Origin of the sequence: Bacillus sp. PAMC28571, from assembly GCF_014250435.1 — a bacterium.
GTDB classification, from domain to species: domain Bacteria; phylum Bacillota; class Bacilli; order Bacillales; family Bacillaceae; genus Bacillus; species Bacillus safensis.
Window position 1 is genome coordinate 2,183,387 of record NZ_CP060191.1, and the last position, 57,671, is coordinate 2,241,057.

Annotated in this window: 60 protein-coding genes, 1 other RNA gene, 1 riboswitch and 2 other annotated features (2 of these 64 running past the window's edge); of the genes, 9 read left to right on the plus strand and 52 right to left on the minus strand. The window is 42.5% G+C overall.

What is annotated here, in order from left to right:
- The 4 genes from H7F25_RS11035 to cymR form a co-directional block, all read right to left on the minus strand.
- Positions 1-597, minus strand: the 5' portion of a protein-coding gene (locus H7F25_RS11035; protein ID WP_056767976.1) for a tetratricopeptide repeat protein. The gene continues 57 nt to the left of window position 1, outside the view; 597 of the gene's 654 nt are visible here — the first part of the coding sequence; it begins with the start codon at positions 595-597; the stop codon falls past the left edge of the window.
- Positions 598-656: 59 nt separating this feature from the next.
- On the minus strand, positions 657-1,775 hold the full coding sequence (gene mnmA, locus H7F25_RS11040; protein WP_024423123.1) for a tRNA 2-thiouridine(34) synthase MnmA: 1,119 nt from the start codon (positions 1,773-1,775) through the stop codon (positions 657-659).
- Positions 1,776-1,869: 94 nt separating this feature from the next.
- Positions 1,870-3,012, minus strand: coding sequence for a cysteine desulfurase family protein (locus H7F25_RS11045; protein WP_024423124.1), 1,143 nt, complete (start codon positions 3,010-3,012; stop codon positions 1,870-1,872).
- Positions 3,013-3,030: 18 nt separating this feature from the next.
- Positions 3,031-3,450: a cysteine metabolism transcriptional regulator CymR gene (cymR, locus tag H7F25_RS11050; RefSeq protein ID WP_024423125.1), complete on the minus strand. Its 420-nt coding sequence runs from the start codon at positions 3,448-3,450 to the stop codon at positions 3,031-3,033.
- A gap of 208 nt (positions 3,451-3,658) precedes the next feature.
- On the opposite strand from cymR, the gene H7F25_RS11055 reads away from it, so the two are divergent.
- Positions 3,659-4,924 (plus strand): replication-associated recombination protein A, encoded by a 1,266-nt coding sequence (locus tag H7F25_RS11055; protein ID WP_185853724.1) that lies wholly within the window; start codon positions 3,659-3,661, stop codon positions 4,922-4,924.
- A gap of 33 nt (positions 4,925-4,957) precedes the next feature.
- Here the strand turns inward: H7F25_RS11055 and H7F25_RS11060 are convergent, their stop codons facing one another.
- The 5 genes from H7F25_RS11060 to H7F25_RS11080 form a co-directional block, all read right to left on the minus strand.
- A complete protein-coding gene (locus H7F25_RS11060; RefSeq protein WP_024423127.1) occupies positions 4,958-5,722 on the minus strand; it encodes a tRNA threonylcarbamoyladenosine dehydratase in 765 nt (254 codons plus the stop codon).
- A gap of 92 nt (positions 5,723-5,814) precedes the next feature.
- Positions 5,815-5,995: non-coding RNA, 6S RNA (ssrS, locus tag H7F25_RS11065), on the minus strand.
- Between the two features lie 73 nt (positions 5,996-6,068).
- Complete coding sequence (gene aspS, locus H7F25_RS11070; RefSeq protein WP_024423128.1) at positions 6,069-7,847, minus strand: aspartate--tRNA ligase; 1,779 nt, start codon at positions 7,845-7,847, stop codon at positions 6,069-6,071.
- 18 nt (positions 7,848-7,865) lie between these two features.
- Positions 7,866-9,140: a histidine--tRNA ligase gene (gene hisS / locus H7F25_RS11075; protein WP_024423129.1), complete on the minus strand. Its 1,275-nt coding sequence runs from the start codon at positions 9,138-9,140 to the stop codon at positions 7,866-7,868.
- Positions 9,141-9,213: 73 nt separating this feature from the next.
- Positions 9,214-9,451 (minus strand) — a binding site (T-box leader).
- Positions 9,452-9,509: 58 nt separating this feature from the next.
- Positions 9,510-9,680, minus strand: coding sequence for a YrzK family protein (locus H7F25_RS11080; protein WP_003216250.1), 171 nt, complete (start codon positions 9,678-9,680; stop codon positions 9,510-9,512).
- A 161-nt stretch (positions 9,681-9,841) separates the two neighbouring features.
- Between H7F25_RS11080 and H7F25_RS11085 the strand changes: the two genes are divergently transcribed.
- Positions 9,842-11,398 (plus strand): N-acetylmuramoyl-L-alanine amidase family protein, encoded by a 1,557-nt coding sequence (locus H7F25_RS11085; RefSeq protein WP_395960783.1) that lies wholly within the window; start codon positions 9,842-9,844, stop codon positions 11,396-11,398.
- A gap of 96 nt (positions 11,399-11,494) precedes the next feature.
- On the opposite strand, the gene dtd is transcribed toward H7F25_RS11085, so the two are convergent.
- The 8 genes from dtd to H7F25_RS11125 all read right to left on the minus strand — a co-directional run bounded on the left by dtd (position 11,495) and on the right by H7F25_RS11125 (position 20,947).
- Positions 11,495-11,938 carry a D-aminoacyl-tRNA deacylase gene (dtd, locus tag H7F25_RS11090; protein WP_185853726.1) on the minus strand — a complete coding sequence of 148 codons (444 nt, stop codon included), beginning with the start codon at positions 11,936-11,938 and terminating at the stop codon, positions 11,495-11,497.
- Positions 11,939-11,956: 18 nt separating this feature from the next.
- On the minus strand, positions 11,957-14,167 hold the full coding sequence (locus H7F25_RS11095; protein ID WP_024427858.1) for a RelA/SpoT family protein: 2,211 nt from the start codon (positions 14,165-14,167) through the stop codon (positions 11,957-11,959).
- 142 nt (positions 14,168-14,309) lie between these two features.
- The gene (locus H7F25_RS11100) at positions 14,310-14,822 is read right to left on the minus strand and encodes an adenine phosphoribosyltransferase (protein WP_149126428.1); all 513 of its coding nucleotides are present in this window, start codon (positions 14,820-14,822) and stop codon (positions 14,310-14,312) included.
- Between the two features lie 23 nt (positions 14,823-14,845).
- Entirely contained in the window at positions 14,846-17,170 is a 2,325-nt protein-coding gene (gene recJ, locus H7F25_RS11105; RefSeq protein ID WP_149126427.1) for a single-stranded-DNA-specific exonuclease RecJ, read from the minus strand.
- An 81-nt stretch (positions 17,171-17,251) separates the two neighbouring features.
- A complete protein-coding gene (locus H7F25_RS11110; protein ID WP_024423135.1) occupies positions 17,252-17,602 on the minus strand; it encodes a LapA family protein in 351 nt (116 codons plus the stop codon).
- A 101-nt stretch (positions 17,603-17,703) separates the two neighbouring features.
- Complete coding sequence (locus H7F25_RS11115; protein ID WP_024423136.1) at positions 17,704-18,192, minus strand: cation:proton antiporter regulatory subunit; 489 nt, start codon at positions 18,190-18,192, stop codon at positions 17,704-17,706.
- A 188-nt stretch (positions 18,193-18,380) separates the two neighbouring features.
- Complete coding sequence (gene secDF, locus H7F25_RS11120) at positions 18,381-20,609, minus strand: protein translocase subunit SecDF (RefSeq protein ID WP_044331612.1); 2,229 nt, start codon at positions 20,607-20,609, stop codon at positions 18,381-18,383.
- A gap of 41 nt (positions 20,610-20,650) precedes the next feature.
- Positions 20,651-20,947, minus strand: coding sequence for a post-transcriptional regulator (locus H7F25_RS11125; RefSeq protein ID WP_003216788.1), 297 nt, complete (start codon positions 20,945-20,947; stop codon positions 20,651-20,653).
- Positions 20,948-21,063: 116 nt separating this feature from the next.
- On the opposite strand from H7F25_RS11125, the gene spoVB reads away from it, so the two are divergent.
- Positions 21,064-22,614, plus strand: coding sequence for a stage V sporulation protein B (gene spoVB, locus H7F25_RS11130; RefSeq protein WP_044331610.1), 1,551 nt, complete (start codon positions 21,064-21,066; stop codon positions 22,612-22,614).
- Between the two features lies 1 nt (position 22,615).
- On the opposite strand, the gene H7F25_RS11135 is transcribed toward spoVB, so the two are convergent.
- Positions 22,616-23,278 carry a DUF421 domain-containing protein gene (locus H7F25_RS11135; protein WP_024423139.1) on the minus strand — a complete coding sequence of 221 codons (663 nt, stop codon included), beginning with the start codon at positions 23,276-23,278 and terminating at the stop codon, positions 22,616-22,618.
- Positions 23,279-23,430: 152 nt separating this feature from the next.
- On the opposite strand from H7F25_RS11135, the gene H7F25_RS11140 reads away from it, so the two are divergent.
- Positions 23,431-23,808: a TIGR04086 family membrane protein gene (locus H7F25_RS11140; RefSeq protein ID WP_024423140.1), complete on the plus strand. Its 378-nt coding sequence runs from the start codon at positions 23,431-23,433 to the stop codon at positions 23,806-23,808.
- Positions 23,809-23,856: 48 nt separating this feature from the next.
- Here the strand turns inward: H7F25_RS11140 and yajC are convergent, their stop codons facing one another.
- The 7 genes from yajC to H7F25_RS11175 all read right to left on the minus strand — a co-directional run bounded on the left by yajC (position 23,857) and on the right by H7F25_RS11175 (position 28,874).
- Positions 23,857-24,123: a preprotein translocase subunit YajC gene (yajC, locus tag H7F25_RS11145; RefSeq protein ID WP_008360993.1), complete on the minus strand. Its 267-nt coding sequence runs from the start codon at positions 24,121-24,123 to the stop codon at positions 23,857-23,859.
- 47 nt (positions 24,124-24,170) lie between these two features.
- Positions 24,171-25,316, minus strand: coding sequence for a tRNA guanosine(34) transglycosylase Tgt (tgt, locus tag H7F25_RS11150; protein WP_149126425.1), 1,146 nt, complete (start codon positions 25,314-25,316; stop codon positions 24,171-24,173).
- A gap of 31 nt (positions 25,317-25,347) precedes the next feature.
- Positions 25,348-26,376 carry a tRNA preQ1(34) S-adenosylmethionine ribosyltransferase-isomerase QueA gene (gene queA, locus H7F25_RS11155; protein ID WP_024423142.1) on the minus strand — a complete coding sequence of 343 codons (1,029 nt, stop codon included), beginning with the start codon at positions 26,374-26,376 and terminating at the stop codon, positions 25,348-25,350.
- A gap of 34 nt (positions 26,377-26,410) precedes the next feature.
- On the minus strand, positions 26,411-26,611 hold the full coding sequence (locus tag H7F25_RS11160; RefSeq protein WP_012010741.1) for a DUF2905 domain-containing protein: 201 nt from the start codon (positions 26,609-26,611) through the stop codon (positions 26,411-26,413).
- Entirely contained in the window at positions 26,604-27,608 is a 1,005-nt protein-coding gene (gene ruvB, locus H7F25_RS11165) for a Holliday junction branch migration DNA helicase RuvB (protein ID WP_024423143.1), read from the minus strand. The genes H7F25_RS11160 and ruvB overlap by 8 nt, the downstream gene beginning before the upstream one ends.
- An 11-nt stretch (positions 27,609-27,619) precedes the next feature.
- Positions 27,620-28,225: a Holliday junction branch migration protein RuvA gene (ruvA, locus tag H7F25_RS11170; RefSeq protein WP_024423144.1), complete on the minus strand. Its 606-nt coding sequence runs from the start codon at positions 28,223-28,225 to the stop codon at positions 27,620-27,622.
- Positions 28,226-28,373: 148 nt separating this feature from the next.
- The gene (locus tag H7F25_RS11175; RefSeq protein ID WP_073979823.1) at positions 28,374-28,874 is read right to left on the minus strand and encodes an intercompartmental signaling factor BofC; all 501 of its coding nucleotides are present in this window, start codon (positions 28,872-28,874) and stop codon (positions 28,374-28,376) included.
- A gap of 239 nt (positions 28,875-29,113) precedes the next feature.
- On the opposite strand from H7F25_RS11175, the gene H7F25_RS11180 reads away from it, so the two are divergent.
- Positions 29,114-29,758, plus strand: coding sequence for a serine/threonine protein kinase (locus H7F25_RS11180; protein ID WP_034279877.1), 645 nt, complete (start codon positions 29,114-29,116; stop codon positions 29,756-29,758).
- Positions 29,759-29,986: 228 nt separating this feature from the next.
- Here the strand turns inward: H7F25_RS11180 and H7F25_RS11185 are convergent, their stop codons facing one another.
- Positions 29,987-30,169 (minus strand): hypothetical protein, encoded by a 183-nt coding sequence (locus tag H7F25_RS11185; RefSeq protein ID WP_008342761.1) that lies wholly within the window; start codon positions 30,167-30,169, stop codon positions 29,987-29,989.
- Between the two features lie 190 nt (positions 30,170-30,359).
- Here H7F25_RS11185 and H7F25_RS11190 point away from each other — a divergent pair, with 190 nt between their 5' ends.
- The gene (locus H7F25_RS11190) at positions 30,360-30,506 is read left to right on the plus strand and encodes a hypothetical protein (RefSeq protein WP_164512168.1); all 147 of its coding nucleotides are present in this window, start codon (positions 30,360-30,362) and stop codon (positions 30,504-30,506) included.
- A 35-nt stretch (positions 30,507-30,541) separates the two neighbouring features.
- Here the strand turns inward: H7F25_RS11190 and thiC are convergent, their stop codons facing one another.
- Positions 30,542-32,302, minus strand: coding sequence for a phosphomethylpyrimidine synthase ThiC (gene thiC / locus H7F25_RS11195; RefSeq protein ID WP_149126423.1), 1,761 nt, complete (start codon positions 32,300-32,302; stop codon positions 30,542-30,544).
- 126 nt (positions 32,303-32,428) lie between these two features.
- Positions 32,429-32,537, minus strand: a riboswitch (TPP riboswitch).
- A 235-nt stretch (positions 32,538-32,772) separates the two neighbouring features.
- Here thiC and H7F25_RS11200 point away from each other — a divergent pair.
- On the plus strand, positions 32,773-33,405 hold the full coding sequence (locus H7F25_RS11200; RefSeq protein ID WP_056767994.1) for a LysE family transporter: 633 nt from the start codon (positions 32,773-32,775) through the stop codon (positions 33,403-33,405).
- Between the two features lie 46 nt (positions 33,406-33,451).
- Here H7F25_RS11200 and H7F25_RS11205 read toward each other — a convergent pair whose 3' ends face one another.
- The 5 genes from H7F25_RS11205 to nadB form a co-directional block, all read right to left on the minus strand.
- Complete coding sequence (locus tag H7F25_RS11205) at positions 33,452-34,069, minus strand: YhcN/YlaJ family sporulation lipoprotein (protein WP_185853727.1); 618 nt, start codon at positions 34,067-34,069, stop codon at positions 33,452-33,454.
- A 333-nt stretch (positions 34,070-34,402) separates the two neighbouring features.
- A complete protein-coding gene (gene safA, locus H7F25_RS11210) occupies positions 34,403-35,674 on the minus strand; it encodes a SafA/ExsA family spore coat assembly protein (protein WP_185853728.1) in 1,272 nt (423 codons plus the stop codon).
- A gap of 131 nt (positions 35,675-35,805) precedes the next feature.
- A complete protein-coding gene (gene nadA / locus H7F25_RS11215) occupies positions 35,806-36,915 on the minus strand; it encodes a quinolinate synthase NadA (protein ID WP_185853729.1) in 1,110 nt (369 codons plus the stop codon).
- Complete coding sequence (gene nadC, locus H7F25_RS11220; protein ID WP_034621107.1) at positions 36,902-37,765, minus strand: carboxylating nicotinate-nucleotide diphosphorylase; 864 nt, start codon at positions 37,763-37,765, stop codon at positions 36,902-36,904. The genes nadA and nadC overlap by 14 nt, the downstream gene beginning before the upstream one ends.
- Entirely contained in the window at positions 37,747-39,321 is a 1,575-nt protein-coding gene (nadB, locus tag H7F25_RS11225; RefSeq protein ID WP_185853730.1) for an L-aspartate oxidase, read from the minus strand. Before nadB ends, nadC begins: the two co-directional genes overlap by 19 nt.
- Before the next feature lie 94 nt (positions 39,322-39,415).
- Between nadB and H7F25_RS11230 the strand changes: the two genes are divergently transcribed.
- Positions 39,416-40,558, plus strand: a complete 1,143-nt coding sequence (locus H7F25_RS11230; RefSeq protein WP_185853731.1) for an IscS subfamily cysteine desulfurase — start codon at positions 39,416-39,418, stop codon at positions 40,556-40,558.
- A gap of 3 nt (positions 40,559-40,561) precedes the next feature.
- Entirely contained in the window at positions 40,562-41,104 is a 543-nt protein-coding gene (locus tag H7F25_RS11235; protein WP_185853732.1) for a transcription repressor NadR, read from the plus strand.
- A gap of 24 nt (positions 41,105-41,128) precedes the next feature.
- Here the strand turns inward: H7F25_RS11235 and pheA are convergent, their stop codons facing one another.
- The 20 genes from pheA to H7F25_RS11335 form a co-directional block, all read right to left on the minus strand.
- A complete protein-coding gene (gene pheA, locus H7F25_RS11240) occupies positions 41,129-42,007 on the minus strand; it encodes a prephenate dehydratase (protein WP_024423155.1) in 879 nt (292 codons plus the stop codon).
- An 18-nt stretch (positions 42,008-42,025) separates the two neighbouring features.
- Positions 42,026-42,469, minus strand: coding sequence for an ACT domain-containing protein (locus H7F25_RS11245; protein WP_008342790.1), 444 nt, complete (start codon positions 42,467-42,469; stop codon positions 42,026-42,028).
- Between the two features lie 55 nt (positions 42,470-42,524).
- Positions 42,525-43,811, minus strand: a complete 1,287-nt coding sequence (gene obgE / locus H7F25_RS11250; protein WP_024423156.1) for a GTPase ObgE — start codon at positions 43,809-43,811, stop codon at positions 42,525-42,527.
- Positions 43,812-43,832: 21 nt separating this feature from the next.
- A complete protein-coding gene (locus tag H7F25_RS11255) occupies positions 43,833-44,426 on the minus strand; it encodes a sporulation initiation phosphotransferase B (RefSeq protein ID WP_024423157.1) in 594 nt (197 codons plus the stop codon).
- A 256-nt stretch (positions 44,427-44,682) separates the two neighbouring features.
- On the minus strand, positions 44,683-44,967 hold the full coding sequence (rpmA, locus tag H7F25_RS11260) for a 50S ribosomal protein L27 (RefSeq protein WP_003216586.1): 285 nt from the start codon (positions 44,965-44,967) through the stop codon (positions 44,683-44,685).
- Between the two features lie 12 nt (positions 44,968-44,979).
- A complete protein-coding gene (locus H7F25_RS11265; protein WP_073206522.1) occupies positions 44,980-45,318 on the minus strand; it encodes a ribosomal-processing cysteine protease Prp in 339 nt (112 codons plus the stop codon).
- A gap of 14 nt (positions 45,319-45,332) precedes the next feature.
- Positions 45,333-45,641 carry a 50S ribosomal protein L21 gene (rplU, locus tag H7F25_RS11270; protein ID WP_003216781.1) on the minus strand — a complete coding sequence of 103 codons (309 nt, stop codon included), beginning with the start codon at positions 45,639-45,641 and terminating at the stop codon, positions 45,333-45,335.
- A 12-nt stretch (positions 45,642-45,653) separates the two neighbouring features.
- Positions 45,654-45,726, minus strand: a sequence feature (ribosomal protein L21 leader region).
- A gap of 66 nt (positions 45,727-45,792) precedes the next feature.
- Entirely contained in the window at positions 45,793-46,662 is an 870-nt protein-coding gene (locus H7F25_RS11275; protein ID WP_185853733.1) for a M50 family metallopeptidase, read from the minus strand.
- The gene (locus H7F25_RS11280; protein ID WP_185853734.1) at positions 46,655-47,446 is read right to left on the minus strand and encodes a M23 family metallopeptidase; all 792 of its coding nucleotides are present in this window, start codon (positions 47,444-47,446) and stop codon (positions 46,655-46,657) included. Before H7F25_RS11280 ends, H7F25_RS11275 begins: the two co-directional genes overlap by 8 nt.
- Positions 47,447-47,666: 220 nt before the next feature.
- Positions 47,667-48,470, minus strand: coding sequence for a septum site-determining protein MinD (gene minD, locus H7F25_RS11285; protein WP_017358134.1), 804 nt, complete (start codon positions 48,468-48,470; stop codon positions 47,667-47,669).
- Between the two features lie 2 nt (positions 48,471-48,472).
- Positions 48,473-49,156, minus strand: a complete 684-nt coding sequence (minC, locus tag H7F25_RS11290) for a septum site-determining protein MinC (RefSeq protein WP_024423161.1) — start codon at positions 49,154-49,156, stop codon at positions 48,473-48,475.
- A gap of 54 nt (positions 49,157-49,210) precedes the next feature.
- Entirely contained in the window at positions 49,211-49,729 is a 519-nt protein-coding gene (mreD, locus tag H7F25_RS11295; RefSeq protein WP_024423162.1) for a rod shape-determining protein MreD, read from the minus strand.
- The gene (mreC, locus tag H7F25_RS11300) at positions 49,726-50,625 is read right to left on the minus strand and encodes a rod shape-determining protein MreC (RefSeq protein ID WP_024423163.1); all 900 of its coding nucleotides are present in this window, start codon (positions 50,623-50,625) and stop codon (positions 49,726-49,728) included. Before mreC ends, mreD begins: the two co-directional genes overlap by 4 nt.
- Before the next feature lie 27 nt (positions 50,626-50,652).
- Positions 50,653-51,672: a rod shape-determining protein gene (locus tag H7F25_RS11305; RefSeq protein ID WP_007501538.1), complete on the minus strand. Its 1,020-nt coding sequence runs from the start codon at positions 51,670-51,672 to the stop codon at positions 50,653-50,655.
- An 89-nt stretch (positions 51,673-51,761) separates the two neighbouring features.
- A complete protein-coding gene (gene radC / locus H7F25_RS11310) occupies positions 51,762-52,436 on the minus strand; it encodes a RadC family protein (RefSeq protein WP_029706175.1) in 675 nt (224 codons plus the stop codon).
- A gap of 47 nt (positions 52,437-52,483) precedes the next feature.
- Entirely contained in the window at positions 52,484-53,053 is a 570-nt protein-coding gene (locus H7F25_RS11315) for a Maf family protein (RefSeq protein ID WP_024423165.1), read from the minus strand.
- A 177-nt stretch (positions 53,054-53,230) separates the two neighbouring features.
- Positions 53,231-54,247 (minus strand): SPOR domain-containing protein, encoded by a 1,017-nt coding sequence (locus tag H7F25_RS11320; protein ID WP_253207486.1) that lies wholly within the window; start codon positions 54,245-54,247, stop codon positions 53,231-53,233.
- 157 nt (positions 54,248-54,404) lie between these two features.
- The gene (locus H7F25_RS11325; RefSeq protein ID WP_185853735.1) at positions 54,405-55,136 is read right to left on the minus strand and encodes a prepilin peptidase; all 732 of its coding nucleotides are present in this window, start codon (positions 55,134-55,136) and stop codon (positions 54,405-54,407) included.
- 147 nt (positions 55,137-55,283) lie between these two features.
- Positions 55,284-56,588, minus strand: coding sequence for a bifunctional folylpolyglutamate synthase/dihydrofolate synthase (locus tag H7F25_RS11330; protein ID WP_185853736.1), 1,305 nt, complete (start codon positions 56,586-56,588; stop codon positions 55,284-55,286).
- Between the two features lie 65 nt (positions 56,589-56,653).
- Positions 56,654-57,671 carry the 3' portion of a valine--tRNA ligase gene (locus H7F25_RS11335; protein ID WP_073206700.1) on the minus strand. The gene runs 1,625 nt beyond the window's last position, so the window shows 1,018 of its 2,643 coding nt (coding positions 1,626-2,643); its start codon lies off the right edge, out of view; the stop codon is at positions 56,654-56,656.

Genomic DNA, 57,671 nt, shown 5'->3' on the forward strand with positions numbered 1-57,671 from the left:
CACGTCAATGGCTTTACCAAGCATCTCAAGTGCTTCGTCTTTTTTCTCTAAGTACGCATACGCAACCCCTAAATTATAAAAGGCATCTGCATGCTGCGGATCACGCGTAATGACTTCAGTAAAAGTTGTCACCGCTTCCTCCAGCATGTGTTCATTGGCTAAACACATGCCAAATTGAAACCTTGCTTCATTATCCTCTTCGTTTAGTTCAACGGCACGCTGAAGATACGGCATCGCAAGCTTTGGCTGCTCTAATTTGATGAGCGTCTGCCCGAGCATATAAAACAAATCACTATTTTCCATGCCCGCTTTTAGTGCTTGTTCAAAGTAGTCTTTCGCTTTCATAAAGTCTTCTTTTAATGTATACACATTTCCTGCCCCGTAATAGGCTGCAGCTGCGGTATGATCAAGTTCAATAGCTTTTTGAAAAAAGTTTAAAGCACGTTCAAATTCATTGATACTTGAAAGTAAGTTCGCAAAGTTAATATATGGAACCGGGTCCTTCGGGCTTTTTTCGATCGCTTTTGTAAAAGCTTCAGCTGCTTTTTCGATATTCCCTTGATTCAAGGCTTCTATGCCGATTTCGTTATGATTCATTCGCTCTCTCATCCTTTCATTAAAAAACCTCAACAGCGACGTTGAGGTTTTGAAACATGCTACACATACGACAGCTTTTGACCATCTTTGAAGACATCGTCAATTGTACCGCCGCCAAGACATTCGTCGCCATCATAAAAAACAACCGCTTGTCCCGGGGTAACAGCACGAACAGGTTCATCAAAGATAACCATCGCTTCTTGCTCACCTGTCATTTTGACCTTCACATGGTGATCTTCTTGACGGTATCTGAATTTTGCTGTGCAGGTTAATTCACCGTTTTCTCCGACAATATGAGGACGAGTCCAGCTGATATTAACGGCTGAAATGCTTTCAGAGTATAAAAGTGGATTGTGGAAGCCTTGTTCAACAAACAAGATGTTTTTCTCCAAGTCTTTTCCAACGACAAACCAAGGATCACCGCTGCCGCCAATGCCAAGTCCTTGGCGCTGACCGATCGTGTAATACATCAGTCCATCGTGCTCCCCTTTTACTTCTCCGTCCATTGTCTGCATCACACCAGGCTGTGCAGGCAAATATTGACTAAGGAACGTTTTAAAGTTTCTTTCTCCGATAAAGCAGATACCTGTTGAATCTTTTTTCGCTGCTGTTGCGAGCTCTGCTTCTTTAGCTAATTCACGAACCCTTTTTTTCTCTAAATCACCGATTGGGAACATGACTTTATCAAGTTGTTCCTGAGTCAGCTGATTTAAGAAATACGTTTGGTCTTTGTTTGCATCAAGACCTCGCAGCATTTTGACTTCATCGCCTGTTCTGTCAACACGGGCATAGTGTCCTGTTGCCAAGTAATCCGCACCAAGTGAAAGTGCATGCTCAAGGAATGCCTTGAACTTAATTTCTTTGTTACACATGACATCTGGGTTTGGCGTTCTGCCCGCTTTATATTCATCAAGAAAATATTGAAACACTTTGTCCCAATATTGCTTCTCGAAATTCACTGCATAATAAGGGATTCCAATTTGGTTACATACGCGGATGACATCCTCATAGTCTTCCGTTGCTGTGCAAACACCATTTTCATCAGTGTCATCCCAGTTTTTCATAAATATGCCGATGACATCATAGCCTTGCTCCTTTAACATAAGAGCGGCAACTGATGAATCGACTCCTCCGGACATACCGACCACAACTCTTGTATCTTCTGGTCTTTTTGTCATCTTCATCAACTCCAATTTCAATGAAACAACATGCGCGTTTCGTTCTTCAGGTGCTTCGCTGTTTCATTTTTCACACACGAACAAAAGGAAGCATTTATTTGGCTAGGCGTTTGACAACAGCCGCTATCTTACGTGCCGCCTGCTTCACATGATCCTCTTCATTCCCAAGACCGAAGCTTATTCTGACTGAGGACGTCAGCTCTTTTGCTTCTTCGCCATACATGGCACTTAACACGTGCGAAGGAAGGACAGATCCAGCCGTACATGCCGATCCGCTTGAAACAGCAATTCCTTCCATATCTAAATTCACAAGCAGCGATTCAATGGAGACGCCCGGGAAATGAACATTTAAAATGTGCGGCAATGTCTCTTTCGGATGTCCATTGATAGAGAAATTGAGAGATTCCTCTTCGAATACTTGCAGCATGGTTTCTTTGAGCTTACCATAATGCATCGCTTTTTCTCTTCTATTTTGCTTCGTTAATTGAACAGCTTCTGCAAGCCCAACAATTCCTGCCACATTTTCAGTGCCAGCACGGCGCTTTCTTTCTTGTTCGCCTCCGAATATTTGCGGAGAAAGCTTCACGCCTTCGTTTACATATAAAAAACCTGTTCCCATCGGACCATTCAGCTTATGGCCAGAAGCAGATAAAAGATCAATATGGAGATCTGCTGCATCAATAGGCACTGTGCCAAACGCCTGCACTGCGTCTGTATGAAAATGAGCCGTGTGATCACGCAGAAGTTCGCCAATGGCTTTGATTGGCTGAATCACACCTGTTTCATTATTGCCGTACATGACGGTCACAAGAACCGTATCATCTCTCAATGCTTGTTTTAATTGATCAAGATGAATCAATCCTGTTTCGTCCACATCTAAATATGTCACTTCAAATCCTAGTTTTTCTAGGCGTTCACATGTATGCAGCACCGCATGATGCTCTGTTTTCACTGTGATGATATGTTTTCCTTCATGCTGTCTTGCCATGGCAACACCTGTAATTGCCAGGTTGTCCGCCTCGGTTCCACCGCTTGTGAGGATGATCTCCTGCGGTTTACAGTGTAATTCTCCTGCAATGACTTCTCTTGCTTCATCGAGCCACTTTCTTGCCTCGCGCCCATATGAATGAATACTAGAGGGATTGCCAAATATCTCTGTAAAGTACGGCATCATCTTGTCCACAATACGCTGATCCATCGGCGTTGTGGCCGCATGATCTAAATAGATTCGTTCCATTTCCGGTACACCTCTGATCTAAATATAGAACATATACGAGTCTTGATCCCCGTCATCTGTGTAGCTTGCCAAGTCTTCAAGAGTTGTATTGTCTAGTACGTCTTTTACTGCATCACGAATACGAATCCATAGTTCACGCTTTGCTGGTTCTTCGTTTTCGATGACTTCAACAGGACTAATGGGTCCTTCTAATACACGAATAATATCACCTGCTGTGATCTCGTTTGGCTCATGTGCAAGAACATAGCCGCCATACGCTCCGCGGATACTTTTTACAAGACGGGCATTGCGGAGTGGTGATACAAGCTGCTCTAAATAATGCTCAGACAAATCATTGTTTTGAGCGATTGATTTTAATGATGTAGGGCCTTCGCCATGTTTTTTGGCTAATTCGATCATGATCGTCAGACCATATCTGCCTTTAGTTGATATTTTCAAGTTAAACACCTCTGCGTTTTCTATTCTATGTCATCAATTATTTTTCTGATTTCATATACGCTGATATATAGACCAAAAGCAATTATATCATACTTTCAGCCAACTTTCATTTACGGGTTCTGAGCATGATAGAAGGACGAATCCCTTTTCTATTTGAAGAAATTTCGGTACTCTATACAAACAAGACATTGCTATAGGAGAGATAATTATGAAACCTTTAGCGTACCGGATGCGCCCAAGTCATATTGAAGACATTATTGGGCAGGAGCATCTTGTTGGAGAAGGTCAAATTATTAGGCGAATGGTCGAGGCAAAACATTTATCCTCGATGATTTTATATGGACCGCCGGGCATCGGCAAAACATCGATTGCAACCGCGATTGCTGGCAGTACAAGCATTGCTTTTCGAACGCTGAATGCGGTCATTCATAACAAAAAGGATATGGAAGCTGTTGCCGCTGAAGCGAAAATGAGCGGCCAGGTGATCCTTATTTTAGACGAAGTCCACCGGCTTGATAAAGGAAAGCAGGATTTTCTTCTTCCTTATTTAGAAAATGGCATGATCATTTTAATTGGGGCAACAACGGCTAATCCCTATCATGCGATCAATCCTGCCATTCGAAGCCGGACACAAATATTCGAGCTGAAGCCGCTTGAAACAGAGCAAATCAAAGCTGCGTTAACAAGAGCCTTACAGGATGAGCATCGCGGGCTTGGCGGCTATGAGGTGACAGTGGACGATGAAGCGATGAATCATTTTGCCAATGGATGCGGAGGAGACGTGCGTTCTGCTTTAAATGCAATCGAGCTCGCTGTCTTATCGACAAAAGCTGATAAGACAGGGCATATCACAATTACTCTTGCCGCAGCAGAAGAATGCTTACAAAAAAAGAGCTTCTCACATGACAAGAATGGTGATGCTCATTATGATGTCCTCTCGGCTTTTCAAAAATCCATTAGAGGATCTGATACAGATGCGGCGCTGCATTACCTTGCCAGACTGATCGAAGCAGGAGACCTTGAAAGCATTACAAGGAGATTACTCGTGATGGCTTACGAGGACATTGGCTTAGCCAGTCCGCAGGCAGGCCCCCGCGTGTTAAGCGCAGTGCAAACAGCAGAAAGAATCGGTTTCCCAGAAGCACGGATTCCGCTGGCGAACGCAGTGATTGAGCTGTGTCTTTCTCCTAAGTCTAATTCGGCATATAAGGCGATTGATGCGGCACTTGGTGACATTCGTACAGGGAAAATTGGAGAAGTTCCAGTTCATTTAAAGGATGCTCACTACAAAGGCGCCACAGCACTCGGAAGAGGCATCGATTACTTATACCCACATGATTACGAAAACGGCTGGGTGAAGCAGCAATATTTACCTGATCCGCTAAAAAACAAGCAATACTATGTACCGAAACAAACCGGGAAATTTGAAGGTGCATTGAAACAGGTCTATGAAAATTTAAAACGCCAGAAATAAAAAAAGCCCCCTGCATGTCAGCAGGCGGGCTGTTTATTTATCCTTCACACGTGTAATTGGAATATCTTTTAAAAGCTTCATAATGACATGACCACCCATGATCAGTCCGGCAACAGACGGAACGAACGCATTAGATGATGGCGGCATTTGCGCCTTGCGAATCTTCGCTTCATCATTTCCAACTTCTTTTCTGACATCTTCGCGAATGACAATTGGACTTTCATCAGAGAAAATGACTTCAATTCCTTTACGAATCCCTTCCTTACGCAAACGTGTTCTCACAACTTTTGCAATAGGATCGGTATGTGTTTTTGAAATATCATCAATTTTGAAGCGTGTCGGATCTGTTTTGTTCGCAGCTCCCATACTTGAAATGATGTTCACACCTCGTTTCAGACACTCTTTCATTAAATGAATTTTATAGTGAATGGTATCTGAGGCATCAATGACATAATCAAGCGGATACTCAAAAAATTGCTCGTATGTTTCCTCTGTATAAAACATCTTCAGTGCAACAACTTCACATTCTGGATTAATATCAGCGATTCTCGCCTGCATTAAGTCAACCTTTGGCTGGCCAACTGTTGATAGCAATGCTGGAAGCTGACGGTTTACATTTGTAATATCAATATCATCTTTATCAACAAGAACAATACGGCCAACGCCTGAACGCGCGAGTGCCTCTACTGCGAATGAACCAACGCCGCCCACACCAAGCACTGCAACTGTACTGTTTTTTAGTATATTTAAGCCTTCCTTGCCAATGGCAAGCTCGTTTCTTGAAAACTGATGTAACAAGTGCCTCACTCCACCTTTATTTAAAATGAATCGAAAGAATCATATCATATTCAGACTTCTCCGTCATCCTTCTCTAAAAGAAAAAAACACAAAAAAGTCCCGATGACGCCGCCAGCATTTCCTTCGTTTTGAACCCCGCACCATGCAGGTGGGTGCTTTCTTCCTGACTTTATAAGTCCTCTAAAGAGGCATTTATGCAGAAAGGAAAGGCAAGCTCCCGTATAAAAAAATGTTCGGTCAAAACTAGGTAACCACCGTACGTATCAGGACTTTATTTATTGATGAAAGCATATCATAGGCATATTTCTTTTTCAAGCGTTTACATACCTATAAACATGCGCCTATTTTACTGTTTTACTTTTGTTTTAATCGCTAAACTCAGCTCATCAAGCTGCGCCTCGCTTACATGGCCAGGGGCATCTGTAAGAACGCAGCTCGCACTTGCCGTTTTAGGGAATGCAATCGTATCTCTTAAGTTAGAGCGGCCTGCAAGCAGCATCACTAAACGGTCAAGCCCAAGCGCGATTCCGCCATGCGGAGGAACACCATGCTCAAACGCATCCAGCAGGAAGCCAAATTGTTCGTAAGCCTCTTCTTTTGAAAAACCAAGTAAGCCAAACATCTTTTCTTGAATGTCCTTTTCGAAAATACGAATAGAACCTCCGCCAAGCTCGTAGCCATTCAGCACAAGATCGTAAGCCTGGGCCTTCATGTCTTCTGGGCTTGTTTCAATTAATTCAAGATCATCGCGAACCGGCATTGTGAATGGATGATGGGCAGCATAGAAGCGGCCTTCTTCTTCATCCTTTTCAAGCAGCGGCCAATCGACAACCCATAAGAAATTAAATACAGACTCATCAATCAGTTCAAGCTCTTTACCAAGTTTTAAGCGAAGTGCACCAAGCGCATCATGGACAACAGACGTCTTATCTGCAACAAAGAGTAAAAGGTCGCCTTCTTCAACTTGCAGCTGTTCCTTTAATTCAGCTTGCTTTGCTTCATCAAAGAATTTAGCGATCGGACCTTTTAATTCAGTTCCTTCTGCTTTTAGCCAAGCTAGACCTTTTGCACCGTAGTTCGCTGCAAATGCACCAAGTGCATCAATGTCTTTTCTTGAGTAGTTCGCTGCAGCCCCTTTTACATTGATGGCTTTCACAGCTCCACCATTTTTCACAGCTCCGCTAAACACTTTGAAATCGGAGTCTTTTACTGTGTCTGAAATGTTCACTAGCTTCATCTCAAAACGTGTATCCGGCTTATCAGATCCATAGGAATTCATCGCTTCATCATATGTCATACGAGGTAATGGCAATGTAAGGTCTACGCCTTTGACATCTTTCATCACCTTCGCCATCATCTCTTCAGCAAGCGTCATGATGTCCTCTTGACTCATGAAGGACATTTCAATATCGACTTGTGTAAATTCCGGCTGACGGTCAGCACGCAAGTCTTCATCTCTAAAGCAGCGGGCAATTTGATAATAACGGTCCATCCCAGAAACCATCAGCAATTGTTTAAATAATTGCGGAGACTGAGGCAGTGCATAAAATTCTCCCTCGTGTACACGGCTTGGAACAAGATAGTCACGCGCACCTTCTGGCGTACTTTTTGTTAAAATTGGTGTTTCAATGTCTAGAAAGCCGTTGTCGTCTAAGAAATGGCGGAATGCTTTTGTGACTTCATGTCGCATTTTCATTGTTTCAAACATTGCAGGGCGGCGAAGATCCAGGTAACGATATTTTAAACGAACATCTTCTGATACCTCGTCTGCTTGATCTGAAATCACAAATGGAGGAGTCTTCGCTTCATTTAAAACGGTGACCGTTTCGACTTGAATTTCAATTTTGCCCGTTTTTAAATTTGGATTGATCGTTGCTTCTTCTCTTGCGACAACCGTTCCTTTAATATCAAGGACATATTCATTACGAATTGATTCTGCTGTCTCAAGCGCCTCTTTTGATAAGTCTGGATTGAAGACAACTTGTACAATCCCTGTACGGTCGCGCAAATCAATAAAGATTAATCCGCCTAGGTCACGCCTTTTTTGAACCCATCCTTTTAATACAACTGACTGACCAATTTGGTCTTCTGTTACTTCTCCACAATAAAAAGTTCTACCAAACACAAACATTCCACTCCTTCTTTACGCTTTCTGGTGGGCCTTCAACATTTGAATCAGCTCATCAAGCTTCACTTCAATTTGTTCACCCGTTGTCGTATCTTTCACATTCACAATTTGCTGCGCTAGCTCATCTTCACCAAGAACTGCAATAAATTTGGCTTTTAATCGATCAGCCGCTTTAAATTGTCCTTTTAGTTTCTTCCCTGTATAGTCCATTTCACTTGAGATACCTTCTTTTCTCAGACGGTTTAATAATGAAACAGAATAATCCTTCGCTTCATCTCCGAGAGCAGCAATGTATAGATCAATACCATCCTGGAGAGGAAGCTCAATTCCTTCAGCATCGATCGCAGATAAGAAACGCTCAATACTCATCGCAAATCCGATCCCTGGGGATTCAGGACCGCCAATTCCTTCAACGAGTCCATCATAACGGCCGCCGCCGGCTAATGTTGTAATCGCACCAAAGCCTTCTGCATTACTCATGATCTCAAATGCTGTGTGATTGTAGTAATCAAGACCGCGCACTAAATTTGGATCGACGACATACTCAATGCCTATATCTGATAAGTATTGTTTGACCTTTTCAAAATACGTCCGTGATTCTTCATTTAAGTAATCTTGAATGGATGGAGCGGTTGTCATCAGTTCATGATCACGATCCTTTTTACAATCAAGAATACGCAGCGGATTTTGATGTAAACGCGTTTGACAGTCGTGACAGAATTCCTCAATTCTTGGCTCAAAGTGCTTGACCAGTGCTGTGCGGTAGTCTGCACGGCTCTCCTTGTCACCAAGGCTGTTAATGACGAGCTTTAAGTTAGAAAGACCTGCTTTCTCATACACACTCATCGCAAGCGAAATGACCTCTGCATCAATAGCAGGATCCTTGGAACCAATCGCTTCGATTCCAAATTGATAAAATTGACGATATCTTCCGGTTTGCGGACGTTCATAGCGGAACATTGGTCCGATGTAATAAAGCTTTGTTGGCTGAGCCGGCTGTGCGAACAATTTATTTTCAACATAAGAGCGTACAGTTGAAGCTGTTCCCTCTGGACGAAGTGTGATGCTGCGTCCTTTTTTGTCTTCAAATGTGTACATTTCTTTTTGAACGATATCAGTTGATTCGCCTACTCCCCGTGCAAACAGCTCAGTATGCTCAAAAATCGGTGTGCGGATTTCTTTGTATTGAAAGGCTGCACATGTATCTCTCGCAATTTGTTCAACATACTGCCAGCGTTCTGACTCTCCAGGTAAAATATCCTGTGTGCCTCTTGGAATATTAAAACTCATTTTTCGTCCTCCTACGACCATCATTCATTTTTTATGTGGACATATAAAAAACCCCCGCCTCTACTATGTGTATAGTAGGGACGAGAGTTATACCCGTGGTGCCACCCTAGTTGGAACATGATCAGCATGTTCCCGCTCAAATCCTTAACGCAGATTCACGTTCTCCGCCTATTGACTCATTTTTAGAGCGTTCAGCAGGAAACCTACAGAGTGTTCTTTCGTGATAAATGCCATGCGGATTCGCTTTCAGCCTAAGGCGAGTCCTCTCTGCTCACGCAATTTACCCTACTATTCTCTATCATCAGTTCCACATTTTAAATTTTCAAGTGTGTTGATTTATATTATAATAAGGTCGGTGCTGCCACTCTGTCAACCCTTGCCGTGCCTCTTTTTCTTTTCCAGCTCTTCTTTTGACGTACATCCGTATTCAGATGCGGTCTCTTCAAGGAAGCCTGGCTGATCCATTTCGTCGTGCTGCCAGCGGTCGATATCACGATGTCCATTATATTGCACTCGTCCTAATTTTCTGCTTAATCTCATGTTTGTACATCCTTTTATCACATTTTTATTTAGTATAAACAGATTGATTCATTTTTATTAGGGAAACTGCAAGGAATTCATCCACTACATAACGAATTAACATTCATCGGTTTTACAAGGGAGGGGAAAACACCGTTTTGAATCTGAAAAAACACAATCAAATGATGATGCTGCTTACTTGTTTTGTTCTCATCGCGAGTTCTTTGCCTATGACACATGCTACAGCACAAACAGATCAAGCTGTTGTCGCAACAGATGAAATCAATGTGAGAACGGGCCCTGGTTTAAGCTATGGAATTGCAGCTGTTGTGAAACGCGGCGAAAGTTATCCTATTCTCACTGAACAAGGAGAATGGGTGCAGATCCAATTATCAAACGGACAAAAAGGCTGGGTCGTCTCATGGCTGATTACCACATCATCCGGCGCTCAAAAATCCGCGAAGCCAAAGGCGCAAGGTCAAAGCACGGCTGGAGGCAGTACAATTACATCGACAGCTTCCGATCTTCGCATCCGGACAGGCCCTGGGACTTCCTATCAAGTGATTGGTACTTTCCCGCAAGGCGCTGCCGCTAAAAAGCTCGAGACAAGCGGCGAATGGACGAAAATTTCGTATAAACAAGCAGAAGGCTGGGTTCACTCTGATTATGTTTCAGGGGGGCAGAAAACTTCTCAATCAAGTTCCGGCGGGTCCTCTCGCTCTAACGAGACAGGCACAGTTGGCGTATCGAGCTTGAATGTACGACAATCGGCCGCACCAAATGCACAAGTCATCGCTTCACTTGCCCGCAACACACAGATCACCATTTTGCGAGAGCAGAACGGCTGGTATGAAATTGAGGGGAAAGGCGTAAAAGGCTGGGTTGCAAGCTATTACATTGTCACAGGCAAAGGAGCAGGCTCTGCACCTGAAAAGAGTTCATCCTCTTCGGCTTCTGAGCAAAAAGCATACATTGTCTATGACGGCACCAACATTCGAAAAAGCGCTTCTACCTCTGCTGGGATTGCAGAAAGAGCAACAAAAGGAGCTGCCTATCAAATTGTTCGGACGCAAGGTGACTGGTACGAGGTGACACTATCAAACGGCGGAACTGGCTACGTGGCGAGCTGGGTCGTTCAAACGAAGAAAAATAGCAGCGAAGCGCCAAGACCTCAGCAGGATTCATCGTCTGGAACTGGTTCTTTAAAAGGAAAAACGATTGTTCTTGATCCTGGTCATGGCGGAAAAGACAGCGGCACGATTGGCGCAGACGGTGCATTTGAAAAGAACATCACCATCAAAACCGCTAATTTACTGGCAGGCAAATTAAGGGCTTCTGGTGCAAATGTATATTTAACAAGAAGTGATGATACCTTTATCAGCCTTCAATCAAGGGTGGCAACCTCTCATTATCGAAATGCAGATGCATTTATTAGTCTTCATTATGATAGTTTTATGGACCAAAGTGTTAGAGGAAGTACTGCGTATTATTATCATGCAGCAAAAGATGAGCAGTTAGCGTCAAGCGTTCATTCCGAAGTCGCAAAACGCTCTCAAATCCCTGATAAGGGTGTCAAATTCGGAGATTACTTTGTTTTAAGAGAAAACAAACGCCCTTCCCTTTTATATGAACTCGGGTACTTAAGCAATCCACAGGAGGAAGCGATCATTTATAGCGCCTCTTACCAAGAACGAGTCACAGAAGGAATGACTGAAGGATTAAAACAATATTTCCGTTAAAAAAAAGAGGCCTCTGCGCCTCTTTTTTGTTTGACCGCAAAAGAAAAAGACTCTAAACAAACTCCCGCATGAGTTCATCTACAGTCTAAAGAGAATCTATTCTTTGCTGTCCATCAAGATCGTGACCGGTCCTGAATTGGTCAATGACACGTCCATCATCGCACCAAAACGGCCAGTTTCGACATGGATGCCTTTTTCTCTAAGGGTTTTATTGAAACATTCGTAAAGCGAATTGGCTGCATCCGGCTTGGCAGCTTTCATAAAATTCGGCCGTCTGCCCTTTCTCGTATCACCATAAAGGGTAAATTGAGATACAGACAGAACGCTTCCTTTTATGTCCAATAATGAACGATTCATTTTCCCGTTTTCATCTTCAAAAATACGTAAATGTGCAAGCTTTTCAGCTAAGTAAAGCACATCTTCTTCTGTATCTTCGTGTGTGACACCAATAAGCACCATATAACCTTCGCTTATGGCACCTGTGATCTCTTCTTCTACTTTCACAGATGCATTTGTCACACGCTGCACAACAAGCCTCATAGACGATATACTTCCTTTCTAATTCATGAATCGGCGAACAGAGTAAATGTCTTTGATTTGCTTAATGCGTTCGACCACTTTGTGCAAATGGTTAATATTTTGGATAAAGATCGCCATATGGATCGTCGCCACTTTGTTACGATCAGACTTCCCAGAAACAGAGGAGATGTTCGTTTTGGTTTCGTTAACTGCTTGAAGCACCTCATTGAGTAAGCCGCGTCTATCATATCCTAATATTTCAATTTCCACATTGTATTCTTTACGGTTTTGAGCAGGCTGCTCATGCTCCCACTCGACCGGAATTAACCGCTCCTGTGCTTCTCCTGTCTTTACGTTCGGACAGTCCTCGCGGTGAACAGATACACCTCGGCCCTTCGTAATAAAACCGACAATGCTATCACCAGGAACAGGATTACAGCACTTAGATAATCGGACAAGCAGGTTATCAATCCCTTTGACCCTTACGCCAGCTTCCCGTTTTTTCCCGTGATACGTCTTTGGTTCCACCGTCACTTCTTGAACGGTTTTCTCTTGCTCTTCTTGGTCTCTTTGTTTTCTTTCTTTTTCCGTTAAACGATTGGCGACCTGCAATGCAGTAATGCCGTTATATCCAACAGCTGCATACATGTCCTCTTCGTTTGAAAAATTAAATTTGTCAGCCACTTTTTGCAGGTTTTCAGCGGTCAGAATGTCTTTCACATCAAACTCAAGGTTTTTGATTTCTTTTTCCACGAGCTCTCGGCCTTTTTCGACATTTTCTTCACGGCGCTGTTTTTTGAAAAACTGTCTGATCTTGTGCTTCGCTTGGGAGGTTTGGGCAAGCTTGACCCAATCCTGACTTGGCCCGTAGCTGTGCTTTGATGTCAGAATTTCAATAATGTCACCTGTTTTTAGTTTGTGATCGAGTGTGACCATTTTGCCATTGACCTTGGCACCGATCGTTTTATTCCCAATTTCCGAGTGAATCCGGTAAGAGAAATCAATCGGAACTGAGCCCGACGGCAGTTCAATGACGTCTCCTTTTGGTGTAAACACAAACACCATATCAGAGAAAAGATCAATCTTTAACGACTCCATAAATTCTTCTGCATCTGTGGACTCATTTTGGAACTCAAGAATTTCTCTAAACCAAGAGAGCTTCTTCTGGAAGACCGCTTCTTCCGTTGATTCTGCTGACTCTTTGCCTTCTTTGTATGCCCAGTGTGCCGCAATCCCGTATTCTGCAATTTCATGCATTTCCACTGTACGGATCTGAACTTCAAGCGGATCGCCTTTTGGCCCAATCACCGTTGTATGAAGAGACTGGTACATGTTCGGCTTTGGCATCGCAATATAATCCTTAAACCTGCCTGGCATCGGCTTCCAGCACGTATGGATAATCCCGAGCACAGCATAACAGTCTTTAATGCTGTCAACCAAAATACGAACGGCAAGCAGATCATAAATTTCATTAAACTGCTTATTTTGCAAGACCATTTTGCGATAAATACTATAAATATGTTTTGGTCTGCCGGAAAATTCAGCCTTGATGTTCACCTCAGACACGCGGTCTTTCACTTCATTGACAACCTCGTCCAAGTATTCCTCACGTTCCGCTCGTTTGCGCTTCATCAGATTCACAATCCGGTAATATTGCTGCGGATTTAAATAGCGGAGCGCTGTATCTTCAAGCTCCCACTTAATCTTTGAAATCCCTAATCTGTGCGCAAGCGGTGCAAAGATTTCAAGTGTTTCATTTGAAATTCTCCGCTGCTTTTCCTGCGGAAGGTGTTTGAGCGTTCTCATATTATGAAGGCGGTCTGCCAGCTTAATCAAGATCACGCGGATATCCTGCGCCATTGCAACAAACATTTTTCGATGGTTTTCGGCCTGCTGTTCTTCTTGTGATTTATATTTAATCTTCCCGAGCTTTGTGACACCATCAACAAGCATTGCTACTTCTTCGTTAAAATGCTCTTTTAAATCCTGTAATGTCACATCTGTATCCTCAACTACATCGTGCAGGAAACCGCCTGCAATGGTTGATGGGTCCATTTCAAGGTCAACAAGAATACCCGCCACTTGAATTGGATGGATAATATAGGGCTCACCAGATTTCCGGTATTGCTCCTTGTGTGCATTTTCAGCATATTCATATGCTCGCTCTATAAATTGAATATGTTCAGCGGACAGGTATTCTCTTGCCTTGTCAATGACCTGCTGCGCCGTTAAAACTTGTTCGTTCGCCATGGAATCACCTTTTTAAATGAAAACTGTATTGTAGTTTATTATCAAGAAAAATTCGATAGATGTAAAGAGAAGAAGTCCGCTAAAAGATTTTTGATAGGAAAAAAGCACCCTTCTTACTGAGTGCTTTTTACGAAAAACTCCATTAGTATTGCATTAACGTCATGATGTCGTAGCCGTCAAGCTTCTTTCTGCCGTCCAGATACGTCAGCTCAATCAAAAATGCAATCCCTGCCACAACGCCGCCTAATTCCTCTACAAGCTTGATGGACGCTTCAATTGTTCCACCAGTTGCCAGTAAGTCATCAGTAATCAGGACACGCTGACCAGGACGAATCGCATCTTTATGAATCGTTAATACATCTTTACCATATTCCAAGCCGTAATCGACTTTAATGACTTCACGAGGAAGCTTTCCTTCTTTACGAACCGGTGCAAAACCTACACCAAGTGCGTATGCTACAGGGCAGCCAATAATGAATCCACGCGCTTCAGGTCCAACAATGAGATCAATGTCTCTTTTCTTCGCGTATTCAACGATTTGATCCGTTGCATAACGGTACACTTCGCCTTTATCCATTAACGTTGTAATATCTTTAAATTGTACACCTTCCTTTGGGTAGTCAGGTACAACTGTCACATATTGTTTTAAATCCATCTTTTCCTTTTCCTCCTCGTACGTCAAAGCACAGGTGAGACTTCGCTCATCATGCTATTCAGCCATTCCTTCAGCTCTTTAGCTGAGGAATATGTTAGTGTTTGATCGAGTTCCATCAATCGTTGTTTTGCTGTATAGGACGCTGACGCCGTTAAATCTTTTTTAGGGGCATCAAGTACTATTGACAGCACACCATTCTCTATTTTAACAAAACCGAGTTCAAAAAACACCTTTGTCATAAAAATGATTGTATCTTTTGTCCAGCCTCTATGTTTGGCAAGCTCCATTCCTTGTTCTTTGATAGGAAAACTTCCCCGTTTAAACAAGAACCCATAAAACCATTTGAATTGGTCACGGCTTGGGAAAGAGGACATAAAATGATCTTCTTTTCTTTGAAAAACCGTATAAATTCTCGCAGGCTTTTGATTTTCTAAAAGCTGCTTCAGCAATTGCTCATCTGCGGGAACATCCGCAAAGACCACATACTTTCCTTGTACATTAAACGATGATACATTTTCTGCATGAACATGATGAATAGGGAGATCGACGTCCTGTTTTGTTGCTTCATCAAAACAGACAACCAGTGATTTTTCTGAATCAAGTGTCGAAACTTTCTTCTCCCAATCCTTTTTCCCGCGCAGATCAAACAGCTGCCATTCATCAACTCGTGCATCTTTTAACATCAGCTGGGGCTTCTTCCGGTTATTCCATTCATTAACCGACATTTCTCCAATCACAGAAATGCGGCTTCCTGGAACAATTTCCTCTTTTAATTTCCCTTGGTGAAAGCCAACACAGTCAAGCAGTGTGTCTTCGTCTTTCAGAGACATTTTAATATGGTTGTGATTTGCCCCAATCGTTCGGATATCTTCAAGCTTCGCATCTTCAATCATAATGAACGGTTTTGGGTTTGACATACCAAATGGTGACAGCATCCCCGCTTCTTCAATCGCTTGAACCGTCAATTCGTCTACCTTGCACACGGCATCGACGCGCTGAATTGGAATAAAATCTTCTTCCGTCAATGTTTCATTTGCATATTGATTTAATCTTTCCCTTAGTAAAGATACATCATCCGCTCGAAGTGTCATCCCTGCTGCCATCGGATGCCCGCCGAAATGCGGCAGGATGTCGCGGCATTTGCTTAGATGGAAAAATAGATCGAAGCCAGGAATACTCCGGGCTGATCCTTTTGCCATTTGCGTCTCTTCATCTATTCCAAGCACAATCGCCGGACGAGAAAAAGTATCCGTCAATTTAGAGGCAACAATTCCGACAACGCCCGGATTCCAGCCAGCTTTCGCTACAACGATCGCAGACTGGTCATCACCTGCCTCTTCCACCATTTGAATGGCTTCTTCTGTGATCGTACTGACAATCTTTTGTCGTTCTTTATTCAGTTCCTGGACAAAACGAGCGAGCTCTTCTGCTTCATCCTTATCCTCAGTCATCAGAAGATGAACGGCTGGATCTGCCTGTTCAATTCGCCCAACAGCATTCAGCCTTGGCGCAATTTGAAAGCCGACCGTTTCCTCGTTCGCTTCTTCTAAAGTGGCTCCCGCTTCTTTCAATAACGCTTTCAGCCCCGGTCTATTCGACTGCCGAAGCTGCACAAGACCTTTTTTGGCGAGCCATCTATTCTCATCGTGAAGCGGTACGAGATCCGCGATTGTCCCGATGGCTGCAAGATCTAACAGCTGAACTGGCAGCTTCCCAAGAAGTGCATGCGCCACTTTAAACGCGACACCTACACCAGCAAGTTCTTTAAAGGGATACTCACAGCCAGGCTGCTTAGGATGGACAATGGCAAGTGCCTCAGGCAGCTCCTCACTTGGTTCATGGTGATCTGTAATGATCAGGTCTAACCCTATTTCTTTTGCAATACGTGCTTCATTGACAGCAGCAATGCCTGTATCGACCGTGATGACAAGCGATGCTCCTTGCTCCTTGATATATCGAAAAGCCTGTTCATTAGGTCCATAGCCTTCTTTAAATCGATCTGGAATATAAAAGTCTACTATCGCAGACCGCTCTTTTAATGTATGTAAAAGTACAGACGTACTTGTCACACCATCTGCATCATAGTCTCCGAAGATCACAATCGATTCCTGCTCTTCGATCGCTTTGTTGATGCGCTCTACTGCTTCTTTCATTCCTTTTAATAGGAATGGATCATGAAATTCGGCTTTTTGATCAAATAAAAAAGACCTCGCCTCTTCTACTTCTTCAAGTCCTCTTTTTACGAGAAGCGATGCAGTCAGCGCTGAAATATTCAGATTTTCAGAGAGTGATTTCACTTTTTCTTCGCTTGGATGTTCATATTCCCAGCGCATTTTGGATAATAACATAAATTCACCCCTCAACCACACTATTATACTAGAGTGGCCTGAGGGGTTTCAATTTTTATTTTATGAAATTGTGCTGGAAGATTATTTTTCCTTCCGGTCAAATGATGCTGGCTGTTCTTTTAAAGGCGTGACATGAGATTTTTTTTGAAGATCTTTGTCTGCCTTTTTCGTCGAAGCAGCAGGTGCAGCGGCTGCACGCTCAGCTTTTAATGCTTTTAGTTCACGTTTCAGTTTCACAATTTGGAAGATCCCTGCAAATGCCACAATCAGTCCGCCCATTAAAACAGAACCGATAATGACAAGGATCAGCGGCCATTCAGCCGTTCCAAATAAGTAGTGTACCTCGACAGGCCGTACATTAATCACGGCAAATACTGAGACAATTAATACGAAAATAAATGCGAGTATGATGGTCCATTGTTGTTTGTTCATCTACAAATCCCCCAAGCTTTTTCTTTTAATCTTCCCTTTTCACTGCCTTTTTTAAACACCGAAAGAAAGCAGTGGAAGAAAACCTATCAGCATGGGCATCATCAGCTGCTGAGTTTTTCTTTAATCAGATTCTTTAATTCTTTTCTTTCTCCAGAAATGACAAGGGTATCCCCTTCTTCGATGATGGTATCTGGTCCTGGATTTAAAATCTTCTCATGTGATTTTCTCACAATGGCGATGACTGTTACTTGATAGTTTTGGCGAACATTGAGGTCACCGATGCTTTTCTGAACAGCTGGTGCATTCTTTTCAATTTTAAACCATTCAATCACCAGTTCATCAATGGCTACCTCTACGGTTTCAAGCGCTTTCGGCTTATAGACCATGCCGCCTAAAATAGCCGCGATTTGTCTTGCTTCTTCATCGTTTAGCAGGATGCCAGAAATCGTTTCTTCGTGGTCGTCCTCCTGAAAATGATACATTTCTCTTCTGCCGTCATCATGTGTAATGATGGCAAGCTTCTCATTATTTCTTGTGATCATTTCGGCTTTATGACCGATACCTGGCAGTTCAGTTTCCCGAACCTTCATAACAGCCCCTCCAATGAATAAAGCCAAATGCCCTAAACAGACATTTGCTTTCTATACTGGTCTAAACGTAAGTCATTATAGCAAAAGACCATTTCAAGATCAATGAAACCCAAAATGTTTTTTCAAAGCGTCTACTTTTCGGGAAAAAACGATAGAAAAAGACTGCCGAAAAAGGCAGTCTTTCTAGATTAAATATCTTGATCTGTATCTATCTTAGCTGGTTTTTTCAGCTCACGGCCTTTCCACATCAGCCAAATTTGTGCCGCGATGTAAAGGGATGAGTATACCCCTGTTAATAAGCCGACAAGTAAGGCGATGGAGAAGTTTGTAATCGACGCTGATCCGAAGATAAGCAGTGCGACAACAACGACAACTACAGTCAGCACAGTGTTGACAGATCGCGTAAAGGTTTGCTGTAAGCTTAAGTTCACAATGTACGATAGATCTTCAATGGTTTTCGGTTTACGTTTCTTCATTTGTTCACGAACCCTGTCGAAGGTAACGATCGTGTCGTTGATCGAGTACCCAATGACTGTGAGGATCGCGGCAATGAAGGTGACATCCACCTCTAAGCGCGTAATACTAAAGAAGGCGACAATAAAGAATGCATCGTACAGCAATGAGGCAATCGCCGCAATCGCCATTTTATATTCAAAGCGGATGGATACATATATAATGATCCCAATTGAAGCAATAATAACGGCATATAATGCATTACGGGCAAGCTCTTTTCCGACAGTCGGAGACACTGTACTTACGTTCGGCTCAGTGCCATATTTATCTTTGAAGTAATCTTTTACTTCAGCAATCTTTTCTTTGTTTGGCACACCGACAAATCGTGCGGCTGCCTGATTTTCTTTTTGACCCGATAACACGACACTGTCCGTCTCAAGACCAAGCTTTTTAAAGTCTTGCTCTACTTGTGCAGTGGTCAGCTTGTGATCGCTTTGAACATCAATTCTCGTTCCACTAGCAAAGTCAATACCAGCATTGAGCTTGAAGATCGAAAGGACGATGATTCCCGCAATAGTAACAGCTATGGAGAAAATCATAAAGCCTTTACGTTTGCTGACGAAATCCCATTTATCAAATGGCGTTTTCGGTTCGGTATTTTCTGTAGTTTCATGAATACTCATAATGTCTTTTTTGCGGACACCAAACCAGCCTTTTTTGCGGTCGAGCGCGCGGCTCTCTACAAGCAGTCCAAGAAGGAATCTTGATAGGAATACAGCTGTGATAAAGCTTGTTAAAATCGAGAGGATGAGCATTGTTGCAAATCCTTTTACAGAGCTAGTCCCGAAGAAGAACAGCACTCCGCCGGCAATAATACTTGTTAAGTTTGCATCAAAGATGGTCGCAAATGATCTGCGGTTCCCTGATCTGAAAGCAGAACGGACAGATTTGCCGAGCTTCAGTTCTTCTTTGATCCGTTCATAAGTAATAATGTTGGCATCGACAGCCATCCCTACCCCTAAAATGAGTGCGGCAATTCCAGGCAGTGTCATAACCGCGCCCATCCAGTCAAACACTTGCAGCGTAATGTAAATATAAGCTGAAAGTGTGATGACAGCTATAAGACCAGGTAATCGGTAATAAAACAGCATGAATAAGAAGATAAATGCGATTCCTACTATTCCTGCGAACACTGTTTCATTCAGTGCTTGTTCACCAAACTGTGCACTTACAGATGTGGAATATTTTTCAGTTAATTTCACTGGCAATGCACCAGCATTTAAAATACTTGCAAGGTCTTTTGCCTCTTGGACAGTAAATTTCCCTTCAATTTGTACGTCACTGCTGTTAATCTCTTGATTCACATTTGGTGCAGATACATACTTGTGGTTTGATTTTGAGACTTCTTTTTTGAAGGAATCTCCTTTTTGGTAATCAAGCCAAATGACAAGCTGATTATTTGGTGCCATCGCTGCTACTTTTCTTGTGACGTCACCGAATTTTTTCGCATCTTTTAGTTTAACCGTCACAATTGGCTCATTCGTTTGACTGAATGTTTGTTTTGCACTGTTTTCGACTAGATCAGCCCCGTTAAGGAGTTCTTTATCATTCGTATCTCTGAAGGATAGCTGGGCTTCAGTGGAAAGAATCTCCCTAGCTCTGTTTTGATCTTTTACCCCCGCAAGCTGCACGCGGATACGGTTGTTGCCTTCAATCGAGATGTTCGGCTCACTTACACCAAGCACGTTCGCTCTTCGGTTAAGAGCCTCCACAGTACTAACGAGAACACTATTTGTGATCTTGTCCTCTTTTTTCACTGGATGTACATCATACAGGACTTCAAATCCACCCTGTAAATCCAGCCCTAGCGTCATATCTTTCGCAACAGGCTTTGTCAGTAAGCCTACGCCAGTTCCGATTAACAGAACCACTAAGAAAAACGCAAGAATGCGCCCTTTTTTCATTATGTATTTCCTCCTTAAACACCTAAATCCATTAAGATGGCTTATTTCAACAGTTCATCAAGCATATTCTTGCCATCTTCACTGTCCAAAAAAGCAGACGTTTTAAACGACTGAACGGTTGCATAGTTCATAAATTCGCCTATTTTCACAGATAAAATATCTGCAACCATTTCATGAATCGGATACTCTTGTTTTTTCTTCCACTTCTTATTCTCTAAGTATGACCATAATTCCTCTAAATCTACATCTTTATAGCCCAAAACGATGAATTCTTCAAGCTTACTGAACAGAAAAGGCTTTAAATGGTCTTTGTATATAGCTGCTGGGTGTTGTGTCATTGCGTAGCTCCCCCTTTTCAGTTTTTTATCGAGAGACTTGTCATGCTTGGACGATATACACGCATATCTTATTGTATATGATTCTATGTCGTTTGAGAAGGCAGGTGATCTGTGATTTGACGAAGCAAACGTTTTTAAAGGGGACCATCATTTTAATTTTAGCAGGTTTTATCACGAGAATATTGGGTTTTGTCAATCGAATTGTCATTGCGAGGTTCATTGGCGAAGAAGGGGTCGGGCTTTATATGATGGCTGCACCTACCTTTTTTCTCGCCGTGACGCTCACGCAATTCGGACTGCCTGTCGCTATTAGTAAGCTTGTTGCAGAAGCAGAAGCCCGGGGTGACAAACAGAAAACAAAACGTATTCTGGTCATGTCCCTTGCGATAACAGGAACACTCAGCCTGATATTCACGCCGCTTTTTTTATGGTTTGCGCCCATCATGGCAGAAAATATGCTGACTGATCCTCGAACGGTCTATCCACTGCTTGCCATTACACCTGTCGTACCAGTCATCGCCATTTCCAGTGTGTTAAGAGGCTATTTCCAGGGCAGACAGCAAATGAGTCCGCTTGCGATGTCTCAAGTTCTGGAGCAGGTCGCAAGAATTTCGCTAGTGGCGGTATGTACAACGGCTTTCCTTCCTTACGGGATTGAATTTGCGGCAGCAGGTGCGATGGTGTCATCTGTGATTGGAGAGATGATTTCCCTTGCTTACTTACTGATCGCCTTTCGCTATAAAAAGACCATTCGTATTCGAAAACGATTTTTTAAGGCGATTCATGACGGGAAGGACACATTTAAGCAGCTAATGAGCATTGCCCTGCCAACAACAGGCAGCCGTTTTATCGGGAATATTTCGTGGTTTTTAGAACCGATTGTTGTCGCGCAAAGTCTTGCTATTGCTGGTTATGCGGCTGTAGAGGCGACAAGACAGTACGGGGAGTTGACTGGGCTTGCTCTGACCCTTTTGACACTGCCTAGTTTTATTACGTATTCACTCTCCACTGCATTAGTTCCGGCGATCAGTGAAGGAATGGAGCAGAACAAACGTAAAACGGTCGAATACCGTCTGAAGCAGGCGATGCGCCTATGTTTACTCAGCGGAGGCATTTCATGTATTATTCTTTTCGTTTACGCCGAAGATTTAACGCTCTTTATGTATGGTTCATCACACGCGGCCATTTATGTGAAATTCATGGCGCCATTTTTCCTTCTATATTATTTTCAGGGGCCCCTTCAAGCCGTGCTTCAAGCACTCAATTTAGCTGGTGCGGCGATGACCAACAGCCTGATTGGCGCTATTGTAAAAACAGGGATGATTTTTGTTCTTGCTTCACAGCCAGGCTTTGGCATTATGGGCGCTGCACTGGCGATATTAATCGGCATTATCCTTGTCACACTGCTCCATGCGGCAACTGTTGGAAAGGTGCTGCCTATTCATTTACCATTAAAGGAATATGGACTATGCGTCCTTGTGATTATCAGTACAGGTGCTGTCAGCCTTTGGCTGAAATCTCAAGTAAATGAACTCTTTTCTGCTCCTATTGAACTTGTAACACTCATCTTTGTTACGTGCACGCTGTATGTCATTCTATTAATCTGCCTAGGTCTAGTGAAACGAGAAGAGCTGCGCCGCATCCCGTTCATTGGGAAGCTGTTTTAGCTCATCTCTTTTTGATCACTTCATCCTTCAAATCAATATAAAATGTTTTTTGATTAAAGCTGCAGTAAGAGATTTGTTCGATATCATGATAGCCTCTTTTAGCAAGCTCATCTTTCAGCCACTGTTCATTTTGATTGATTTGCTTTAGGTGGTCATGCTGCACTACACCATCCGCAACAAGTGGAAGCTCAAGCGCTGCATGTTTGCGCTTGTTTTCTTTTTCGACGACGGCGAGCTTTCCAGACGGCTCTAAAATGGCGTAAGAGACATCCTGAATGCTGTCGATGTTATTTTCTCTTAATTGAATGAGCAGGTCATCAAAATTGTATCGCTGTTTTCTCATTGCACCTTCGTCTATTTTCCCATTGATGATAAGCAGGGCCGGTTTTCCGTCAAGAAAGCGCCGGACACCTTGAAATTTTAATGAGAGATAGGCAAGTGTGATTTGAATGAAGGTTAACAGCAGGATTGGCCATACCGTATGTAACATGTTATCCTCTACTTCTTCTATGGCGAGAACTGCAATTTCTGCGATCATCATAAAAATGACTAGATCTAAAATGCTCAGCTCGCCAATTTCCCTTTTGCCCATTAAGCGAAATATAAACCAAATAAGAAAATATAAGATGATGGTTCTCATGGAAATGATCAAGATGTCCTGCATGTGATGTAAACCCTCCTTCTCCAACATAGCTTGTGTCAAAACACTTTATTTATGTAGAAAAGAAACGTCTGAAACATGTCTATTTTTTCTTCACTGTGAATACATTTTAGTAAAAGACAAGCTTCGTTCAATTGGAGAGGAGACGAATCTACATGCAGGAAACGAAACAAATTGGAAAAGGCATTTTATCCGGCTTAATTGCCATTTTTATCGTGATGGTTGTCACCAGTTTACTTGTGTCGCTCATGCTTACATTCACAAGTATGCAGGAATCATCGTTTAAATGGATGATTATGATTTTGTCCTTTGCTGCCCTTTTATTAGGAGGCATCATTTCTGGCGGGAAAGCAAAGGAGCGCGGCTGGCTGATTGGTGCGGTCACATCTATCATTTTTTCTCTCACTGTCTTTTTATTTCAATATTTGGGGTTTGGAAAAACGTTTTCACCAGAGCAGTTTATCTATCATGGAGCATTTTTAGGCATTTGTATGCTGGGGGGAATGATTGGCGTCAATCTTCGAGGCAAATAAAAAAAGAGCGGTCATATCGCTCTTTTTTTATGGCTATGTATCAGAGGATTAGCCTTTGTCAGCTAATTCTCTAATAGCACGACGATCGAAAGTTAAACGGTTGTTTTCGCTTGTTTTGATGACCACTTTTGATTCATCAATTGAGTCGATTTCACCGTGTAAACCACCGATTGTGACGATTTTATCGCCTTTTGATAAAGATTGCTGCATCTGACGCACAGCTTTCTGTTGCTTTTGCTGTGGACGGATTAACAAGAAGTAAAGCACAGCAAACATGACAACAATCATAATGATTGAACCCATACCACCATCCATTCTATTTCACCCCTTTCTAAAGCATTGTAAAGCCTTTCGTTTATGCGTTAAAAGTTTTTTGCATTCGGTTTGTTAAAGCCGTAACGCTCAAAAAACTCTTCTTTAAAATCACCTAAACGATCCTCACGGATAGCTTCTCTCACTTGCTCCATTAATTTTAACAGAAAATGAAGATTATGATAAGTTGTTAATCGAATTCCAAACGTTTCATTTGTTCGAATTAAATGTCTAATATAGGCGCGTGTATAGTTTTTACATGTATAGCAGTCGCAGTTTTCATCGATTGGTCTAAAGTCACGCTCATATTTTGCATTTTTCACAACAAGACGGCCTTCACTTGTCATTAAGGTACCGTTCCTTGCAATTCGCGTCGGCAGTACACAATCAAACATATCTACACCGCGAATGGCGCCGTCAATTAAGGAATCTGGTGAGCCGACACCCATTAAGTACCTCGGTTTGTCTGCTGGTAAAAATGGTGTTGTAAATTCAAGTACACGATTCATCACATCTTTTGGTTCCCCTACAGATAAGCCTCCGATGGCGTAGCCTGGGAAATCAAGTGAAACAAGGTCTTTTGCACTTTGTTTTCGAAGCTCTTCGTATTCTCCGCCTTGGACAATCCCAAACAGCCCTTGATCTTCAGGACGCTGGTGCGCTGATAGACAGCGCTCTGCCCACCTGCTTGTCCGCTCCACAGAACGTTTCATGTAATCGTACTCTGCAGGATACGGCGGGCATTCATCAAATGCCATCATAATATCAGAGCCAAGTGCATTTTGGATGTCCATCGCTTTTTCAGGAGATAGGAACAGCTTGTCTCCGTTTAAATGATTACGGAAGTGAACGCCTTCTTCTTCAATTTTTCTAAATTCACTCAATGAAAAAACTTGGAATCCACCTGAATCAGTTAGAATGGCTCGATCCCAGTTCATAAATTTGTGCAGACCGCCTGCTTCTTTTACGATATCGTGACCTGGACGGAGCCATAGGTGGTACGTATTGCTTAAGATGATGCCTGCATCCATTGCCTTTAATTCTTCAGGCGCCATTGTTTTGACTGTAGCCAGTGTACCTACTGGCATAAATACAGGTGTTTCAAAGGAGCCGTGCGGTGTATGAACGCGGCCAAGACGTGCACCTGTCTGTTTGCATGATTTAATGAACTCATAACGTATCGGTAATTGCGACAAAAATGAGCCCTCCTGTCTTCGTTGTATAATGTTATTGAATCAGCATGGCATCGCCAAAGCTGAAGAATCGGTATTCCTCTTTCACAGCCTCATTGTACGCTTTTAGTACGTGCTCTCGTCCAGCTAATGCGCTGACAAGCATAATTAACGAGGATTTTGGCAGATGGAAATTCGTGATCATGCCATCAATTGCCTTGAATGTGTAGCCAGGGTAAATAAAGATCGACGTCCAGCCGCTTGAGGCTTTGAACTCACCATCATGTGCACTTGCAATGGTTTCAAGCGTTCTTGTTGATGTTGTGCCGACTGAAATAATCCGTCCGCCTTCCTTGCGAACGCGATTAAGCTCATCAGCTGTTTCTTCATTCATTTCATAAAACTCTGCGTGCATTTCGTGTTCTTCAATACGTTCTGCACTTACCGGCCGAAACGTGCCAAGCCCAACGTGCAGCGTAATGAAAGCAATGTGCACACCTTTTGCTTTCAGCGCATCCAGCAGCTCGGTTGTAAAGTGGAGACCGGCAGTTGGCGCAGCAGCGGAGCCAACCTCTTTTGAATAAACGGTTTGATAGCGTTCACGGTCGTCAAGCTGCTCTTTAATATATGGAGGCAGCGGCATTTCACCAAGGGATTCAAGCACTTCATAAAAAATGCCTGTATATTGAAACTCGACTTTTCTTCCGCCATGTTCCATTTCCTCTGTACATACAGCTTGGAGCCGTCCATCACCAAACGTGATAACCGTCCCTTTTTTCACCCGTTTGGCTGGTTTGACAAGTGTTTCCCAGTTATCTCCTTCTTCTTGTTTCAATAGAAGAAGTTCAACTTTGGCACCTGTATCCTCTTTCATCCCAAACAGGCGTGCAGGCAGAACGCGCGTGTTGTTTAGAACGAGACAGTCACCCTTTTGAAAATAATCGATGATTTGTGAGAATGTATCATGTGTAATCGCACCCGTTTGTTTGTTTAAGACCATCAGTCTTGATGCATCTCTTTTTTCAAGCGGCACTTGTGCAATTAATCTTTCTGGTAAATCAAAATCAAATAGTTCTAGCTTCATTTCCTTCACCTATTCTGTAGTTAACTAGTTAACGTTATTTCATCCGTCCAAAGATATTCAGTAATATGGTCAGTACGATACTAATGACGATGCAGGTAATGACAGGAAAAAAGAACGTTACATTCCCTTTTTTCACAAAAATATCACCTGGAAGCTTACCAACCAATTGAAACACTAATCCTGCGGCAAAAAGGACACCACCTAAAATCATTAATATTTTAGGGAATTCAGTCACGAATCGGAACCTCCATTTGAAAATGTTCATACGCTTCTCTTGTGACGACCCGTCCTCTTGGCGTTCTTTGCAGGAAACCAATTTGCAGTAAGTACGGTTCGTACACATCTTCAATCGTATGTGATTCTTCTCCTATTGTCGCTGAGATCGTATCAAGCCCAACAGGACCGCCTCTAAATTTTTCGATCATGCTTAAAAGCAGCTTATGGTCTATATGATCGAGGCCTAGCCTGTCGACTTGAAGACGCTCAAGGGCATCTTCCGCAATGTCCTGCGTAATGGCATGATTCCCAAGCACCTGTGCAAAATCTCTTACTCTTCTGAGCAAACGATTGGCAACCCTCGGTGTTCCGCGGGAACGTCTCGCAATCTCTTCGGCAGAGCGAATATCGATCCCAATCTCAAACAGCTCGGCTGTTCTTGCCACAATGTGAGCCAAATCTCTTTGCTCATAGTATTCCAATCTTGCATGTACCCCAAACCTATCACGAAGAGGCGCTGTTAACAGCCCGACACGAGTCGTTGCACCTACAAGCGTAAATGGCGGTAAATCAAGCCGTACAGAGCGTGCTGTATCTCCTTTTCCAATAACAATATCTAAACAAAAATCCTCCATTGCTGGGTACAGCACTTCTTCAATTGAGCGCTGCAAGCGGTGAATTTCATCAATAAACAATACATCACCTGGCTCAAGAGATGTTAAGATGGCCGCCAAATCACCAGGACGCTCAATCGCTGGTCCTGACGTTGTACGCAGCTGAACATTCATTTCATTGGCAATGATCGACGCAAGCGTTGTTTTCCCAAGTCCAGGAGGTCCATATAAAAGGACGTGATCAAGCGTTTCCTGCCGCATGCGGGCAGCTTCAATAAATACGCTGAGGTTATCCTTTACTTTTTGCTGACCGATATATTGGCTAAGTGTCTGTGGCCGCAGACTTTGCTCAATGGCTGATTCATGGTTGTCTGCTTCAGTTGAGACGAGCCGTTCATCCATGAGACATCACCCTATTTCAACATTTTTTGTAAAGCTTTTTTCACATATTGATCGGTTGTGAGATTCTTTTCTTCTTTTAATAATGGAAGAACCTTTTTGATTTCACGATCACCGTATCCAAGGACACTTAAGGCTTCAAGCGCTTCATCTAATGCAGTTTGCTGCGTTTCGACCTGAATGTGGTCCTCGTGATTAAATAAGTTGCCAATCATTTCTGGCACCACATCTGCCAGTTTTCCTTTTAGATCCAGAATGATTTGACGTGCTGTTTTTTTGCCCACACCAGGGAATTTAATCAGGAAGGCTTCATCTTCACGTTCTATCGCTGAAATGACAGCGCCAGGATCACCGGAAGCAAGAATCGCGAGTGCGCCCTTTGGCCCAATTCCTGTGACATTTAACAGTTTTGTGAACAGCGCTTTTTCTTCTCGTGTTTGAAAACCGTATAATGAAAAGGCGTCTTCCTTTATGTAATGATACGTATAAATCGTTTCTTGTTTATTTACTCGATAGATAAACGGGTTTGGGGTATAGACTTGATATCCCACTCCGCCGTTTTCAATGACAACATATTGCGGGCACACATAATCAATGGTCCCTTTTACAAACTCTATCACCGTTTTCACCTCTTTGACTGTTCTTCATTGTAACATAAATCGAAGAGAAAACCGCAATAAAAGTTAACATACGTTCGCTCAGTACATTTTTATGATGAAACCACGAAAAACAGCTTGCGGTCTTCACACCAGCAAGCTGTTACACGCTTTAAAACGATATTTCATTTCGATAAGGCTTCATGACTTCAAGCACATGCTCAAATTCATCCTTTGTTCGAAAAGGAATGCCTTGCTCAAGCTGCTTTTCCACATGGCTTTCTAAACGGGACGTATCAATTTGAAAAAAGAGATGAATAGGCTCCGCCCAGCCGTCAGGCCTTCCATGAAACGTAGAAATCACACCGTCCTCTGATAATCCGATATATCCATTTGCTTTACTTAATGGAGAGATATCATCAATTTGCTTTCTAAAAAGGGCAAAATCCTCTTTTTGTTCTACCAGCGTCCAGCCTTTATACTGCGCCCAGAATGTGTCTTTGTCTTCTAATGATGCCCGGTGTCTTTCAATACTCACATCGCCGTCTAGATAGACTTTTTCAAGCTGGACGGTAATAGAGTTTGACTGCTTTTGCAAGTGTTCTTTTCCTTCCATATCCGCAGCAAAAAAAAGCACACTTGTCATGATAAGTCCTGTAACGAAACATTTCATCTTCACTTTCACTATTTACACCTCTTTAGAACATGAGATCGATGCATGACATATGTAGTTTGACCCATTTTTCTAAACATTAACCAAATCGATGATTCAAATGTATGTTAAGAGTCTTTCGTTGTATCCTTCATTCGTAAATGTTATGTTTTATACAATCCATTGCTTTATCGAATGACACGGTTTTTTCATCATTCGTTTTTCAGCCGCATAAACTGAAACCAAAGAAGGTGAAGTCAATGTCAGATGTCAAAAGATTAGCCGAATCGATTCAGTATCATGAAGAGAAACGTTTTCATAAGCTTGCCTATAAACCGGCAGAGCTTGAACTGTGCGGCAAAGGAAGAAGTGCCTATGTCTTTTTATACAAAAAAGACGGCAAGAAAATGGCACTAAAAGTCTTTTTCCCTTCTTATCAGCATATTGCCCGCAAAGAGGCTGCCATTTACGAAAAACTTTCTGGTTCGTCTTACTACCCTGAGATTTATGAGTCTGGGGATCAGTATATTTTAATGGAATATATTAAAGGCTACACATTCTATGAATGCCTTACAAAAGGAATTCCTATTAAAAAACAAATGATTGAACAAGTCGATGATGCGCTGGAGGAAGCGCGCGAGAAAGGATTGAATCCTTCTGATATTCATCTGCGCAATCTGATCTTAACAAAAGAAGGGCGGATCAGGGTCATTGACGTTGCCAGGTTCACGCAAACGAAAGCATGTCATCAATGGGATGATTTAAAAGCCGCTTATGCCTATTACCAAAAACCTTTTTTCCCTAAAAAAGCACCGCGTCTGTGGCTTGAAGTCATTGCTTATTTGTATAAAAAGAACTGGCTGTCCCGCGGGCAGCTTAATAATCGAAATGATTTTTCTGCATAATGAAAGCCGCTCTCTTTGAGCGGCTCAGATTGTTGACAAAGGGCTAAAATGATCTTAATTTTAGCCCTTTGTCTTCTTTTCAGCGTGATAGAAAACCTTTGCAGTCTAGGAAGGACGAGTACCGGAGCGGAGCGAATTGGACATTCGTGAGCACCGGAGCGCAGGACTGCGGGCGAATGCGAGGGTTTGTCTACACGCTGAGCCGCTCTATCTGAGCGGCTTTCTGCGTTATTCTGTTTCTACATGGATACTATTGACGTTTAATAGGTTAATGATTTCATTATTCAGCTTAAACCAATGATTGGCTTCTTCAATTTTTTTATACACATCATAGGTAGCTGGACGTTTGAGCTCGAAATCAAGCACTTCCCCATTGTTCATATGAAATGTTACCTTAAATACTTTCATCATAAGATCACCTTCCACTCTTCTTGTTCGCTGGTCAAATAGATCAGCTCTTTTCATTCATTCTCTATTGAACTCGTTTCCCCTCCTTGTTTCCATTCAAACCCAAGAAGTTTAAATTTTGTTTAAATTCGCACAAACATCTATCTCTCAAATCTGCAAAGAAGTATATTAGTTAAAAAGGAGGCTGCCCTTGATGAAGCAAAAAAAGAAACGAACATCTCCAGAAAGAAAAACAGTCTTTTTTCATTTAACAGATGCCCTCATTCCGAGTGTGGACATGATGGCATATGCAGTAAAGGCATTTTTTCACCTTTTAAGAAAAGCCTTCTCAGCCGTTTGATAAAACCCCGCACAGCATCGTGCGAGGTTCTTTTTTTAGGGCTGATAAATTTGACTTCCCTGGCTGACAAACTCCTTCGCCTTCTTTTCCATCTCTCTTTTCACTTCTTCAGATTGATTGCGGATATCATGAGAAATTTTCATACTGCAAAACTTCGGTCCGCACATCGAGCAAAAGTGAGCAGTCTTAGCACCTTCGGCAGGCAATGTTTCATCATGGAACGCCAAGGCTCTTTCAGGATCAAGTGACAGGTTAAATTGGTCCCGCCACCTAAATTCAAATCTCGCTTTCGATAAAGCATCATCGCGTTTTTGAGCCGCAGGATGTCCTTTTGCTAGATCAGCCGCATGTGCGGCAATTTTATAGGCGATTACGCCTTCTCTCACATCTTCTTTATTCGGCAGACCTAAATGCTCTTTTGGCGTTACATAGCATAGCATGGCTGTTCCGTACCAGCCGATCATGGCCGCACCGATGGCGGATGTAATGTGATCATACCCGGGCGCAATATCTGTTGTAAGAGGCCCTAACGTATAAAATGGGGCTTCCTTGCAAATGTCCATTTGCTTGTCCACATTCTCTTTGATTTTATCCATTGGGACATGTCCAGGCCCTTCAATCATTACCTGCACATCATGTTTCCAAGCGATCTCTGTTAACTCACCTAACGTTTCAAGCTCTGCAAACTGCGCTTCATCATTGGCATCAGCAATCGAGCCTGGTCTAAGTCCATCTCCAAGTGAAAAGGCGATATCATACGTTTTCATAATTTCACAAATATCTTCAAAGTGCGTGTAGAGGAAATTTTCTTGATGATGAGCAAGACACCATCTTGCCATAATTGCACCGCCTCTTGAAACAATTCCGGTTACCCGATCGACTGTCAGCGGAATATATCTTAATAGCACGCCCGCATGAATCGTGAAATAGTCTACACCTTGCTCTGCTTGTTCAATTAATGTGTCTCTATACACTTCCCACGTCAAATCTTCTGCGACTCCATTCACTTTTTCAAGGGCCTGATAGATAGGAACGGTTCCTACTGGAACTGGGCAATTCCGAATGATCCATTCTCTCGTTGTATGAATATCCTTTCCAGTAGACAGATCCATCATTGTGTCTGCCCCCCATCTGATCGCCCACGTCATCTTTTCTACCTCTTCATTAATGGATGACGTGACAGCTGAATTGCCAATATTCGCATTGATTTTGACATGAAAATTCCTTCCGATAATCATTGGTTCACTTTCTGGATGGTTAATATTCGAAGGAATGACGGCTCTTCCGCTCGCTACTTCCTCTCTAACGAACTCAGGGCTTAGCTCTTCTCTTATTGCGATAAACTCCATTTCAGGCGTAATGATGCCTTTTTTGGCATAATGCATTTGCGTCACGCACGCTCCTTGTTTCGCGCGGAGCGGCTTATGATGAAAATCAGTTTGGACAGAATGGAAGGACTCCTTCTCCCTTGACCGATATCCGTTATCTTCCGGTTTTACATGACGCCCTTCATAGCTTTCTGTATCTCCTCTTTCTTCTATCCATGCTGCTCTAAGACGCTTTAATCCTTTTGTGACGTCAATATGAACGTTCTCATCAGTGTACGGTCCACTCGTATCGTATACACGGACTGGTTCATTTTTTATGTCGCCCGCCTCTGTCACAGTATGTGAGAGTGCAATCTCTCTTTTCGGCACTAAGATATCGGGCCTTGATCCTTTCTCATACACCTTTCGGCTGCCGTCAAAGCTCGATAATAATGATTGGTTGGATGGGACACTTTTCTTTTCCTTCATTTGCTGTTCTCTCCTTTTCTTCTTGTCACCGGACAGGATGGAATCAGCACCAGCAAAAAACCAGGCTCTATTTAAAGAACCTGGTTTCGTCGTCAGAAATAAACATGCATATCATTGATAGGATACATGCATCATCTTCAACTTCCCCACGCTGGTACGAGCCAGATCAGGTCCAAAGGGTTAAGAAGTTTATGCTTCTCTCTCAGCCCATTTACGGGCACCCCTAGTCACTTTTATTGATTTCCACATCAGTGTAGCATAGAGACATCATGAAGAAAAGAAGATTCAGGAAAATAGTTCCTTTCCCCTACAAGCGTTATGGATCATGTTGATATACAGTCTTCTATACATCATCTATCTCTATCATTTCAATCAAATCTGAAATAAACATTGATCCTTTTCTCCTATTATGTATAATAAATCTAAACGGAGAATTTTTATACAATTTATTCAAAGGAAGTTCTAGTCGATTGCAAACATTTCTCACATTTATCGTCGTAGGATTCTCAATTGCTCTGCCTGTTGGAGCAATTACGGTTGAAATGACAAAACAGGGACTGAAAAACGGATTCTTTCATGGTTTAACTGTCGGAGCAGGCGGTATGACCATAGACTTATTACTTATTATGGCTTTATATGCTGGATTTGCTCAGTTTTTATCTTTGCCGTTTGTTCAAATCCCGCTCTGGCTGATCGGAGCTGTATTTTTAATGATTCTCGCATACGATTCCATTAAAAATGCGGATCAAGATATCCATTTAGCAGGAGAAAAGGTCAATAAATCATTCGCAAAAACATATAGGAACGGCTTGCTCGTGGCGGTATCTCCTGGGAATCTTGTGTTCTGGGTTTCTGTTTTTGGTGCTGTACTTGCGGATGCTTATACAAAAACAGATTCATCTGAATTTATGCTGGCTGCCGGCGGTATTTTGGCTGGGATTCTCCTTCATGACATCGGTCTTCTCACACTTGTATCCTTAACAAGAAAAGTGATGAATCGAACGATGATTAAGTGGACATCCATTATTGCTGGTATTTTATTACTAGGGTTTGGCTGTTATTTCTTTTACGAATTTTATATAGGCATCAAGGTTTATTTTTAAGAAAAGGCTAAAGTTCGTGATGAACTTTAGCCTTTTTGATGTCAAACTACCGGGTCATGCCTGTTTGACCTGTTTCAAATTGCGTTCTTCTCATATCTCTAAAGCGTGTGAATGCACCTTCATCTTTTATGACTTGGACTGCTCTTCCATCCGCATAACGAGTCGCTGCTTCTTCTACTTGTGATACGCCTTCTGACGTCAGGCGGCCATCTGATTTAATGGCTATATACACATTCTCATCCGTCACCATGACTTGAGAGTCTGTTACGTGATTCATTTTATTGACGCGGTTGGCAATTTTTCTTGAACGCTGGATGTTCTCTTGTTTATCGTAGCCAGAGAACGACATTTGGTTATGATAGTTCATATCTCCATGACTGTAGCGTCCATCTCCACCTGTGAGAGGCATTCGATCATCAGCTTGAGGACGTGTACGGTAATCAACATTCGTTGTATTTCTACCGTTCATTCCCTCCATGAGTTCAGAAACTGGTCCTTGATGATCTTGGTTGTTGTCTTCCGCTCGTTGATTCGAATGATAACCAACCGGCTGGCCTGATTGATTATGACGTGTATCGACACCTGCGTTATTATTTGCACCACATGCCGTTAAACCAATAGGAAGAAGCACTAATGCGATTGTTTTTTGCCATTTTTGTCTCAAACGAAAAACCCCCTGTACAAATTCAATCTCATGAGCGCGAAACAGGCTCTGTTTTAGCATGTACAGTTAGGAAAAAAATCAAGCTGTCAGTTATAAACAAAAAAAGGAACGATTGAGATCGTTCCTTCTGATTGGTGACAAATGGCTAAAATGTTTTTGATTTTAGCCATTTGTCTTCTTTTCAGCGTAATAGAAAACCTTTGCAGTCTAGGAAGGGCGAGCACCGGAACGGAGCGAATTTGACATTCGTGAGTACCGGCGCGCAGACCTGACACCGAATGCGAGGGTTTGTCTACACGCTGAAAGGAACGAATGAGATCGTTCCTTCTGTCATTAATCTTCTTCTTCTTCCTCCGGCCTTGCAAAAACGGATTGACCAGGATATGGCTGCATGTAAGGCTGAGCTGGATAAGCCCCCATTTGGCCATAAGGAACAGGATTCGGATAATGTCCCGGCCAAGGCTGATGATGCTTCATGCCATCATCGCATCCGCAATCTTCCTTGCCATATGCTGCATTTGAAACGTTTGGAAAAAAGCCTTGATTTGCGTTGGCATTTGCATTGGCGTTTGGATGCGTATGGTGATGCCAGTGATGTCCGTCGTTTGCATGGTGCTCATGATTTTCTCCGTAGTAAGCAGGCGCTTGATACGCAGGATAATAAGGATGAGCCGGGTATGGATATGGCATCATATGATGGTGATAATATGGATGGATAGGATAACATAAGCCTGATCCCGGTAAAATTGGCGATGCCGGCACCATTTGCTGCGGATATGGATACATCGCCGGCATGTAATGACCATGACCATAACCAAAATAAGGATCATATGGTTCATGATGATGATGTTGGTGATGATGCTCGTTATTTTCAGCCATTCCCCCTACCGCTGCCCCTCCCACATTTGGCATTTGCGGGAAGTTAGGAAGGTTCGGATAATTGCCATGCTCCATGTCTTTTCCCTCCTCTTTTTGATGCGGAATATGAATAAACGGATCATACCCCTTTGCCACTTCATCTTTTAGATGACCTTTATTTTCATGATGAAAATGGTCCTTGTGATCTTTATGTTCCTTATTTTCATGATGGACATGACCCTTGTTATCTTTGTGGTCTTTATTTTCATGATGAAAATGATCCTTGTGATCCTTTTTGTCATGAACATGATCTTTCTTCTCATGAACGTGATCTTTTTTTTCATGATGATCTTTTTTGGGAGGAGGTGTGAATGGCTGGTAGAGATTGGTCTGATAATAGTTCACATCCACTTGCGGAAAAACTGGCTGCTCGATTTTTGGCACTGGCGGTACATATGGCACCGGTTCATTTGGCTTTTCCTTCGGTTTCGTATCTTGCACTTGCACGACATCTTTTGGCTTTTCTTTCACATACGGATGTTCTTTCGTTTTTGGCATTTCTTTTGCTTTGTGATGATCTGTTTTTACAGGAACACCACTAGATGGAATTTTAATCTTCATACCCGGCATGATTAAATCAGGATTACTGAGCTGTGAATTTAGTTTTTTCAATTCTTGAAAGTCGACTCCGTATTTCTTTGAAATTTTCCAAAGGGAGTCTCCTTTTTGCACAATATGAATTTTCAACGTTTTCCCCTCCTATGCAAAACGTGAACGTAACGGTTATGTCAGAAGTACAATATGTTTCAACATAAATTTATGCCTATTTACAAGCCGATATGATAAAAACTTGTTTTCTGATAGGAGGGGCTGATTCATTATTTAATGGCGATCATTTTCTCGAGTGCAAGCAAAGCGTCTTTCGTGATGTCTTCATTGACCTGTATCAACCCGGCCGGCTGACCCTTCTCAATGCTTTCCAGTGACCATAACAAATGAGGCAAATCAATCCGGTTCATAGTCAAACATGGACACATATCTGGGTTAAGAGATTCAATTTGTTTATCTGGGTGCTGCGCTATGATCCGTTTGACTAAATTCATCTCTGTTCCAATCGCCCATTTGCTTCCTGCTGGCGCCTGTTTGATCGTATCAATAATAAATTTCGTTGAACCTGCTAGGTCAGAAGCCCTTACGACCTCATGCGTGCATTCAGGATGGACAAGAATTTGAATGTCACGGTCTTTTTTTCTCATGTCTTCTATATTCCGAACGGTAAACTTCTCATGTACGGAGCAATGGCCTTTCCATAAAATCATCTTGATCCGGGAAAGCGGCTGATCGGTGATGAGCTTTTCTTCTATCTGATCCCAGACAGCCATTTCTTCTAGCGGAATACCTAAATCAAAAGCCGTATTACGTCCTAGGTGCTGATCAGGGAGAAACAGAATCCGCTCTTTTTGTGTCAGCGCCCACTCGAGTACTTTTTTAGCATTTGATGAAGTCACTGTTGCCCCGCCATGTTTGCCGACAAATGCTTTAATGTCTGCTGTTGAATTGACATACGTAAGCGGAAGTATTGTCTCCCCAAACAAATCAGTGAGCTGCTCCCATGCTCTGTCTGTTTGTTTCATATTTGCCATATCTGCCATGGAACAGCCTGCCCTCATATCTGGCAATACGACGCTCTGATTCTTGTTTGACAGCATATCTGCCGTTTCTGCCATAAAATGAACACCGCAGAATACAATGTATTCAGCCTCATGATTGTCAGCCGCTATTTGTGCCAGCTGCAATGAATCTCCTGTTGCATCTGCAAATTCAATGACCTCATCCTTTTGATAATGGTGGCCTGGTATAAAAAGCTTTGAGCCAAAAGCCCGCTTAATGTCTAACACTCGCTGCTTCATCTCATCATCAGAGCGGTGTTTATATTCATCTGGCATCATGACTGCATGTTGATTGGCTAATACATTAAGCATGGACATGAGTTGTTCCCCCTTTATGACTGAATTCCATATTCATACTAAAATCAAATGCTGGAGCAGAATGTGTCAGAAAGCCAAGTGAAATAAGGTCGACTCCTGTGCCCCTGTAGCTTGGCAATGTCTCTAGCGTGATGCCTCCTGAAGCCTCTGTCAGAATGGACTCTGGTGTCATTTGTTTAAAACGTTTTACTTCGTCTGGAGAGCAGTTATCAAACATAATGACATCCGCTTTTGCATCAATGGCTTCTATAAGCTGCGTTTCTGATTCAATTTCCACTTCAATTTTCACCATATGACCGGCATATGCTCTTGCTTTCTCTACAGCTTCACGGATAGAACCGCATGCCGCAATATGATTATCTTTAATCATCACCCCATCCGATAAGCCAAAGCGATGATTCTTTCCACCGCCTGTCTTCACTGCGTATTTCTCTAACATACGCAGGCCGGGTGTCGTTTTTCTCGTATCACAAATCGTAATAGACGGGTCAGCTAATCTGCGGACCGCCTCATGTGTTAAGGTGGCGATACCTGTCATTCGCTGCAAAAGATTTAAAATGACTCTCTCTCCCTTTAATAAGTCGTTGACTGGGCCCTTTATTTTCGCCAGTACAGCGCCTGAATGAATCCAATCACCTTCTTGAAAATACAGCTCCGTTTGAATCTGTTCATTCAACAGGCGGTACCCTAGATCAATCACTTGTGATCCTGCCAATACACCAGATTGTTTCGCAATGATAAAAGCTGTTCCCTTCTTGTCCCCAAAGATGGCATCTGCTGATACATCTCCAAAGCCAATATCTTCTGTGAAAAAATGAGTGAGCATTTGTTTTAACTGTAAACGTTCCATTTGGCACCGATCCTTTCATTTTCCATAATATGAATGTGACCTTTTTCATGAACAATCTGCCTGCCCTGCCACAATGCATCGCTCCGCTCTGGATAATCCATTCGATAATGGCCGCCTCTGCTTTCTGTACGGAGTAATGCAGATTTGGCAAGGCAAACCGCTAATGCCCATTGATTGCTTAATTCGATCTGTTCATTTGTGATATCCTTCACATTAATTTGCTGAAAAGTGACATGCTGCAACGAATGAAGCAAAGTCTGCAAGCCTTTTTCATCTCTCACAATGGCCGCAAATGTAGTCATCCATTGTCTCAGCTGAGTTGTTGAAATCATTGGAACCATCCATATTTCTTGAATGGAAAAAGGTGGACTTGTTTCTTTCTGTTTAGGCAGTTGTTCAATTCTCTGTGCCGCTTTGCTGCCTAACACGAGACCTTCCAGAAGAGAATTACTCGCCAATCGATTCGCACCGTGTAAGCCAGTACAGGCCGCTTCTCCAATGGCAAATAGCGCTGGAACAGTCGTTTCTCCATATTCATTGACGCTGATGCCGCCCATTAAAAAGTGCATACCGGGGGAAATTGGCAGCCTGCCGCTTTCCATATCGACGCCTGCACGCTGGCACATCTGAGCTATGGCTGGAAAACGAGCTGAAAAATGCGGGATATCATGGATGTTAAGATACAATTGATGACCTAATTGCTGCTCATGAAAAATAGCTCTAGCGACCACATCTCTAGGTGCTAAATCAGCTTGTGGGTGAATACCTTTCATGATCCGCCTGCCTGTTTCATCTTCTAAATAAGCTCCCTCTCCCCGTACTGCCTCTGAAATGAGGCCAACTGCTTTTCCAGCGATTGTTAAAAGAGTTGGATGGAATTGAACAAATTCGAGATCCACTAATTGTGCCCCGGCTCGATAGGCCATCATCAGTCCGTCTCCTGTGATAGAAGGATCATTTGTGTTTGTCTCATATAGGGAGCCGCAGCCGCCAGTTGATAAAACAACGGCATCTGCGGTCATCGTATGTACGTGTCCTGTCTCGTCTTTCCATACAACACCCGTACATGTCCCTTCATGAATCAATAGATCAATGACATGATGATATTCGTATAAGTGAATATGTGAGCCGAGCTGACTTTTCAGAAACTGTACAAGGGTTTTACCTGATTGATCTCCTCCTGCATGCAAGATGCGATGTGTGGTATGTGCTCCCTCTTTGCCTAATTGCGGCTCTCCTGCCTCATCTTGATCAAATGGACAGCCTTCTGCTACGAGCTGCTCCACAAGGTGTTTTCCAAGTCTCACGATTTCTTGTACCGTTCTTTCATCATTGTGATCACAGCCGGCAGCTAGTGTATCTTGCACATGCTGCTCAGCTGAATCATGTGCTGAAAAGGCAGCAGCGATTCCTCCTTGAGCCAGCATGGAATTACTAGATGAACATTGTTTTTTTGTCATCATGATGACCTGGCAGCTTTTCGAAATGGTTTTTGCAAAGGAAAGCGCTGCAATACCTGATCCCACCACAATGACTTTTTTGATTGATGACACCATCGCCCCTCCTGTCATTTACACCTGTCTTGACACATATCATTACACAACACTAAAATAAATACAAGAAAAAATTTTCACACGGGAGATGGATGGGTTGGTTTATTTAGATTACGCAGCTTCTACACCTGTTTCAGAGGAAGCGCTGCATGTTTTTGAACAGCTAAGCAAAAATTTTTACGGAAACGCAAGCAGCCTTCATGATGCTGGGGGAAAAGCAAATGACATATTGACTTACAGCAGACAATCACTCGCTGCCATGATCGAGGGTGAACCGGATGGGATCTATTTTACAAGTGGTGGAACTGAATCCAATCTCCTTGCGATTCAATCGATCATCAATGGACTGCCAGCACATCAACAGCATGTCATCACAACTTCAGTTGAGCATCCTTCTGTTCATTATGCAGTTAGCAGCTTAGAGCGTTTTGGCGTAAAAGTCACGATCATTGAACCAAATCAGGATGGAATCATAACACAGGACATTCTCAAAAAAGCATTATTGCCTGAAACAGGACTAGTATCTATTCAGCATGCTAATTCAGAAACAGGAATTATCCAGCCGCTTGCTGAATTAGCGCCTCTTTTAAAAGAAAGGAACATTCTTTTTCATACAGATGCTGTGCAAACATTTGGAAAGATTCGTGTGTCCATCAAAGAACTTGGAGTCGATGCTGTGTCCATCTCAAGTCATAAAGTGTATGCTCCTAAAGGCGCTGGTGCCGTTTATATGGGCGCTCATGTTCCTTGGAAACCTTTATATACAGGAGCAGTTCAGGAAAATGGCTTACGTCCAGGGACAGTAAACGTTCCATGTATCGGTGCTTTTGCTGCCGCAAGTGAACAAGCGATGCTTAGGCTGGATGAACAGCAAAAATTAGATAAGCAGCTGCGTGATTATTTTCTTCAGCAGTTAAAAATAAGACAGCTGCCAGTTCGTACACTTCAGGACATTGACAATCGCCGCACGCTTCCTCATATTATTGGTTGTTTTTTTGAAGGGTTTGAAGGACAATATGTAATGTTAGCATGTAACCGGCATGGGATTTGTCTATCTACTGGAAGCGCATGTGCTTCCGGTTATCACCATCCTTCCCCTGCTGTGAAGGCATTGCGTGTATCAGATCGTGATGCCCTACAATTTATTCGACTATCATTTGGATATCAGTCATCAAAAGATGACATCGATCAGCTTTTGCATACATTTGAGCATTTGCAAAAGGAGAAGAAGGGAGCTTAGGACGTGGAGCAAGAGAGGAAACTCATTGGCGAAGAAAGAAGAAACGCCATTTTAGAGTGGCTGAAAGAAACAGACACACCGCTTACTGGAAACTTTTTAGCTAAAAAGGCGGCTGTCTCTCGGCAAGTCATTGTACAAGATATTTCATTATTAAAAGCAAAAAACGAACCCATTATTGCCACAAGCCAAGGCTATGTGTATATGGCAGCGCAGCATGCGCCAGAAAGAGAAATTGAACAAATCATCGCCTGCAAACATGATCCTGCCCGTACAGAAGAGGAACTGACCTTGATTGTAGACTTTGGAGTGACGGTGAAAGATGTGATCATTGAGCACCCTGTTTATGGTGAACTAACGGCCTCTATTCGCGTCAGCACACGGAAACAAGTCGCTGATTTTGTCCATCATATTTCTAACACCGGCGCGTCCTACTTGTCAGAACTAACAGACGGCGTGCACCTGCATACTCTCACTGCTTACAGCCAAAAACAGCTTGACCAAGCCATTCAAGCGCTGGATGATGCTGGGTTTTTAATAAAAGACTAAAAAAATAGTGTCCTGCACGGGACACTATTTTTCATTCGTTAATTCATATGTTTGATAGCTGCCAAGCAGCTTGACCTCACAGCCAATCGCTTCTAATTCTTGAATCGCACCAGGGACGAGGACATCATCCATCTCTTTTTCAATGTCAATAATAAATAAATAATGTCCAAGACCTGTTTTTGTCGGACGAGATTCAATTTTTGACAAGTTAAGATTCCGCCAAGAAAAAGCAGACAGCACGCGGTGCAATGCGCCTGATTGGTCATCCTTAGGCAGACTGACCACAATGGTCGTTTTTGGCTTTGATGAGAAACCAGAATTCATTGGGAACGATGCGTTAGGATCTTTATGTAAAATCACAAAGCGTGTATGGTTGTGCGGATAATCATGAATGTCTTTTTTTGCAATCGTCAAACCATACGTTTTTGCGGCAATTTCATTGGCAATAGCCCCGACAGCTTCATCTGGATGCTCACTGATGTATTTTGCTGCATAGCCTGTTGATTCCACTGGCCGATGAGGAATATGAGGGTACTGCTTTTTCAGAAATTGATGACACTGGGCAATCGCGTGAGGATGCGATTGAATGACATCTAACGTCTCCCAGCTCTCCGCTCTTGATGGGTGGACAAGCAAATGCTGCCGAATTGGTGCTGTCATCTCCCCCACAATGGACAGCGCTTCTTCATGAATTAAATAATCAATCGTTAAGTTCACAGAGCCTTCGAGTGCATTTTCAAGTGGAACGACCGCCAAATCGACTTCGCCTTTTGACACAGCATCCATACATTGCGGAATCGTTGCATAGGCACGCTGCACCGCATCTTTTGGAAAACAAGAGCATACGGCCAAATGAGTAAATGTTGCCTCTGGTCCAAAATAACCTACAGTTAATTGCTTCATCTGCTATGATCTCTCCTTTTACGCCCCAGAACCTAGAATTTCGACTTTTTCGACAAATTCAAGCTTTCTTAATTGATTCATGACAGTGTTGATATCATCTGCCATACCAGCTGTACTAATTGATAAGGTGACATTCGCTCTTCCTTGCAGCGGAATCGTTTGGTGAATGGATAACACATTACAGCCAGAGTCAGCCACAATTTGAAGCAGTCTTGATAAAGCCCCAGACCGGTCCTCAAGGTGGAAAAACAATGTGATGATCTGCTCTTTCACCATTGTATAAAATGGAAAAACAGCATCTCGGTATTTATAAAAAGCACTGCGGCTTAAATCCGCTTTTTGAACAGCATCGGCAACTGAATCCGCTTTTTTGCGATCGAGAAGCTTTTTGACTTCAAGCGTTTTTCGCATCGCATCTGGAAGTACATCCTCTCTTACTAAATAGAACGTTTCTTCTTTCACCTGTTTTCTCCCCTTTTAAAAACGGGAGAGCCCATGGTCTGGACCCTCCTGTTGATCAATCAATAAATTCGAATTCAAATTCAAGCAGACGAATGATGTCGCCATCTTTTGCTCCGCGCTCACGCAAGGCATCATCGACACCCATTCCGCGCAGCTGTCTAGAGAATCGTTTAACAGATTCATCTCTTGAGAAGTCTGTCATCTTAAACAGACGCTCAAGTGCTTTACCCGTTAAGACAAATGTGCCATCAGGATCTCTAGATATCTCAAATGGTGCATCGCCTTCATCAAACCTGTACATCACGCGGTTATCCGACAGCTCCTCTTCATTATAAAGCGGGAATTCCGGTGTTGTTTCAAGCTGATTGGCGATTTCAAATAAGAGCTCACGAAGCCCTTCTCTTGTGATCGCACTAATCGGGAACACTTTATAGTCATCCGTTAATTTTTCTTTAAATGCCTCTAGATTGTCAGCTGCATCTGGCATGTCCATTTTGTTCGCAACAATGATTTGCGGACGCTCTGTCAATCTCATATTGTACTGCTCAAGCTCTTCATTAATCGTCACGTAGTCTTCGTATGGGTCACGTCCTTCAAGTCCAGACATATCAATGACATGGACAATGACACGTGTACGCTCAATATGACGTAAAAATTGATGACCTAAGCCAACGCCTTCGTGCGCTCCTTCGATCAGTCCTGGCAGATCCGCCATAACAAAGCTTCGGTTATCGTCTGTTTCAACAACCCCGAGGTTCGGTACAAGCGTTGTAAAATGATAATCCGCAATTTTTGGTTTCGCAGAAGAGACAATCGAGAGCAGCGTTGACTTCCCGACACTTGGGAAACCAACAAGTCCAACATCTGCAAGTACTTTTAATTCTAAGATGACGTCACGTTCTTTACCTGGCTCACCGTTTTCAGACAGCTGTGGTGCAGGGTTTGCTGGTGTTGCGAAGCGTGAATTTCCACGTCCGCCACGTCCGCCTTTGGCAATGACAGCCCGCTGCCCATGCTCTGTCAAGTCAGCTAGTACTTGTTCCGTCTCTGCATCTGTCACAACCGTACCCGGCGGAACTTTGACAATCATTTCTTCCGCATTTCGGCCATGCTGGTTTTTACTCATTCCGTGCTCGCCGCGGTCAGCCTTGAAATGGCGCTTATAACGAAAGTCCATTAACGTTCTAAGTCCTTCGTCTACTTCAAATACAACATCTGCACCATTTCCGCCATCGCCGCCTGCTGGGCCGCCCTTTGGTACATATTTTTCACGACGGAACGCCACCATACCGTTTCCGCCGTCACCGCCTTTAACATACACTTTAACCTGATCTACAAACATAACTTCCTCCGTTTCTCTGCATCACATATCTCGTTCTTGCCTCAAACAAAGCTCAATCATGGACTCATGAGGCGTCACATGAAATTGCGTTATACTCATACATGGATAGTTTGCGTCATGAAACGCATTTAACGCATCCAAACTTGTTAATTTTCCTTTGAAATCAAAATATAAGATCACATCATTTTCTTCATGATCTGTTTGGAAAGTGACCGTTAAATGATTTTCAGTTTTTTGGCAAACTGATTGATCGAATATCGAAAACAACTCCTGTGATACCGTTAGCAGCTGCGATTCATATGCTGATAAGTCTCGGGTTTCACCAAGCACTTCATATTCTAAGGTGATAAAATGCGACTCCCAATTAAATGTTAGAAAGTAATAGGCCAATTGGGGAATTTTTAAATTTGAGAGTTTGGATTCATGCTGTGCTTCAATGACCATTTCTTCTATAATTTCAAACACGCGGTCATATTTTTCTAATGTCAAGTTGCCTTTGATCAGCTGTAATTTATTCATCCAGTCGTGTCTTGAACGACTGAGCAGATAGATCAATTCATTTGTTAATGCAACGTGAGTTAATTTTTCATTTTCTTTACTTGGTATCTCTTCCATTATCGCACTCCCAATCGTTTGGTCTCTCTTTTAGGAGTCTTATCATCAATATGTCTCCCTGAATTATAACAGAGAAGACAGCATAGAAAAACACTAGTTATGTGAGGAAAGGTTGTTTTTTCTGATCGTATAGGAGAAAATGAGGCAAAGTCAGCAAACGTTCTTTGATATTTATGGAGTGCATCTTCTTTTATCATCTTCGGTACTGCTTGTAAAAAGTGAAAAAACTCCAGTCAATGACCGGAGTTTTTAGCAATTATTGTGCCGCAGGATATACGCTCACTTTTTTACGGTCACGACCGAAACGTTCGAATTTAACCGTTCCGTCGATTTTAGCGAAAAGAGTGTCGTCGCCTCCGCGTCCAACGTTTTCACCTGGATAGATTTTCGTTCCACGTTGACGATAAAGGATAGAACCACCAGTTACGAATTGACCATCAGCACGTTTAGCGCCTAAACGTTTAGACTCAGAGTCACGTCCGTTCTTTGTAGAACCTACCCCTTTTTTAGATGCGAAAAATTGAAGATCTAATCTAAGCATGAAGTTCACCTCCTATTTTTTTGTTGATATTCTCACATAATCGTGATAATCTCGTTCAATTGTCTCTAAGGAAACGACCATGCCTTCTAAAAGCAGCTGGGCTTTTTCAAAGGATACTGGATCTGTATCAGCCGGCAGTTCAAAAGAGAAGTAGCCGCCATCTTCACCAATATCAAGCAGTGGGTCCAATCCTGTCAGTGCAATAATTGAATTGACTGAGCCGAAAACAACAGCAGATACACCTGCACAAACGAGATCCTGACCTATTTCAGCAAACTCGGCATGTCCAGTCATCTGAAAAGACGTAATGCTTTCATCTGCTGATGACCGAGTAATGGTTGCTTTGATCATATCACTCACACGCCTTAAGCGTTGATTTTTTCGATAACAACTTTAGTGTAAGGTTGACGATGACCTTGTTTCTTGTGGTTGTTTTTCTTCGGTTTGTACTTGAACACAGTAATTTTCTTACCGCGACCTTGTTTTTCAACTTTGGCCGTTACTGTTGCTCCAGCAACTGAAGGGTTACCCACTTTGACAGTGTCTCCGCCGACAAACAATACGTTTTCGAAAGTTACTGTTTCACCTGCTTCAGCAGCTAGTTTTTCAACATAAACAGTTTGACCTTCTTCAACTTTTACTTGTTTACCACCAGTTTCGATAATTGCGTACATCTCTGCACCTCCTAATAAACTCAGACTCGCCGAATACAGGGGGCCATAGGCACTTTACACCTGCTCCGCGCGGTTGTAGCACGGGTGCTACATATCCATAACATTAAAAAATATATCAAACTAGACGCAGAATGTCAATGTATTTTCACCATTAGTATGGTAAAAGAAGCTCTTCCATTGAGGAGGTGGTTCTGCGATCTGAAAAATACGCATGGAGCAGTTCATTTTCATCAAGCTGGCTCATCTTCACGCCATCTCTTTCAATAATAATCGGATGCTTGCAGCCCCTTTGAAATCGTGCCATCACTTCGTATACTTTTTCCTCTGCACTTGCTCTCAGCGGAATCAGTTTTTCTACCTTTTGCTCTTTTTTACCGTAATACCGTTCTAGTAAAAAGCGAACCCTGACGTAATGCCGCTGCCTGTGCTCCATCACGAGTGAATAAGCTAAAAAAGTAAGCAGCACCCAGCCATTGAATTGCAGCGGTGCAAACAAAAGTAACCCTCCTGTCAATAGACCGAAAAAGACAAGTGAGCCTTTTATTGCTAGGGCATGTGCACGTTGGAAAGGGTAAAAAACAGATAAGAGCAAAAAGAATAATTTTCCGCCATCAAGCGGCCAAACGGGCAAAAGATTCACAAGGAAAATCGCCATATTATAAAAGGTAAACATCGTAAAGACATCGTGCGAGATAAGAGAAGCCTCCATGAAAAGCCATGCGATGAGCTGGAGCGGTACATGCTGAAGCGGCCCGCACAAAATGACCGCCAGCTCTTCTTTTAACGGACGGTTCCCATGTTCCTCTACTTCCACCGTTCCGCCAAATGGCAGTAAAAAAATCCGCCGAATGCGCCAATGATAATAGCAGGCAGCCGCTGCATGTCCAAGTTCATGGACACAAACAATCACGAGCAGACAAAGCAGCGGCTTGATTTGACCTGACAGAATCGCAAACGCCATCACAATCCACAGCAGCGGATGGATGTGAATTTTCGTCAGCATGAGCAGCCATCTATTCAAAGGTCATCACCTGAATAGGATCGATAAATTGTTCATTTTGCTTAATAGCAAAGTAATACGTGCCCTTCCCTTGATCATCAAGCGAAATCTGGCCAATTTTTTCACCCTTATCGACAAAATCGTATAAGGCCACATCGGCTTTCTTTAATTGACCGTACCAGCTATAGCTGTTATCTGCATGCTGCACTACAACGGTAAGCCCTGTATCGCTTTGTTTTTTCACCTCGACCACATAGCCTTCCTTCATACTATCAATGGCTTCAGCGGATGTCTCCACTTTGACACCTGCTCCATTTTGCGTAAAGGATTCCTGCACTTTACCAGAGGCAGGAACAGCTAGTTCTTGATTCGCTTGTACGTCCTTTTGGCCATCTTTTTTCTCTGTTAAAAAGGCCAGCGGATGTCCAACTGTTTTTTCAAACCAGCGGTTAGCAGCAGCAAATTGAAAATCTTGCTCAAAAGTCTGAGTAATCATTGGCTTCAGCTGCTGAAACGGACCTGTCTGACCTTTAAATGAAATGGCTGCAATCAAGACAAGGGACGCTGATAATAAGCATTTAAGCACAAAGGTATTCGGGTTAAATAAGGGATGACGGTATTTCTTTGTCTGATGAGTCGCCGGTTCATAGGAGGTCGAGCCAGAATGCTTTTCTTCCTCTGTCAGCATAACCCATGGCGGGATATCTTCTTTTTTCTTGAAAGCCGTCTTCTTAGGAGGAGCGGCTGGCTGCATCATTTTGCGGCGCTGCGCGATTTTCTTTCGGTACTCGTCCACTCTTTTCATGAGATCACCCTTTACATACAAACAGTTTGTACATTTTATGTGACAACCCCATCTGATATGCAACAAAAAGACCGATTCTAAATCGAATCGGTCTCAGCATGCAGACAAACCCTTGCATACAGTGTCAGGTCTGCGCTCCGGTACTCACGAATGTCAAATTCGCTTCGCAAAGGCAGCCGTCTTTCCTAGACTGCAAAGGTTTTCTATCACGCTTAAGTGATTATGCTCTTACACCAAAAAATGCTTTGAGCTTTGCAAACATTCCCTTGTTTTCTTCTTCAAAAGATTGAAGCGGAACAGATTCGCCTAGTACGCGGCGGGCAATATTGCGATAGGCAATCGATACTTTGTTTTTAGCATCCATAACAATCGGTTCACCATTGTTTGAAGCCTTAATCACATCATCATCATCTGCTACGATGCCAAGTAGATCAATTGATAAATGATGTACCACTTCATCTACATCCATTGAATCGCCATTTTTCGCCATGTGTGTACGAATACGGTTGACAATCAAACGAGGCGGTTCGATATCTTCTTGTTCTAACAAACCGATGATTCGGTCCGCATCTCTTACAGCTGAGATTTCAGGCGTCGTCACGACAATGGCCTTGTCTGCACCGGATACAGCATTTTTAAAGCCTTGCTCAATTCCAGCAGGGCAGTCAATGACAACATAATCAAAGTCTTGTTTTAATGATTGAATTAATTCTTTGATCTGTTCCGGCTCTACAGCCGTTTTATCACTTGTTTGAGCAGCAGGTAAAAGATACAAAAGATCCTCGAAACGCTTATCTTTTACAAGCGCTTGATGAATTTTGCATCTTCCTTCTACTACATCGACTAGATCATAAATAATGCGGTTTTCTAGCCCCATCACGACATCCAGATTCCGAAGGCCGATATCGGTATCAACTAGACACACTTTTTTTCCTTGAATTGCTAGTGCTGTGCCTAAGTTTGCAGATGTTGTTGTTTTGCCAACGCCGCCTTTTCCTGAGGTAATCACAATAGCCTCGCCCAATTTCACATTCCTCCCTCAAGCCTTGTCAGATTAGGTCTTATATGAGCCAATTGCTGCAGGCGTTCAATGATCATATTGCCATCTATATCTAAATAAGCACATTCCATTTCATTTCCATCTTCTTTTTGGTCTGGCGCGCGGTTAAAAACTTGTGCGATGCGAAGCTGTGTTGGAATCATATGAGATGCCGCAATAACAGCCTGTTTGTTGCCATTACATCCAGCATGCGCCACACCTTTTAATGCGCCAAGCACAAAAATATTTCCTCCTGCGCGAATCGTTCCGCCAGGATTGACATCTCCTATTAATAAAAGATCTCCTTCGACATGCAGCACCTGTCCAGAGCGTACAATTTTTGCTACAGAAGTAATTTCAGCCTCTGCTTTTAATCGTCTCGCCTCTTCAGTTGACATGACTTCACTTTCAATGGAGTGGATGACGAGATGTTCATTTTCAGACACCGCTTCAGTCAAACGTGTCTCCTGATCCTCTGTTAAATACCGAAAACCAAGCTTAATATGCACATTGACCTTATGTCCTTCTCTTCCATCTGTATATTGCTCAAGTAATAGAACCTCTCGCAAGCCGGAAAGAAGGTCATCAAACGAACAGTCATCATTTAACTGTAATGTTAATCCGTTTTTTGTACCTTTTATCGTCACATATTGCTGTTTTTGAGTTTTCAAGATGCTCACCTCAACAACATACTCATTTCGCCGTAATTGGACAAACTCCTGCTTTTATTCGTCGATCAGTCCTTGTTTCACGTGGGTGAAAAAGAGCCTAAACGGCACAACAAGTATGAGAGACGCAGCAGTATTTAAAAGAATCGTTGGAATAAAGCGTTCGATGACATACGTATTAAACGGCATAATCCCTGGTTGAATTGTCGCTTGAACGCCGTATACATAAAACTCCATCACGGAAACAGCAATAATCGACAGAAAGACAACGACTAACATATTCGTTTGCAGAACTTTAAAGGCTTTTGCTAACAAATAGCAAAGCGCCCCAAAGCCAAACATATGAACACCAAGTATGCCTGTATATGAAATATCATATAAAAGTCCAAAGATAAATCCGTAAATCACACCATATTTTTGATTCACAAAAGCAGTCATAAATACAAGTGCGAGTAAAATGAAATGAGGAGCTAAAATTTGATTCTCTGAAACAAATGGGAGCTTCACTAAATCAACAAAAATGCTGTCAAATACGAAGATAAACAACATGACGAAAGCAAGAAGGACACGTTTCACGAGCCTTCCTCCTTCGTCAATTCAGATGCATCTGCTGTACTTGTGCTGCGATTCACCACAATCACGCGGTCTAAATTGTTAAGTTCAGCCGCTGGTTCTACGTAAATGATCTTTGTCAGGCCGTAATGGTCTGGCTCGATTTCACTTACCTTACCAATCGTTAAGCCTTGCGGGAATACGCCCCCTGCTCCAGATGTTTCAACAAGATCTCCTTTTTTGACATCCCCATCTGCATCAGATTTCAGAATATTCATAGTCAGCATTTTTTTCTTGCTGTCATAACCGTTAATGATTCCATTGAGTTCTTCTTTGCCCTTTTTCGCAAAAATTTTCGTTGAAATTCTATTATTTTGGTCAGTAGAGCTTAGCAATCTTACAGTCGAAGTAAAATTGTTGAGCTTATCACTTTCAATCTTCCCAATTAATGCGCCACTCTCATTAGTGACTGCCATATCTTTTTCCACGCCTTGTTTTTTCCCTTTATCAATCATCACAAAGCTATCCCAAAGAGAAGGGTTTCTTGCGATAACAGTTGATAGAATTGGCGTGTAGTCACGAATAGAGTTCACATAGCCAAGCTGTTTGCGAAGTTTTTTGTTCTCATCTTCTAGTTCTTGAAGTTTCGCCTCATATTGAGTTTGTCCATCAAGTTTTTTTCGAAGACGCTCGTTTTCATCATATGTGTTCTTTAAATCTTGTACGTTCCCATAAATACCGGCAATAAATTGTGATGGTTTATGAAAGACACCTTGAAAAAAGCCTGTCGTATCCCCCACTAATTTTTCCGGCCATGAAGCACCTCTGCCGCTTTTCACTGAAAAACCAATCATGGCCACCAGTACGATGACACAGACAAGGAGCAACATTAATCTTTTATTCATAAAAAACTGCGGCATGTCTTACACCTCTTTAATTACGCCCGATTATCGATTATCTTTTGATTTTCCTTTGAACAAATGAATATGTTCTAGTGCTTTCCCTGTCCCGATTGCCACACAGTCAAGCGGGTCTTCTGCAATAATGACTGGCATTTTCGTTTCATCGCTAATGACTTTGTCAAGATTACGCAGCAGTGCACCGCCTCCTGTTAAAACAATTCCGCGGTCCATAATATCTGCTGCGAGCTCAGGCGGGGTTTTTTCAAGAGTCATTTTCACTGCATCGACAATTGTTTCCACCGTATCGCGAAGCGCTTTTGCAATCTCTTCTGCCGTAATAGAGATTGTTTTTGGCAGACCTGTTAAAAGGTCACGTCCGCGAATGTCCATCTCATCATGTACGTCAGGCTGCGCAGAACCGATTTCCATTTTAATCGCTTCTGATGTACGATCACCGATCATTAGATTATACGTTTTACGGATGTAGCTGCTGATCGCATCATCCATCTCATCTCCTGCCACACGGATTGATTGTGATGTCACAATGCCGCCAAGAGAAATAATCGCTACTTCTGTTGTACCGCCGCCAATATCCACAACCATACTTCCTGTTGGTTCCCATACAGGAAGGTTAGCACCGATTGCCGCAGCAAATGGTTCTTCAATAGGGTATGCGTCACGTGCACCAGCTTGTCTTGTTGCATCAATGACTGCACGCTCTTCTACAGCTGTAATACCAGATGGTACACATACCATGACGTAAGGTTTACGAGCAAAAAGCCCTTTGCCTTTTAATGCTTGATTAATGTAATATTTCATCATTGTTGCTGTCGTCTCGTAATCTGCAATGACACCGTCTTTCATTGGGCGTAGTGCCACAACATTACCAGGTGTACGGCCAATCATGTTTCTAGCATCATTTCCGACTGCCACTATAGACTTCGTATCAGTTTCCAAGGCTACGACCGAAGGTTCTCTTACAACAATGCCTTTTCCTTTAATAAAAACAAGCGTATTCGCTGTGCCAAGATCTATTCCAAGGTCTTTTGTACCAATTCCAAACATATGTATGTATCTTCCTTTCTTAAACCAAAATTCCCTTAGGGAAAAACTCATAAACTCTATTATATCGTAAAACATTGAAAAAAAAAGTGTTACAAATACCCTTTTTCCTTCAAACTCACAAATTTTTGATCACCTATGACAAGATGATCAAGCAGCTGTATTCCAATCAGCTTTCCACATTCAAAAAGTCGCTGTGTGACTTCAATATCTTCCCTGCTCGGCGTCGGATCTCCAGATGGATGGTTGTGCACACATATAAATGAAGCAGCGGACCGTTTAAAGGCCTCTTTGAAAATTTCACGCGGGTGAACGATGGATGAGTTCAAACTTCCAATAAACACGGTATGTTTATGAAGGACTTGATTTTTAGTATTGAGATAAAGACAAACGAAATTTTCCTGTTGTAAAAACCTCATATCTTCCATCACAAAGTTTGCCCCATCCTCTGGTGTGCGGATCACATAGCGGTTGTCCGTCGTTTGATGGTGTAATCTAGTGCCGAGTTCTAAAGCAGCTAAAAGAGAGACCGCCTTCGCCTTTCCAACTCCTCGAATCTTCGACATTTCTTCAATTGAGGCTTCTCTTATCGTGCGAAGACCGCCAAATGTTTGCAGAAGTCTTGCGGAAATTTGAAGAACTGATTCCTTTTTTGTGCCTGTCCTTAAAAGAATCGCAACAAGTTCATGGTTTGACAGACTGCCGGGACCATATTTGATCAATCGTTCTCTCGGCTTTTCATCTTGAGGAAAATGCTTTAGCAACATAGGGAAATCGTTCATGATGCCCACTCCTTTTAGATTCCTTCCTGTCATCAAAAAGGGGTGATTCCAAATGTTTCGAGCACTCTAACTGTTTTGGCAATAGGGAGACCTACAACGGAAAAATAATCACCATCTATTTTTTGAACAAACAGTGCGCCTTTTCCTTGAATGCCATAGCTTCCCGCTTTATCAAGCGGTTCTCCCGTTTCGATATAGCGGTCTATTTCATTTTGCGTAAGTGTCCAAAACGTCACTTCTGTCTGTTCATAAAATGTTTCTTTTCTATTCTCTGACTGAATCGTGACACCCGTCAAGACTTGATGTGTCTTTCCTGACAATAATTGAAGCATTGAGGCCGCTTCTTCCTTGTCTTTTGGTTTCCCAAGACATTTGCCGTCAATTGCAACAATCGTATCTGCACCAATAATCACAGCTTCGGGATATAATCTTTGAATATCACTTGCTTTTTGTTCTGCCAACCATTGGACGTTCTCTGCAGGAGAAAAGTTTCGATTTATTTCTTCTTTTAATTGACTTGCTTGAATGTCATAAGAAAACCCTGCTAGATCAAGCAATTCTTTTCTTCTAGGGGATTGAGATGCGAGAATCAATTGGTTCATGTTTGTTCATCCTTTCAGGGTTTAGCCTAAGAAGTAAGATACCCATTCATCCTATCAAATGTACATCTTACCGACAATTTACGAAAATTCATTTTTCATGTTCCTTCATCATTATGTTGGATGCAAAAGAAAAAAACTAGTCATTTTTTGACTAGTTTGGTTTCTTAAAATATGATTTTACGTATTTAATTGATCAAGCAGTGCCTGCTGAGATTTCCACCCGTTTTCAGAAGTAGGTTCATTTAACAGCTGCACCGCTTTCAGCAAACTGCTTTTAGCTGGTGCGTCCGTTGTTTTGGCACTTTCAAGCTCAGAGATTAGCTGCGCAACGTCCTTTTGATCTACATCATCCCCTGCAATGACCTTAGAGGATAAAACAGATGCCTTTTCTATTAAACTAGTCAGCTCCTCCGGTACTTGAAATGAGAGCTCCTTGCCTCCCCACGCCTCAAAGTGCTGATCAATCAGCTTCTTCCCAACAGCACTTGTCATGCCCTGTTCTGTCGCAAGCCCGGCAATGACATAATAGCCATCATCCATCGAGACCTTTTTCCCCGCATATCCTGCTTCTTTTAAACTGCCAACTAATTCATCTGCTCCTTTTTCAGAGGAAAACTTTCCAGCCTGTACGACATAGGTTGAAAAACTGCCAGAGGCGCTTTTTTCATCCTTATTCTCTTTTGATTCATCAGCAGTATCTGCTGGCGGCGCATCCCCGCCCGCTTTCATTGATGATTGATTTCCGGACGCTGAAACGCTGATATCTCCCCCTGATGGATTCTGAGAACCATCTTGACTTAAGCTAAGTGCAAACACACCAAGGCCTGTCCCAAGAACCACTGCAAACACAATCGTTGTCATCACTCTCTTAAACGGGCCGCGGTTTTTACCGAACTTCTGGTCAAAGGAGCCTTTTTTCTTTTGATAAGGTGTAACGACCTTTGGGTCTGAATGATAAATATGATCAGCTGCGTCATCCCACTGGAAGTCTTCTTCTTTCGGTTTAGCCGGTTCTTCCTCGGAAGCAGCTGTCTCCTGTTCTGACTGCCTTTTTTCCTCCCAATTCGAAAACGTCACTTGATCATCCTCTTGCTGTTTTGGCGGCTGGTGGTCATCTTCATGAAGCATTTCTTCTTTGCCATTAATATTGACTTTTAACCCTTGTTTTTTTGCCTGCCTTTTTTTCACTGTCATTCCCCGCTTTCTGACATTGTTTGTAAGAAAGACCTTTTTGTCCAATGAATCAGCGCGAATGTAACCCGTCCTTCTTTCTGTTTCACACTTTAACATAGCAGATAAAAAAAAGAACAAGACTTTTGTCGGCAGGGAAAAAAAGTGTTCGCCAATTTTTTCAACCGATCGACCCGGCGAACGGGAGCATGACATGAACTCCATAGAGATACAGCCAAAAAGAAAAAGAGATCGCAGGAACAAAGGGAAATGGCTCATCTAATCGAAAAGAAAAAACCTTCGCATAGACGATTCCAGTGATACACGAGAGGAAAAGAATGAGAAGGAATGGCTTGAATCCAAAGCAAAATGCAAGCACACCGAACAGCTTCATATCAGCTCCGCCCATGCTATTTGGCTTGAAACGATCTAAACTATAAAACAAGAGAAAGCAAAAAAGAAGCGAAGCCGCTCCTTCCCACCAAATAAGAAGAGGTTCAAGCGTGCGGTATATGACGAAAAGAGGGAAAAAGAAGAGAAGCAGCTCGTTTGGCACCCTCATATAAAGGAGATCGCTCACGACAGCAATCACAAATAAACTACAAAGAATCACAAGAAAAAGACCTTCAAACGAAATACCAGCGATTCTATACATGAGCAAAAAAAGACTGCCTGACAGCAGCTCAATCAGTGGATATAGCATTGGCAGCCGAGTGCCGCAATGTTTACAAGTCCCCCTCAATAATGCATACGAAACTAGCGGAATCATCTCGCGCAAGGAAAGCGGCTGTTTACAGGCTGTGCAGTGAGAACGAGGAAAAAGAATAGACCGCTTCAGTGGCAGCCTTTCACCGACTAGATGAAAGAATGACCCCATGGTGACGCCCGCAAGAAACACAAACATGCCTATCATATATCGTGACCCCTTCCGAGAATAAGATAGACCGGATTTTACCATGACCGTATTCATTGTGCACATAGCAAAAATATGATTTTACTTCTCTTCTGCGTATCAAAAGAAAAAAACGCAAGAGGCATTGAAGCCATTTGCGTTTTTTTCTTATCCGATCATACGATTTCTTATATCTGAAATAAAATAAAGAGAGCCAGTCACAAGAATCACCGCTGAAGGATCATCACTTTTTTTCTGAATGAACTCAAGCACTGTACGAGGGTCATCATCATACGACTTTGCGTCTAACTGACTGCATACATAAAGCTTTTCAGCTGATTCGGCTCTTGGAAAATCAAATGAAACAAAATGGATAGAAGAACTTACAGCTTCAAGCTTTTGAATCATTTTCTTGTACGGCTTATCTTTTAAAGCACTAAAACATATATGCACCTGTTTACTAGAAAAATGAGCTTGTACGGTTTCAATTAAACGGTCGATCCCTTCTTCATTATGTGCGCCGTCTAAATACACTGGAGGATGATCTTTGACCTTTTCAAACCTCCCAGCCCAAACTGCCTGCCGAATGCCTTCATATATTTGCTCTTCTGTCACGCTAATATAGCCTTCTTGCTCCAGCCATTCAATGAGTAAAACAGCAAGGGAAGCATTTTGCCTTTGATGCGTTCCAATTAATCCTGTTTCAAGACGAGGATACTGCCTTTTTGATGTGCGTAATGTGAAACGTTCACCTGTTTCTGTCGGCTGCTGCTCATTAAAGCTGCAAGTATCATGTAAGGAAATACATTCGGCATTCTTTTCTTTTGCTGTGTTTTGAATGACAGCAAGAGCTTCTGGCTGGTGGACTGCCGTAATCATTGGGATACCCGCTTTGATAATACCCGCTTTTTCAGCTGCAATCTGTTCAAGTGTGTCACCTAAAATGGCCATATGATCATGACCAATCGACGTAATCGCTGTTAAGATTGGCACAGCAATATTTGTAGAATCAAGCCTTCCGCCAAGCCCTGTTTCCAAGAGGACAAAGTCTACTTGGTGCACATGAGCAAAATAAGCAAATGCACATGCTGTAATGATTTCAAATTCTGTTGCTGCGCCAAGCTCTGTTTGATCTAATTCATCAACAAAAGGCTTGATTTCATTCACCAAACTCAGCCATTCTTCATCCTCTATAGGCGCTCCGTTCACGCTGATTCTTTCATTGAACGTTAGTATAAACGGAGAGGTGAAGGTTCCGACTGAATAGCCGGCTTCCTGTAAAACAGAACGTGTAAACGCAATGGTTGATCCTTTGCCATTTGTACCTGCAACATGTACTGCTTTTATGCTTTGTTCCGGATTTCCTAGTCTGTTCATCAGCCATTTCATTCGTTCAAGACCCGGTTTTACGCCAAAGGCCAGTCTGCTGTGAATCCACTCAATTGCTTCATGGTAGTTTGTAAACAATGTCATCTCTCATTTCATACGAAATTTTCAAAAAAGACGACTCCATTTCATTAGGAGCCGTCTTTTCACTCTTATGCTTTCAGCTCTTCAATACGCTTTTGAACAGCTTCGCGTTTTGCGACATAATCACGTTCTTTCGCACGCTCTTCTTCTACGACACTTTCAGGCGCTTTTTTCATAAAGCCTTCATTGCCAAGCTTTTTCTGAACTCGTTCCACTTCTTTTGTCAGTTTATCAAGCTCTTTTTGCAGACGAGCAATTTCTTCATCTAAGTTGATTAAGCCTTCAAGCGGCAGAATGAGTTCTGCTCCAGAAATGACAGCCGTCATCGCTTTATCACTAGCTGGGACATCTGTGCCAATTTCAAGAACACTTGGGTTCGTGAAGCGCTCAATATATGAACGATTTTTCTCTAAACGTTCCTGAACATCAGACGTAGATGCTTTAATGTAAAGCTCAACTTGTTTGCTCATTGGCGTGTTCACTTCACTGCGAATGTTACGAACAGAACGAATGAGTTCAACAAGCAGCTTCATATCAGCAGAAGCTTGTTCGTTGGAAAGCTCCGGCTTCACTTCAGGCCATGCCGCTACAGTAATAGACTCACCTTCATGCGGTAGATGCTGCCAGATTTCTTCTGTTAAGAACGGCATAAACGGATGTAAAAGTCTCATTGTTTGATCTAATACATACGCAAGGATCGAACGAGTCGTTTTCTTTGCTGCTTCGTCTTCACCATAAAGCGGAAGCTTCGCCATTTCAATGTACCAATCACAGAAATCATCCCAAATGAAGTTGTATAAATGTCTGCCCACTTCACCGAATTCATATTTGTCAGCAAGCTGTGTGACACTTTCAATTGTTTCATTTAAGCGTGTTAAAATCCATTGATCAGCAACTGATTTTTCTCCTGATAAATCAAGCTCATCATACGTTAAACCATCCATATTCATTAAAGCAAAACGGGATGCGTTCCAAATTTTGTTCGCAAAGTTCCAAGTGGATTCAACCTTTTCAAAGCTAAAACGAAGATCCTGGCCTGGTGAGCTTCCAGTCGCTAAGAAATATCTTAATGAATCCGCACCGTAT

Excerpts from the sequence above, each read along its gene's own strand:
- H7F25_RS11305 (WP_007501538.1), bottom strand. The coding sequence starts at position 51,672 with ATGTTTGGAATTGGTACAAAAGACCTTGGAATAGATCTTGGCACAGCG.
- H7F25_RS11265 (WP_073206522.1), bottom strand. The coding sequence starts at position 45,318 with ATGATCAAAGCAACCATTACTCGGTCATCAGCAGATGAAAGCATTACG.
- nadC (WP_034621107.1), bottom strand. The coding sequence starts at position 37,765 with ATGGAACGTTTACAGTTAAAACAAATGCTCACTCATTTTTTCACAGAA.
- H7F25_RS11255 (WP_024423157.1), bottom strand. The coding sequence starts at position 44,426 with ATGGAAGAGATACCAAGTAAAGAAAATGAAAAATTAACTCACGTTGCA.
- nadB (WP_185853730.1), bottom strand. The coding sequence starts at position 39,321 with ATGGTGTCATCAATCAAAAAAGTCATTGTGGTGGGATCAGGTATTGCA.
- nadA (WP_185853729.1), bottom strand. The coding sequence starts at position 36,915 with ATGTCCATGCTTAATGTATTAGCCAATCAACATGCAGTCATGATGCCA.
- H7F25_RS11110 (WP_024423135.1), bottom strand. The coding sequence starts at position 17,602 with ATGAACAAACAACAATGGACCATCATACTCGCATTTATTTTCGTATTA.
- H7F25_RS11135 (WP_024423139.1), bottom strand. The coding sequence starts at position 23,278 with ATGCAGGACATCTTGATCATTTCCATGAGAACCATCATCTTATATTTT.
- H7F25_RS11140 (WP_024423140.1), top strand. The coding sequence starts at position 23,431 with ATGCAGGAAACGAAACAAATTGGAAAAGGCATTTTATCCGGCTTAATT.
- H7F25_RS11095 (WP_024427858.1), bottom strand. The coding sequence starts at position 14,167 with ATGGCGAACGAACAAGTTTTAACGGCGCAGCAGGTCATTGACAAGGCA.
- pheA (WP_024423155.1), bottom strand. The coding sequence starts at position 42,007 with ATGAAGCAATTAACTGTAGGTTATTTTGGACCAGAGGCAACATTTACT.
- H7F25_RS11190 (WP_164512168.1), top strand. The coding sequence starts at position 30,360 with ATGAAGCAAAAAAAGAAACGAACATCTCCAGAAAGAAAAACAGTCTTT.
- H7F25_RS11280 (WP_185853734.1), bottom strand. The coding sequence starts at position 47,446 with ATGAAAAGAGTGGACGAGTACCGAAAGAAAATCGCGCAGCGCCGCAAA.
- H7F25_RS11320 (WP_253207486.1), bottom strand. The coding sequence starts at position 54,247 with ATGACAGTGAAAAAAAGGCAGGCAAAAAAACAAGGGTTAAAAGTCAAT.
- yajC (WP_008360993.1), bottom strand. The coding sequence starts at position 24,123 with ATGGATGGTGGTATGGGTTCAATCATTATGATTGTTGTCATGTTTGCT.
- H7F25_RS11055 (WP_185853724.1), top strand. The coding sequence starts at position 3,659 with ATGAAACCTTTAGCGTACCGGATGCGCCCAAGTCATATTGAAGACATT.
- radC (WP_029706175.1), bottom strand. The coding sequence starts at position 52,436 with ATGTTGCTAAAGCATTTTCCTCAAGATGAAAAGCCGAGAGAACGATTG.
- H7F25_RS11115 (WP_024423136.1), bottom strand. The coding sequence starts at position 18,192 with ATGAAGGTTCGGGAAACTGAACTGCCAGGTATCGGTCATAAAGCCGAA.
- H7F25_RS11085 (WP_395960783.1), top strand. The coding sequence starts at position 9,842 with ATGATGATGCTGCTTACTTGTTTTGTTCTCATCGCGAGTTCTTTGCCT.
- hisS (WP_024423129.1), bottom strand. The coding sequence starts at position 9,140 with ATGAGTTTTAATATTCCAAGAGGCACACAGGATATTTTACCTGGAGAG.
- H7F25_RS11330 (WP_185853736.1), bottom strand. The coding sequence starts at position 56,588 with ATGACATTGTTTACAAACTACCATGAAGCAATTGAGTGGATTCACAGC.
- H7F25_RS11180 (WP_034279877.1), top strand. The coding sequence starts at position 29,114 with ATGTCAGATGTCAAAAGATTAGCCGAATCGATTCAGTATCATGAAGAG.
- H7F25_RS11315 (WP_024423165.1), bottom strand. The coding sequence starts at position 53,053 with ATGAACCAATTGATTCTCGCATCTCAATCCCCTAGAAGAAAAGAATTG.
- H7F25_RS11045 (WP_024423124.1), bottom strand. The coding sequence starts at position 3,012 with ATGGAACGAATCTATTTAGATCATGCGGCCACAACGCCGATGGATCAG.
- H7F25_RS11100 (WP_149126428.1), bottom strand. The coding sequence starts at position 14,822 with ATGGATTTAAAACAATATGTGACAGTTGTACCTGACTACCCAAAGGAA.
- H7F25_RS11125 (WP_003216788.1), bottom strand. The coding sequence starts at position 20,947 with ATGACACAACACCCAGCAGCTATATACAAAGACCATTTAAAGCCTTTT.
- H7F25_RS11185 (WP_008342761.1), bottom strand. The coding sequence starts at position 30,169 with ATGATGAAAGTATTTAAGGTAACATTTCATATGAACAATGGGGAAGTG.
- secDF (WP_044331612.1), bottom strand. The coding sequence starts at position 20,609 with ATGAAAAAAGGGCGCATTCTTGCGTTTTTCTTAGTGGTTCTGTTAATC.
- H7F25_RS11175 (WP_073979823.1), bottom strand. The coding sequence starts at position 28,874 with ATGAAATGTTTCGTTACAGGACTTATCATGACAAGTGTGCTTTTTTTT.
- rpmA (WP_003216586.1), bottom strand. The coding sequence starts at position 44,967 with ATGCTTAGATTAGATCTTCAATTTTTCGCATCTAAAAAAGGGGTAGGT.
- obgE (WP_024423156.1), bottom strand. The coding sequence starts at position 43,811 with ATGTTTGTAGATCAGGTTAAAGTGTATGTTAAAGGCGGTGACGGCGGA.
- dtd (WP_185853726.1), bottom strand. The coding sequence starts at position 11,938 with ATGAGGCTTGTTGTGCAGCGTGTGACAAATGCATCTGTGAAAGTAGAA.
- queA (WP_024423142.1), bottom strand. The coding sequence starts at position 26,376 with ATGAAGCTAGAACTATTTGATTTTGATTTACCAGAAAGATTAATTGCA.
- H7F25_RS11080 (WP_003216250.1), bottom strand. The coding sequence starts at position 9,680 with ATGAGATTAAGCAGAAAATTAGGACGAGTGCAATATAATGGACATCGT.
- H7F25_RS11325 (WP_185853735.1), bottom strand. The coding sequence starts at position 55,136 with ATGATAGGCATGTTTGTGTTTCTTGCGGGCGTCACCATGGGGTCATTC.
- recJ (WP_149126427.1), bottom strand. The coding sequence starts at position 17,170 with ATGTTATTATCCAAAATGCGCTGGGAATATGAACATCCAAGCGAAGAA.
- mnmA (WP_024423123.1), bottom strand. The coding sequence starts at position 1,775 with ATGACAAAAAGACCAGAAGATACAAGAGTTGTGGTCGGTATGTCCGGA.
- thiC (WP_149126423.1), bottom strand. The coding sequence starts at position 32,302 with ATGAAGGAAAAGAAAAGTGTCCCATCCAACCAATCATTATTATCGAGC.
- ruvB (WP_024423143.1), bottom strand. The coding sequence starts at position 27,608 with ATGGATGAACGGCTCGTCTCAACTGAAGCAGACAACCATGAATCAGCC.
- rplU (WP_003216781.1), bottom strand. The coding sequence starts at position 45,641 with ATGTACGCAATTATCGAAACTGGTGGTAAACAAGTAAAAGTTGAAGAA.
- mreC (WP_024423163.1), bottom strand. The coding sequence starts at position 50,625 with ATGCCGCAGTTTTTTATGAATAAAAGATTAATGTTGCTCCTTGTCTGT.